This window comes from Nonomuraea sp. NPDC004186 (assembly GCF_053603495.1).
Map to the genome: position 1 here is coordinate 112,635 of NZ_JBSGFQ010000005.1, position 56,770 is coordinate 169,404.

Consider the following 56,770-nt stretch of genomic DNA (forward strand, 5'->3'; position numbering starts at 1 on the left):
GCTCCAGCCGGGTGCGCTCGTACCGTCCGAGGCTGACCTCGTGAGCGAGTTCGGCGTCGCGCGGATCACAGCCCGGCGTGCGATCCGAGAGCTACGCGACGCGGGCATCATCTACACGATCAGGGGCGAGGGCTCATATGTTGGGCCAGAGAGCGCGTCGCGCCAGGCAAGGTCAGGGTGGAGATTCCAGACGATCGCTGACGACCTGGCCGCGAGGGTCCGAGCCGGCGACTTCGAGCAGAACGTGCCGCTGCCGTCCGAAACGCAACTCGCGCAGCAATACGACGTGGCCAAGGGCACCGTACGGCGAGCACTGACGCTTCTCCGCGACCAGAGGCTGGTGTACACGGTGCCGGGCCGAGGCACCTACCCAACTCCCCCCGATCCGAAAAGGGGCCTGCCATGACTTGGGTTGATGCGCAGGGTGCCGAGCCGGCTCTGGTCGCGGATATCGGCGCGCTCGGCTGACAGGAATACCGTTTTCGTTCGGCGGCATGACGTCGGGAATGGCGGCGTGGCAAAGTGAATCGGAACGAATTTGAGACTTCGGTGGCACGGCTTGCGTACCACTTCGGTGGGAGGTCTTCATGACTACTCGTGCCGAGTTGATGAACGCGCTGCGCCGTGCGCAGGAATTGTCTGACCAGCACTGGCACACACTGGACCAGCCACTGTCGCAAATGTCGAGCGGGCGGACGTGGACGGGGCCGGTCGCCGATAGATTCGGCGGTGACCTGGCGCAGCAGCGTGCGGAGTTGTGGCGCGGACTTCGCGGGGTCATCGACCATCTCCACGAAACGATCTCCGACCAGACCGTGATGGGGCCGAGAGACGAATGACTTTCTCCTCGATCGACCCCAGAGAAATGCACCAGCTCGGCTCCGGCGTGCAAAATGCCGGAAAAGGTCTGACCGAATGCGCGGCGCAGCTCCGGGCGATTCTGAACGAGGTCGAGCTCACCCACCCGGGAGTGGCGGCGATCGGCCGGATCGGGCAGTGGCTGACCGAGCAGGCCCCCGACCTCTACCGGCGGCGCGATCTCGCGTACGAGGCCGAGAAAGTCGACGTGGACGTGTTCGGCAACCCGCTCGCCGGTGCGGTCGTCCCTGCCGGGATGGCGCAGATCGACGAGTCGAGGATAATCCCGGCCAGGGTACGTGCCGAGGCGGCGCAGGCGGCCCCACTGTTCGCAGCCGCCGCGCGCGGGGATGCGGGCGCGCTGGAAAAGCTCGCCGCCTTCAAGGGGCGACTGTCCGACCCGCAGTTCGCCACCGCCCTCATCGAACAACTCGGCCCGCAGGGTCTCTTGGCGCTTCCCGCCACCATGGGAACGCGGGTACGCAAGGCGCTCGACGCCGATCGCGATTCGGCGGCGGCCATCCGGCGGCAGAATCGCGACGTGCTGTCCATGCTGAGCAAGGCCCTCGCCGCAGCCACCGACCCGACAAAGAACGCGCATCTCAACCGGAAGTTCATGGAGGAGCTGAAGCGGCAAGGGCGCACGGAGATCCCGGCTCCTGACATGGGCGGGCTGACGAACCCTGGATATTGGTCGCTCGGCCAGATCCTCGCGGCGGCGCCGAAAGAGGCGTACAGCGAGTGGTTCATGAGGACCATCGGCCAGGACATGATCCAGTGGGACCGCGACTACCTGAAAGAGCATCGCGTACGGTTCCTGCCGAAGGACACCGACGTCTACAACCTGCCCGCGCCCATCGACACGCGGCCGTTCCAGGATTCCGACATCATCGGCGCCGCCGATCCGATCGCCGCGTTGATGACCGTTGCGAGCACGTCGCGAGAGCGCGCGCAGGCGCTGCTCGACAACAAGGACTTGCTGAAGTACCTGATGAGCGACCGCCGGTCGCAGTGGGAGATGGGCGATCGCGGCGAATCGCTGGGGGATGCCATGGAGGCGGCGATGAAGGGCGCCGACGCCGACTCCAAGCGGCTGGCGGTCATGGCCACGCAAATACTCGCCGACGAGGTCAAGCCGCATGTGTCGTTCAACGACGCCGGAGAGCTCGAGATCAAGAACCCGTCGGAGCTTGATCGGCTCTCCGGCATCCGCGACAACATGGGCCGTATCCTCGCGGAGCACACCGGTGACATCGTCAGCTCGTACTACAAGAACTACGCGCGGGCGAAGGACGGGGAGTTTACGGGCATCGTCGACGGGCGGCCGATCGCCGAATTCAGCCCGCCGGACATCGATCTTGTCCTGCTCGATGTGGCCGCCGATGAGAAGGGGTATCAGGCCCTGCTCTTCGGGCAGATCGCACACATGCGGGGCAGGATCGACCAGGCGATCGCGGCGCACGACAACACTTTCCTGCAAAACGTGATCACGAATGACTCCAAGGCGCTGGGACACCTGCTCGAGGCACGCAAGCTGGCGCTGGTCGGCCGGGGCAAGGAGGCCGACGCCGCGGACGCCGCCTTCCGGAAAATGGTCGAGGAGGGCATCGGCCTCGTCCCCATTCCCTTCGCCGGACAGGTGGGCAAAGTGGGGCTCAAGGCGGCTGACACCATCTACGAGAACTTCGTCAAGGACGGCTACGCGAAGGCCGGAAACTGGCTGGTAGAACAGGCCGGACACGGCGGCGGGAAGACGGCCAAGGCATTCGGCGACATCTCGACGAACGAGAAAACCGTCGAACAGCTATTGAAACAAATGCTCGAATCATCCGCTGTGGCCCACGAATACTATCGGCGTGACGCCCTGGACAAGCAAGTTTTTGTGGTCGGCGATCCACCGCGGGTCAAAGCTCCGCACCTCATGAACCGACAGGAATACGATGCCTTCGCGGACTGGATAGAGGGCCATTCCGGAGTGCCCTCCGATTTTGGCGAAGCGCAACAGAACGTTCTCACAGGCAACCATGAACTCAGGAAGAGCCTCGGCGCTTCTGGGGGAGGGCATGATGGGTAGGCGCCTGGCAGGGTGGCTCTGCCTTGCCTCCGTGCTTGTGCCGATAGCCTCCTGTGCGCCGGACAAGCCCAGCGTCTCGACGGCAACCCCCGCACCCGCACGGCATCCCGTTGCCGACAAGCCCCCCTACGTGTGTCATTTCATTCCTCAAGTGGCGGTGGCCGAGCTGACCGGATACACCGGCCAGTACACGGCGGGACCCAGCAAACGTAGTGCTGTTGGGGACAGCTGTGCGGTCACGAACGACGTGCAGAGCATCCTTGTCACAGGCTACGACCGATCGGCCGACCAGAAGGTCTTGGAGAACTACATCAAGGGCAAGGAAAAAGAAGAGCGAGTGAAGCTCCCTACCGAGCTTGGCATGGGCGAAATGGGCAACGACGAGATCCGTGGCTATCCGTTCCGTGCAGCGGCAGCGTGGTTCAAATGCGGGGACAAGAGCCCGCTCATAAGGATCTACATCAAGAAAAATCCGGCTCGGGACCAGGACCACGACCTCATCCAGCTCATGCAAATAGCTCAGCGACGGTTCGCCGAGATGTTCGACTGCGAACCCGGCGGCCCGCCGCCGGGCAAATGACTTACGGCGACGCCTCAGCTTCGGCGGGATCTTGATCGCAACCCAGCAGGCTCCATCACGGCGTCAGGTGGGCAGACGACATGAACCTGACAAGCCGAGCAGGTCATCCCAGGAACACCGTGCTACTCCCCCGAGATACACGATCCGTAATCGTCTGCGACAGTGATGCGTGACCGTCTGCGTGTCTATGCGCCTAGCGCTTGACGTGGCCGGACAAGCGCGATTCAAGAGGCAAGATCGTCGTTGCCTTGTCGGCCTGTATGCGCCCCGTTATAGCGAGACGGATGAGTAGCCGTACAGCACGTTCGCGTCGTAGACGACTACGAAGGCCATGTTTCAGATGCCTTGCTCTTGCCGAGTATGGCAAGTTGAGTGGAATAAGATGGGATGACCGTTACCCCCGGCCTTCAGCCGCCTGAGCGAGGGTGAAGGCGAGCAGACTCACAGCCTCACGAGGCGCCTCGTCATCGTGCTCGCCCGCGACGTGAATGGTCGTCTGGTCGGGGTATCGCATGAGGTAGTCCTTGATTCGCCGCACGGCGCGACCAGCCATCTCGGCATCGATGGTCCCGGGTTGAACACGCTTGGCCTGGACATCTGCCATCGCGGCACCTCTCAATCGCAGTATCCGAAATAGCCGTCCGTATCGACCTCGTCCACACCCCAGGGGGGCGCGCTCCAGCCCGCTCAGCATCACACCCCCGAGTACGTCCACCAACCGCGGTATCTCGGCCCTCCCAACGGCACTATCGAGCAGTGCTGCCGGTCTTCCCTGACAGCGAGCTGGACGCCCACCGGGAGCGCTACGCGTGGGTGCTGAGTGCCAGCTGTCGGATGGACGGCGTCCACCGGGTGCTGCTGCTGCGGACGGCCGCGTGGAGATCGTCCCGCGCTCCGTACTCGGCGAACTGCTTTTCGGACACCTCCTGCCCACGCCACCCCTGCCGGACGCCCGCACCGTCACCGTGACCCACCTGATCACCGCGCGCAAGCTCGTCAAGGCCAACGCCATCGCCCCCGACGGCTTCCACGTCTCCGCCGAGGACGCCTGCGGTGTGCCGCTCGCCTGCACCCAGGGCTGATCCGCCCCGCTGGTCATGTCCATGGCCCAACTGGCCGAGTGCCGTATGTAGTCTCGATCGCCTAGCCTGTTTTCGTGGATGATGTCCTGGCGGGCCAGGGTTGCGCTTGGGTGTTCGAGGCGGATGCGCTGCGGATAAGGCCCGAAGGTGCCAAGGTCCCCAAACTCGTTTCCGAGCTCGGTGAACGCGTCATCCCCCATGCGGCGATCGCCGAGGTGACGGTGGCGGCCGGTAAGAGGGGCACCGTGGTGCTGCGCGTGGTGCCCAGGCGGGGTGCCGATCCGGTCATGGCCGCGGCGGCCGGGCAGCTCGGGGAGGCGGCCGATCCCTACCGGCTCGTGCTGCCCTCCGGGCGGGAGACGCTCGCCGACTATTACGCGGATGAGTTGCGGGCGGCCATCGGGGAGTCCGGGCCGGTGACGCGGTTCATGGTGGAGGCGCCTTCGGTGCCCCGTTCGTTCAAGGGGTGGGACGGGGCGGCGACGTTCGACGGTGAGGCCATCACGTTCACATGGTTCTGGTCGGGGGCGTCGACCGCCAAATACTCCGCGGGTGACCAGCGGTTCTCGGTCTCGGATCTGGAGAGCGTCGAGTGGCACGCGCCGGAGGGGGCGAGCGGCTGTCTTCGGTTGAGGGTTCGCGGGGGTCAGCCGGATCCCGATCCGAACAAGGATCCGGCCTCTGTCGTCTTCGGGCTCGGATGGGGGGCGACGCACAAGTCCTTGCCCTTCGCGGCCGCTGTCCTCGCGTCGATCCCGGCCCCGGCGGTCCCGGAGGTGCGCCGGGCTCCGTCGGGTGCCGAGGTGGCCGAGCTGATCGCCAAGCTGGGCGACCTGCGGGACGCCGGGCTGCTCTCCGAGGAGGAGTTCCAGGCGAAGAAGGCTGAGCTGTTGTCCCGCATGTGAGTCCGGGTGCGGCCCGGCCCGCACGTGAGTCCGGGTGCGGCCCGGCCCCCATGTGAGCCCGGGTGGGGACGCGCGGGGGCGGGCGACGGGTCAGAGGGTGGTCAGGTGGATGGTTGAGCCGCCGTGGCCGAGCCTCAGCGACACCTGTCCCGCTGGGGCGTCGGAGTCGATCTCCGGGTAGTCGTCGCTGGACACCGTGACGCTGATGCTGTGCCCGGCCGCGACACGATAGTGCGTGGGCCACGTGCGGATGTCCAGGTCGTACGTCTTGCCGGGGCGTACCGGGACCGCGCGCTCGTGGCCGGAGCGGTGGCTCGCCTTCAGCCAGCCCTGGGTGATGCGGGTGGACGTGCCGTCGGGGGCGACGTCCTGCACCACGACCGCGACGTTGCCGCCGGCCGCCGTGAACGAGGCCCGTACCTTGGCCTGGACCTCCCCCGCGAGGACCAGGTCGCGCTGGAGCGGCCCGGTCGCGAACGACAGCCGCTGACCCGGCCCGCCCGCGACCGGCTCGGTGTTGACCTCGAAGGTGCGGGTGGCGGGCCTGCCGGGGTCGGAGGCGAGGGTTCCGTCGGCTCCGAGGCCGAGCCGCACCGGCCGCGTTCCCGCCGGCGGCCAGCTGTCGAACTGCCGCCAGCCCGTGCCGGGCACCTCGTACGAGGTCACCCTGGCGGCGGGCAGCGGGGTGCCGGGGCGGCGCGCCAGCCAGCGGTCCCACCAGGCGAGATAGGCGCCGTTGCCGATGTCGGCGGGCTGCCCGGCCGGCCAGCCGTGCACCCAGGGGCCGGACACCAGCCAGACGTTGCGTTCGCGCGCCTGGAGGTTCTCCACCATGCCCTGGCGGTAGCGGTCGTACCAGCCGGCGATCTCCAGGACGGGGACGTCGAGGTTCTTCCAGCGGGACTTGACGCTGCGCTCGCGCCAGAAGTCGTCATAGAGGGGGTGCTGGGCGTATGTGACGAGGGTGTCGGGGGCGACGGAGCGCTGCCAGTCGCGGATCCTGGCCGAGTAGATGCCGCCCCGGTAGATGGTGTTCTCGTACCAGTCGCTGATGCCGTCCACGGGGATGATGGCGGCCAGGTGGGGTGGCTTGTTGACGGCGACGAGCAGGGACGAGTGCCCGCCGTAGCTGACGCCCGTCTGCCCGATCCGGCCCGTCGACCAGGGCTGGGCGGCCAGCCACTCGATGAGGTCGTAGTTGTCGCGCTGCTCCTGGCCGCTGAAGGGGTCGAGGTAACCGGGCGAGTCGCCTGAGCCCCGGACGTTGCACACGGCCGCGACGTAGCCCCGGGTGACGAAGTACGCGGCGGCCTGGCCCTGGGGGCCGAGCTGGTTGTAGGCGTTGTAGTCGTAGACGATGCCGGGGAAGCGGCCGGGGGCGGGGGTTCCGTCGGCGGTGGCGGGACGGTGCAGGTCGCAGGCCAGGTGGCTGCCGTCGCGCAGGGGTACGGTGACGCGTTCCCGGTGGACGCCGTACTCGGCGGGGCGGTCGTAGGCGAAGAACGGGTCGGGAGGGAGGGATGTGGGAAGAGCGGGTTCGGCGACTGCGGGAAGGGCGGGGCCGCAGGTCAGGGCTAGGGCGGCGGCGGAAAGTGCGGCCATGATCTTGAGGGGTTTCATCTTCCGGTCCTCTGGGGTGAAGAGCGAGGGGTGGGTAAGAGGGGGTGGGAGGACGGAGGGGGGCCGAGGGGGGTGCCGCCGGGGCCGGTGGTGAAGGTGAGCCAGGGCTGTGGCGGCCGGAGGCGGCCCGTGGCCGGGTCCGTCTGGCCGACTCCGGGACGGGAGTAGTCGCACACGCCCGCAGGGAAGGCCGAGCGCAGCCGCGCCCACTGCTCCCCCGTGAACGCGACGCCGTCGTAGTCCCCCCGCCGCAGCGGCTTGAGGCGGCATTTCAGCAGGTCGCTGGTCGGCCCCTCGCCGGCCGCGACCCGGGTGTCGGCCTTGTGCGGGTACGCCTGGTCGCAGGCGGCCTGGTCAGTGACCTTGGCGCCGGAGATCCAGCAGGCGTCCACGGCCTCGGCGGGCCGGTGGCGTACGACCTTGGCGGGCAGCGGGATCGGCCGGCGGTCGGCCTCGACGGCGGCGAGCCAGCGGTCCATGACGTCCAGGGGCGAGCCGTCGCTGCCGTTCGTCCAGAGCACCTGGTTGCGGTGGTGGCCGTTGGCCCGGTCGAGCCGGTTGCGGAGCACGAGGCTGCGCCACGGGTAGTGGTAGTCGTTGTTGTCGGTGCCGCGGACCACGAGGATCGGCACCTGGGCCAGCCCCCGGCCGAAGACGACGCGTCCCGTGCTGTGCGCGATCTCGACGGCCGCGGCGTCGGCCTCGCTCCGCGACGGGGTCCAGGTCATGTCGATGTCGAACCCGCCGACCCGCTGGTTGAGGTCGACGAACTGCTCGGCGCTGATGCGGCCGTCGCGCAGCGCGGTCAGGCCGTACTGGACGCCGACGTTGTCCCACGGCCGCCGGGCGCACGGCACGCCGGCGCACCCCTGCGGACGGGTGCCGTAAATGGAGATCATGAAGTCCTGGAGGGTGCAGCGGACGCCGCCGGGGTTGCGTGCCGGGTCGTAGCTCGCCTCGCCCGCGCAGGACGTGCCGTCGTCGGGCTTCATGTAGTCGGGGGCGCGGCCCGCGGAGGTGGCGCAGACGCCGGTGCCGCCGTGCCCGAAGACGACGGTCCTGTCGTCGGGGTCGCTCCACAGCGGCGAGGCGTCCATGGCGCGGACCAGCGCGGCGCAGTCGCCGAACTCGCGGTAGGCCCCGACGATCTGGTCCGGCCAGTCCTGGGTCGGCAGGAGGCCGTCCAGCAGGCCCGGGTAGGCGTCGGCGACGAGGTACTGCTGGAGCGCCCCGCCCGAGCCGCCGCGGCCGATGGTGTAGCGGATCTCGCCGTACGTCTCGACGACGTGCTCCTTGACCATCATGACGGTCTCGGCGGAGGTGACGTCGTTGCTGTGCAGGGAGTTGTCGGTCATCGTGGACGACGCCACCGCGAACCCCTTGGCGGCCGCCTCCTGCGCCTCCGGCATGCTCAGCCCGCGGGAGACGCCCTGCCGGTAGTGCTGGCCCGTGCCCGCCCCGAACACCCACACCAGCTTGTGGTTCCAGTTCTCCGGCACGAGCACGTCGTAGATCCCGCGGTTGACGGCGCCGCGTTCGAGGGTGGCCTTGACGCCGTTGCCGAGGGTGATCTCGTTGCGGACCGGGGCGGCGTCGCACCGGTCGTTCAGCGCGGGGCCGAGGCCGTTCTCGACCGTCTGGCACTGCCACGGCCGCACCTGCGGGCCCGAGAACACCGGGCCGCCCGGCGGGTGGTCGGTGATGGTCAGCCGCTCGGCCCGTCCTCGCGGCGGCCGGACGGTCAGGACGTTCGCGCCGGGTGAGAGGCCGTCGACCAGCCCGGTCAGCGTGCCGTCCGGCCCGGGCGCGAAGCGGGAGGTGACGTCGGCGCCGTTGAGCTCGACCCGTACCCGTGCGGAGCCGGTGACCCTGACCAGCGCGTCACCTCCCGAGACCAGGTCGGCCCGGTTCGAGAGCACGTGGATGTCGAGATCCGGCTGCGGCGGGGACAGCGGCAGCGCCACCAGCGTCGGTATGAGGGCAAGCTCGCGCCAGGTCATGTCACTCTCCGGGGGTCAGAGGGAGAACGCGCCCGTGAGCAGCGCGACCACGGTCATCACGAGCGTGGTGGCGAAGGCCCACTTGAAGATGAAGCGCTGGTGCTCGCCCAGTTGCACGCCGCTCATCCCGACCAGGATGAACGTGGACGCGGTGAGCGGGCTCAGCGGGAACCCGGTGGTCATCTGGCCGAGGATGGCCGCCCTGGCGACCTCGGCCGGAGCGCCGCCGAAGCCGCTGACGGTCTCGGCGAGCACGGGCAGGACGCCGAAGTAGTAGGCGTCGGGGGTGAAGACCAGGCTGAGCGGCATGCCGGTGAGGGCCACCAGCACGGGCAGGTGCCCGCCGAGGGAGTCGGGGATGACGCTCACGAACGCCGACGCCATGCTGCTGATCATCTTGGTGCCGGTGAGGACGCCGGTGAACACGCCGGCCGCGAAGATCATCGTGGTGACCAGGACGACGCTCTTGCCGTGCTTCTCCAGGAGCTCTTGCTGGCGTTCCCAGGTCGGGTGGTTGACCAGCAGCGCGATCGCGAACCCGACCACGAACAGCACCGGCAGCGGCATCACCTGCAGCACGAGCCCGACCAGCAGGGCGACCGTGAGGACCAGGTTGAAGGCGGTCAGAGCCGGGTGGACGGGCGCCCGCTGGGTGCCGGGGCCCTCGCCGACCAGCCGCTCTTCAGGCATTTCGGGGGTGGAGATCGTGCCGAGGCGGCGGCGCTCCTTGAGCCCGATCAGGTACGACGCCACCAGCACCCACGCGATGCCCGCCGCCATCGCGGGCAGGACCGGCGTGAACACCTGGGAGCTGTCGAGCTTCAGCGCCGCCATCGCGCGGGCGGTGGGCCCGCCCCAGGGGATGAGGTTCATGACTCCGGCGCCCAGGCAGACGACGCCCGACAGGACGAGCGGGCTCATGCCGAGCCGCCGGTAGACCGGCAGCAGCGCCGAGACCGTGATGAGGAACGTCGAGGCGCCGTCTCCGTCGAGGGCCACGCACATGGTCAGTACGGCGGTGCCGACGGCGATGCGGAGCGGATCGCCCTTGGCCACGCGCAGGATGCCGCGGATGAGCGGATCGAAGAGACCGGCGTCGATCATCAGGCTGAAGTACAGGACCGCGAACGCGATCATGATGCCGGTCGGCGCGACCTTGGTCAGCCCGTCGAGGACCATCTTCCCCAGCTCGCCGCCGAAGCCCCCGGCCAGCGCCGCCAGGACCGGGATCAGCACCAGCGCGATCAGGACCGACACGCGCTTGGTCATGGTGAGCAGCAGGAACAGAACGATCGTGGTGAATCCCAGGGCCGCTAGCATCGGTGTTCGCCTTCTTCCTCGCCCGGCTCGCGGGGGGTGACGTGCCGGAGTGTTACGGAAGAGTTTCCGAGCAGGGAAATCTCAGGTCCAGCATCAAAGCAACATTTATCCATGCGTTCTGCGCAAAAGTTCGGGTCTATGCTCGCGCCATGGAGGCGAACCTGCGGCTGCTGGCCGCGTACGCCGCCGTGGCCAGAGCGGCGAGCTTCACGGCGGCGGCGGCCGAGATGCACGTGTCGCAGTCGTCGCTCAGCCGCGCGGTGGCCGAGCTGGAACGGCTGCTCGGCGCGCAGTTGCTGGAGCGCGACACCCGCAACGTGCAGCTGACGGCGGCCGGGGTGGAGACGCTGCGGGTCGCCGAGCAGATCGTGTCCGCGCACCGGTCGGGCATGAAGGAGCTGGAGCGCTACCTGCTCGGCGAGTCGGGCGTGGTGGCCGTGGCCACGCTGCCGTCGGTGGCCGCGGTACTGCTGCCCCGGGTGATCTCCGAGTTCCGGCTGCGGCGGCCGATGGCCGGGTTGCGGATCATGGACGGCCTGGAGCAGGTGGTGCTCGGCCGGGTGCTCTCGGGGGACGCCGACTTCGCGATCTCCACCGTCGGCGCCGCCCCCGAGCAGCTCGAACACCGCCCGCTGATCAAGGACCGCTTCCACGCCGTGCTGCCCGAGGACCACCCGCTCACCGAGCTCCCGGAGATCACCTGGGAGGAGCTGGCCCGGGAGCCGTTCCTCGCGATCGGGCCGGAGTCGAGCGTGCGGCGGCTCACGGACGCGGCGTTCGCGCAGGCCGGGGCGACCCCGACGCTGGCGGCCGAGGCGGGGAGCGTGGCGACGGTGGGCGGGCTGGTGACGGCCGGGCTGGGTGTCTCGGCGATGCCCGCGCTGGTGCTGCCGCTGATGGGGGCGGGGCGGCTGGTCTACCGTCCGCTCGCCGAACCCGTCGTGGACCGCCGGCTGGACGTCGTGGTCAGGGCCCGCCGCACGCTGCCGGTGGCGACGAGCGCGTTCCTGGACCTGCTGGACGGGTTCCGCCGCGAGCTGCGGGACCTGCCCGCGGGCGTCTCCTGGAACCGCGACTGAGGCCACCCCGGGATTCATGCGCAAAGCGCATTGAATGATGGGTTTCTTGTGCTGGACACGCATTTCACCGCCTCGGCAGGATGAAACGGATCGGGAGGCGAAGGAGCGCGGGTGACAGGCACGGGTCAGGAAACGGGCGGAAGCGGCCAGGGGCAGCTGCGCGGGCTGAAGGTGGTGGAGTTCGCGCACGTGGTGGCCGGGCCGATGGCCGGCTCCATGCTCGCCGACCAGGGTGCGGACGTGGTGCACGTGGAGGCCCCCGGCGCCGGCGACGCCGCCCGCGCGATGGGCCCGGTACGGGACGGCGTGCCCCTGTGGTTCAAGGTCGCCGGTCGCAACAAACGTTCGGTCACCCTCGACCTGCACCACGCCGCCGGACGCGAGATCGCCCACCGGCTGGTCGCCTGGGCGGACGTCGTGATCGTCACCCTGCGGGCCGGGCGGCTGCGCGACTGGGAGCTGGACTGGGAGGCCGTGCACCGGCTCAACCCGAAGGCGATCCTGCTCCAGATCTCCGGGTTCGGGGCGACCTCCTCGCGGGCGAACGAGCCGGGCTTCGGCAAGATGGGCGAGGCCAGGAGCGGGGTGGTGCACCTGACCGGGTTCCCCGAGGGGCCGCCCGTGCACACGGGGTTCTCGCACGGGGACGCGGTCACCGGGCTGATGGGCGCGTACGCCGTGCTCGCCGCCCTCCACCGCCGCGCGGGCGACCCCGGCTTCGACGGCGAGTGGATCGACCTGGCCCTCTTCGAGCCCCTCTACCGGCTGATCGAGTGGCAGATCATCGCCTACGACCAGCTCGGCGTCGTACCCGAACGGGCGGGCAACCAGCTCGCCGTCGCGCCCGCCGCGGTGATCAACACCTACCGCTCGGGCGACGGCGAGTGGATCACCGTGACGTCCGCGACCCTCCGCTCGGTACGCAACGTGGCCCGCCTGCTCGGCCTGCCCGACGAGGACTTCGCCACGTCGGCGCAGCAGCACGAGGGCCGGGAGACCCTGGACAAGGGCCTGCGGGAGTGGGTGGCCGCGCGGACCACGGACGAGTGCCTGGCGGAGTTCGCCCGGGCGGAGGTGGTGGCCTCGCGGGTGTTCACCGCCGCCGACATCGCCGCCGACCCGGTCTACGCCGAGCGCGGCGACATCATCACCGTCGACGACGCCGACCTCGGCCCCGTGCGCATGCAGGGCGTGATCCCCCACTTCCACCGGCGGCCAGGGAAGGTCTGGCGCACCGGCCCCGCGCTCGGGCAGGACAACCGCCTCGTCTACCACGAGTGGCTGGGGCTCGCCGAGGAGGAGCTGGCGGAGCTGGAGCAGCACGGTGTCATCTGAGCGTCCCCTGCTCCGTTCCCTGCTCTTCGTCCCCGGCACCAGGACGGAGTGGCTGGCCAAGGCGGAGGCGGCCGGGGCCGACGCGGTCATCCTCGACCTCGAGGACGCGGTCCCCGCCGACGGCAAGTCGCAGGCCCGCCGCGCGGTGGCCGCGGCGGTGGCCGGCTACGCGGGGCACCTGGGCCTGTTCGTCCGTGTCAACCCGCTGGACTGCTGGGCTGGGGCCGAGGAGTTGCGGGCCGTCGCGCACGAGCGGCTCACCGGGGTCGTGCTGCCCAAGGTGAGCGGCCCGGAGGACGTGCGCCTCGCCGACCGGCTGCTCACCTGGTGCGAACGCGAGCGCGGCCTGCCTCGGGGGCACATCGCCCTGGTGCCGCTGCTGGAGACGGCCTCCGGGCTGCGGGCGGCGTACGACGTCGCCATGGCGGCCCCGTCCCGGATCGCCTACCTCGGCGCCGTCACCGCGCCGGGCGGCGACGTCGCCCGCGCCGTCGGCTACCGCTGGACCCCGGAGAGCACGCTCGGCCTGCGCTCCCGCGTGCTCCTCGACGTGCGCGCCGCCGGCATCCCCAACCCGGTCGCGGGCCTGTGGACGAGCATCGGCGACCTGGACGGGCTACGCTCCTTCGCCGAGCAGAACCGCTCGCTCGGCTACGAGGGCATGATGGCCATCCACCCCTCCCACGTCCCCGTCATCAACGCGGCCTTCTCCCCCTCCCCCGACGAGCTGGCCCGCTACGCCCGGCTGATCGCGACGGTGGAGGCGGCCCAGGCCGGCGGGTCGGGAGCGGTGACGTTCGAAGGCGAGATGGTGGACGAGGCCATGGCCGCCACGGCACGGGCCGTCCTCGACCGGTACGGCCCATAAACCGGTTGCGGGCGCCGCGAGACTGAACGGCATGGAACGAACGCTGATCAGCTCCATCGCCCACCGTGACCATCCGATCGCCGCTCCCATCACGCCCGGCAACCTCGACCGCCTGCTGCTCCGGGCCGCGCTGCCGGAGGGGGCCCGCGTCCTCGACCTGGGATGCGGCGAGGGCGAATGGTCGCTCCGCGCGCTCGAACTCGTCCCCACGGCCACGGCCGACGGCGTGGACCTCTCCGCGGAGGCCGTGTCCTCGGCGAGCCGGGCGGCGGCCGCGCGTGGCCTGTCCGACCGGCTGAGGCTGCACGAGATGTCCGCGGCCGAGTTCTCCTCGGAGCAGCCGTACGACCTGGTGCTCTGCGTGGGCTCGACCCACGCGTTCCAGGGGTTGAAGGGCACGATGGACGCGGTCGCCAGGTTCGTCCGGCCGGGCGGGCTGGCGCTGATCGGGGAGGGCTTCTGGGAGCGGACCCCTGCTCCCGAGGTCGTGGAAGCCATCGGCGCGTACCCCGGCCTGGCGGGCACGGTGGCCGCCGCCGAGTCCGAGGGCTGGCTGGCCGTCTACGGCCACGTGAGCACCCTCGCCGAGTGGGACGAGTACGAATGGTCGTGGACCGGCACCCTGGCCCGATGGGCCGCCGCCAACCCGGGCTCCGACGGCGACCAGGCCCTCGCCGTCGCGCGGGAGCACCGCGAGCTGTGGCTCAACGGCTACCGGGAGGCGCTCGGCTTCGTCACCCTCCTGCTCCAGCGGGTATGAGAGAGCGGCCGGGCCTCTCGCCGAGGGGCCCGGCCATCAGGGACTAGCCGTTGATCAGGGCCACGGCCAGGTCGGGGTCGAACTGCCCGGCCGGCTTGGTGGAGGCGTTGCACACGCCGTCGGAGTCACCGGGCACCTTGACCCAGAAGATGTACTCGGCGCCGCTCAACTGCCTGACCGGCGAGGCGCCGAGCTTGCGCCCGGGCGGGTTGCACCAGTTGTCCTCGGGCGTGCTGTCCGAGTAGGGGCCGTTGCCGTTGCGGCTGGTGTCGATCACGTACTTCTTGGCGCCCACGGTGCCCGACAGCTGACCGTTGACCCCGACGGCGTACGTCTCGGAGTCGGTGGTCCAGAAGTAGTTCGACACGTTCACGGAGAAGCCGCGGGTGTTGGCGATGCCCGACTTGACCAGCAGCGGCGCGATGACGTCGGGCGCGAGCCAGGTGGCGTTGGCCGCGTCCAGGTAGACCCACGCGTTGGGGGCCTGGGCCTTCAGCACCTGCGTGGCGTCCAGCAGCATCGCGTACTGGTCCTCGGGGTTCTTGCCGATCTTGGTCACGCACCCGGCGGCGGCGACCGCGTCGGGCTCCAGCACGACGATCGCGTGCCTGGTGCCGATGGCCTTGGCGAACTCGGTGATCCACGCGTGATAGCCGGCCGCGTCGCCCGCGCCGCCGCCCGACTGGTCGGCGCACGCGTCCCGGTTGGGGATGTTGTACGCGACCAGCATCGGCAGCTTGTCCTGAGCCTGCGCCGCGCCGACGTAGGTGTCCACGGCCTGGGTGATGTCGCTGAACCAGCCGCCGAACCACTCGAAGATCGGCTTGTTGGCGATGTTCGCGGAGATGGCCGCGGTCTGGCTCGCGTTCGGATTGGCCGTGACCCACTTGGCCGGGTTGGACTGGTTCCACACGAACAGGGCGGTCGGGCGCGTCGTCTGCGTCTCCATCAGCGACACGTTGTCGAACCGGATCACGGGCGTCCCGCCGGACCCGCCGAGCTGGAACGTCACCTCTGCCGCCGTGTCCGTGCCGGTCGCGGCCGTGAACGGGATGCTGTAGCGCTTGCTCGACGTGGTGAGCTGCACCCCCGTGGCCAGCGACTGGTTGGTGCTGGGCGTGGCCTTGTACTGCACCGTGGCGGTGGCCTTGAAGGCGACGGTGGAGTAGGCGTCGAAGGAGAGGGTGTAGCTCTTGCCCGGGTTCAGGGCGGCGGTGGTGGGGGCGGCCACCATGGCGTCCCAGGGGTTGGCGACGACGGCCTTCACGTCCACCCGCAGCCGCTGGGCGTCGAGCGCGACCGTCGTCTGGCCGATCGCGGCCCAGGGGGCGGTGGAGCTGTCGAAGGTGCCGTTCCCGATGAGCTGGGCGGCGGCTGAGGCGGGCTGGGGGACGACGAGAACTGCTGTCAGGACGGCGGCTAAAGCCGCGGTCTTGCCTGCGATGAATCGCACGTGTGCACCTTTCGGCGGGAGTCGCGGTTGATCATTACCGACCCCGTCTGACAAGGTCAAGAGGCGAAGTATGAACGTACGCACCGGCACCGGCGGTGACGGAGCGTACGTGCCACGGCTCCGCTATGATCGGCCGCATGGTTCCTGGCACCTTGTTTCTCTGATCCGCGTCCGTAAGCGGACATCGCAGCGCCTCCGGCGACCCGTCGGCACGGGTCCGGCCGAGCGCTCTGTTCCGCGTTCTTCGACGCGTTGACCGCCGGCTTCCGGCATCCACCGAGAAACGAGTGCATTTCCATGACTTCCCGTTCCCTGTCAGGGCACACGACTGTCCTCAACACCCTCGACCCGGCCGACCCCGTCCTCGACGACCTCGAGCCGCTGCGCGGCGTGGTCGGTGACGCCCAGGTCGTGGCCGTCGGCGAGGGCGCCCATTTCGTCCGCGAGTTCAACCTCGCCCGTGCGCGGCTGCTGCGCTTCCTCCTCGAACGCTGCGGGTTCACCGACGTGGCATTCGAGCTCGGATCCGCGGACGCCGCCGCCGTCAACGCCTGGCTCGCCGGCGACGGCGACGAGGCCGGCCTCCTCCGGCTTGCCGGGCCCCTGACCCGCGGTGTGTTCGGAGAGCTGCTGCTCTGGCTGCGCCACTACAACCGGAGCAGGTCCCAGCCTGTCCGGATCGTGGGGATCGACCTGCCCAACACCCTCACCCTGCGACCGGACCTCGACCCGGTCGCCGAATACCTGCGGCTGGTCGACCCGGACCTCGACGACTTCGTGCCCGGCGTCCTGCGCGCGACCGACGAGATCACCGGCGGCTCGGCCGCCGTGTCCGCGCCCGCGTGGGGCACTCTCGACCCGGCGTTCCGGGACTCCCTCACGGCGAGCCTGTCCCGGCTGTCGCTGCGACTGCGGGCGCTCGAACCGCTCTACGTCTCCCGCGCCGGCCGGCACCGTTACGACACGGCCCGCCGCCACCTGGATGCCGCCTGCCACACCGACTACATGCTCCGGGCGATGAACGACCTGTTCTCCGGCGCGGGCCTGCCGGGCGACACGTCGGCTCGCGACCACTACATGGCGGCGGCCGTACGGTGGCATCTGGACAGGGCCGGCAACGGCGCGCGAGTCGTGCTGGTGGCCCACAACAACCACATACAGAAGACCCCCGTCACCTTCGGCGGCCACCTGGCCGGCCTGCCGATGGGCCACTACCTGGCACGCGACCTCGGCCCGCGCTACCGCACCGTGGCGCTGACCCACACCGCCGGCCAGGTGCCGGAGATGATCGTCCCCGCCGAGGGCTCCCCTGTCGGGTTCACGCTCGACGTCGTCAGCCTCGACGCCCCGGCTCCCGGGAGCGTCGAAGGGGCCCTCGTCGACGCCGGGCTCGGCGGGGCCGTCACCCTGACCGACCTGCGTACGGGGCCGCCGCTGGACCGCATCCGGTCGCAGAGCGCGACCGTGGACACGCCGCTGCGCCAGGCCTTCGACGCGGTCGTGTGCACTCCCACCGCGACGGCGGACTCGTCGACCATGTTTGGAGCATCTTCATGAACATCACCAACGCCGTCGTCACCGGCGCCGCCGGCGGGATCGGCAGGGCGCTGGCCGCCCGGCTCCGCTCGGACGGGGCACGGGTCGTGCTCGCCGACGTCGACGAGACGGCGCTCGGCGAAGCCGCGGCCGAGCTGGGGGCCGAGGCCGTCCGGACCGACGTCTCCGACGCCGCGCAGATGGAGGCACTGGCCGCCGCCGCCCCGGACGTCGATCTCGTCTGCCTGAACGCGGGCATCGTCGGCCGGGACCTGGGCGCGCCGTGGGAGGTGAGCCCGCAGGACTGGGACCGGGTGTTCGCGGTGAACGTGGGCGGCGTGGTCAACGGACTGCGCGCGTTCGTCCCGCGGCTGCTCGCGTCCGGCCGGCCGGCGCACATCCTGATCACGGCTTCGCTGGCGGGGCTCGTCACGTTCCCGGCCGGTGGCGCGTACGCGGCCTCCAAGCACGCCGTCGTCGCCCTCGCCGAACAGGCGGCGCTGTCGCTGGCCGGCACGCCGATCGGCGTGACGATGCTGTGCCCGGCCCTGGTGCGCACCGGCATGTCGCCCGACGGCGAGGACCCCGCGGACATCGCTGACCAGGCCCTCGCGGCGGTGCGGGCGGGCGCCTTCACCGTGGTGCCGGACGGCTGGCCGGCCGCGATCACGCGGCGCGCCCACTGGCTGGCGACCGGAGCACCTCCGGAGATGCCGGCCGCCGGGTGATTTTGACCTCCGAGTCCAGAAACTGTTAGCGTCGTAGCCATGGGGAGGCCGAAGCAGTTCGATCCGGACGTGGCCGTCGGGCACGCCATGGACGTGTTCTGGCGCAAGGGCTACGCGGCCACCACGCCGCAGGACCTGGTGGACGCGCTCGGCATCGGCAAGGGCAGCCTCTACAACACGTTCGGCAGCAAGCACGCGCTGTTCGAGGCGGCATTGAGCCGCTACCGCGACAGCCAGGCGGCGGCGCTGATCGAGATGCTGGAGGAGCCGGGCCCCGTCAAGGACAGGTTGCGCAGGGCACTGCGCCTCCTGTCCGAGATGGACCTGGCCGACCCCGACCGGCGCGGCTGCATGGCCGTGAACACCGCGGCCGAGCTCGGCCAGTCGGACGAGAGCGCGGCGCAGCTCGTGCGGCGGATGTTCGACCGCACCGAGGACGCCTTCCGCGCGCTGGTCGAGGAGGGCCGGCGCACGGGCGAGATCGCCGCCGACCGGGACGCCCGGGCGGTCGGGAGCCTGCTGCTGAACACCGTCGTCGGCATGCGCCTGCTGGCGCGCGTCGCCGACGGCCCGGACCGCCTCGCCAGAGTGGTCGACGCGGTCGTCGACTCCCTCTGACCCCACCCCTTGCCGGGATTTGTCGCACCCTCATTTTGTACCTTTAGTTCAAGAAAATCGGAGAGATCATGAAACTCGGACTCGACTCCAAGACCGCCGTCGTCACCGGCGCCAGCCGGGGCATCGGCCTGGCCACCGTGCGGACCCTGATCGACGAGGGGGTACGCGTGGTCGGCGCCGCCCGCACCATCACGCCCGAACTGGAGAAGTCGGGCGCCCTGGCGGTGCCGGCCGACCTGAGCACCCCCGGCGGGGTCTCCACCCTCGTCGACACCGCCCTCGCCGAGCTCGGCGGCATCGACCTGCTGGTCAACAACGTGGGCGGCGGGGACGCCGTGGAGCCGGTCGGCTTCCTCGACACCGGCGACGCGGAGTGGGCCGCCATCTTCGACGTTAACCTGCTCAGCGCCGTCCGCGTCACCAGGGCCGCCCTGCCCAGCCTGATCGAGCGGCGCGGCGCGGTGGTGAACGTCTCGTCCATCAACTCCCGGCTCCCAGCCGCCGGCCCCGTCGCCTACAGCGCCGCCAAGGCCGCCCTGACCGCGCTCGGCAAGTCCCTCGCCGAGGAGTTCGGGCCGCGGGGCGTCCGGGTCAACACCGTCTCGCCCGGCGTCGTCCGTACCGCACTCTGGGACGACCCGGACGGCTTCGGCGGCAAGATGGCCGCCCTGGCGGGCGCGGACCATGCCGCCTTCCTGGAGGGGATCCCGGCGGCGTTCGGCATCACCACGGGCCGCATCACCGAGCCGCGGGAGGTGGCGGCGCTGATCGCGTTCCTGCTGTCGGACGTGGCGGGCAACATCACGGGCGCGGACCACGTCATCGACGGCGGCACCGTGAAGACCCTCTGACGCCCAGGGCCTCCTTGGGCGTCACAGTGTTGACCCGGCACTCACCCGGCGGGCTCCCGTTGCCGTAGGCCCGAACCGATGTGGGCCGTGGGTGGACCCGCGTCCCACGCGAGCCGTTGTCGTCTTGGGGCGCACCGCGTGCTGGACCGGCCTGCGATCGGCCCCACAAATAAGATGCCTCCTCCTGGGGACGGTCAGGCCGCTCTCAATATTGATGAGGTCGCCTAAGGAGACGGGCCGACGCCCACTGGGATCAGGGTGCCCGGTCACCGTAGCTCACCCTCCAAAAGGCCCATCAGGACCATGTCATGCCACGCGCCGTCCCGGCGGAAGGCTTCTCGTTCACGGCCCTCCACGACGAAGCCGACCTTTTCATAGACGCGGAGGGCGGCGGCGTTCTCCGCGACCACCGAGAGCCGAATTCTGTGGAGTCGCATCTCCGCGAAGCCGTATCGGCAGATCACTCTCACGGTGTCGGTGGCATAGCCGCGACCCCAATACTCCTTGTCCCCGATCCGAAGGTCGAGTTCGGCGGCGCCGGCCTCGGGTTCGGCATCGCGGAGCCGTACTGAGCCGATCAACCGCTTTTCGTTGAGCGACTCGACGGCGAAGAAGGCGCTGGCATAGGAGTTGCGGGGCAGCTCCTCGAAGCGCCTGGTGATCTGTGCGAGCGACTCGGGATAGCTGCCGAACATCCAGCGCCCGACCTCGGGGTCATTGTTCCAACGCCACATCGGCTCGGCGTCGGAGGGTTCAAGGGAGCGTAGCCGTATGAGATCGCCGGTCAGCAAGAGCCTCTCCATTCACAATGGATCATCTGGTCAACCGATCGACCCTTCCTCGATCTTCGACAGGAGCGGATCGATCGACTTGCGGCATGGCGCTCGCTCAGCGGAGTAGAGCGGACCGGGACACGCCTGCAAGATCGAGAGAGTACATGGCCATCGAGCAGGATTTCCGATGACCGACCGCCTGGACTCTTATGTCCGCGTACGTGGAACCTGGTGACGACCAACCCGGAGATCCTGATGGCCCCCACCCAGGCATACGGCCCTGCAGCCTCGGGCGGAGAAGCTCCGATTGGGGAATGCAAGGGAATCCGCCAATCGGGGCGTGGAGTGGTTGCCCCTGAGCCACGCCCTCTTCTCTAGAAGCGGTCTATGGCAGCGGCGCCCAGGGAAGCGGAGGCCCGTATTTCTCCTGCGCGGACTTCAGGCAGGAGATGCCTCCGATGGATCTGTGATGTCTCAGCCAACTGACCTTGGCATAGTGACGCCACTGAACAAGCACGACAGTTCGTGATCACGAGGCCCGTCACGGGCTTCGAGGGCTGCTGATGACCCTTCCGAACAGCCGACGACGGGCCCTGCTTCCGGCTATCGCCCGGGGCGGGGCCTCGGCATACGCCACGCCTAGGTGTGCCAGAGCGAGGAGTGACATTCGCCTACCGGCGAAGACCGGAACCGCACTACCCCCTTGCCCACTCCGCACCGTAGCCATACGATCACGACACGGTACTCGTCTAGACGTATGAGGCCATCATGGGAAAGCACAAGGGCGAGGAGCCCAGCCTGAAGCCGTTCACTCCCCCAAAGGAGAAGAAGAAGAGCCAGGGCGACGGAGACGGCAGCGCGGGTAAACGCGGCAGCGGTGACGGGGACAAGAAGGACGGCAAGTGACCCTCGACTTGGGCGCCCGCATTGACGGCCTGATCGACACCATCAGCGAGCGCCGCCGGGTCAGCGGCGCCATCGACAAGGCGCTGCGGGCCGTGCCCCGGCATCGGTTCGTGCCCCCCACCGGGGTCGTTCTCACCGGAGGCGGCCCCCGCCTCATCGACCGGCACGCCGACCCGGACACCTGGTGGGCCATGGTGTACGGACCGGACGCCATCGTGACTCAGCTCGATGCCGGCGCAACCGACATCCGCGAGGTGGACGGGCGCTACACCTCCTCCAACTCCGCCCCGGGGACCGTCGTCGATCTGCTCACCCTGCTCGATCCGGAGCCGGGCGATCGGGTGCTGGAGATCGGCACAGGGACGGGCTGGACCGCCGCGCTGCTGTCGCACCTGGTCGGGGAGCACGGCATCGTGACCTCCATCGAGGTCGACCAGGCCGTCGCCGAGCAAGCGGGAAAGACGCTGGCCGCGGCCGGCGTGCACCCGCGCCTGATCGTCGGTGACGGGGCGGACGGGTGGGCCGAGGGAGCGCCGTACGACCGGGTCCACGTCACCTGCGCCGTCCACACGGTGCCGTATGCATGGGTCGAGCAGACTCGGCCGGGCGGCGTGATCGTGGCGCCGTTCTCGCCAGGCTTCGACGTCGACCTCTCCGTGCGGCTCGTGGTCATGCCGGACGGGGTCGCCGTCGGCCGGTTCCCCGGCTGTACGTCGTACATGCTGATGCGCTCGCAGGACGGATCCCCTGTCTCCGACGACGACGGCAGCGGCCGACGGTCCACGACCCAGGTAGACCCGCGCACGATCGCGCACGCGCCGGCGGGGGCGGGGCTGGCCATGTCGGCTCTCACCGGCCTGCACATCCGCGAGGTGGATGAGGGGGACACCTTCGTGCTGTACGTGGTCGACCCGGGCGACCCTTCCCACTGGGCGGCGGCGGTTCACGACCCGGACGGCGATCACCTCTCATACCAGCTCGGCGATCGGTCCCTGTGGGATGAGATCACCGACGCTTACGCACAGTGGGTGTCCTGGGGCGAGCCGGACCGGGAGCGGTTCGGCATGACCATCACGCGGGAGGGCCAACGGATCTGGCTGGACGCTCCGGAGCGTACGCTGGGCGGCGCCGGGGCCTGAGCAGGCGGAGAGCGGCCGCCTCTGGCCAGGTGTCAGGACCTCAACCAGCGAGATCGTGCCCCGGGCGCACGCGCCGTTGTCGCGGAACCGCCGACGACCGCCAACCGGGTTCCGCAGGGCTTTCAACCGCGATCGCCCAACGAGGCTTGCCCGATCCAGTTGGCAGGCTGGGCAGAAGTCGGCCCACCGCCTCGTAGGTCAAGGGGTGGGCCGACCAGTCGCCGAAGGCGTGGGGTGCGCCGAAGGCGCCCAGACAAGAACGTCTGAGCGCCTTCGGCGCGAAGCGCCCCATTGCGAAGGCCTTTGGCCTCGGGGCGGGGTCCAGCAGGTTGAACCCGGACGGGCCGCGGTCCGCCTACACCGGGGTGTGCATGTGGCGGGTCAAGGCGTGTTCCACCAGGGTGATCAAGGTGGATTTCACCGACTCCCGCTGCCTGGCGTCCAGGCGCACGATCGGGATGTGGCCGCCGATCGACAGGGCCTCGCGGAGTTCGTCCTCCGCGTGCGCGAACTGCCCGTCCCAGCCGTTGATGCCGATCACGAACGGCAGCTTCGCCTCTTCGAAATAGTCGATCGCGGGGAAGCTGTCCGCCAGGCGGCGCGTGTCCACGAGGACGACCGCGCCGATCGCGCCGCGCACCAGGTCGTCCCACATGAACCAGAAGCGGTGCTGTCCGGGCGTGCCGAACAGGTAAAGGATCAAGTCGCGATCGAGCGAGACCCGGCCGAAGTCCATGGCCACGGTCGTGGTGGTCTTGTTCGGTGTGAGGGAGACGTCGTCCACGTGCGCGGAGGCGTCCGTCATGACCGCTTCGGTGGTGAGCGGCAGGATCTCCGATACCGCACCCACGAACGTCGTCTTCCCCACGCCGAAGCCCCCGGCCACGACGATCTTCGTCGAGGTTAGGCCGGGGCTAGAGCCTGCGAAGTCCACTGAGCACCCTTTCGAGCAAGTTGAGGTCCGGCTTTCCGGCGTCCAGCGCAGGCTGGTGCACGCGGATCAGGCCCTCGGACGCCATGTCGGCGATCAGCACCCGGACCACGCCAAGGGGCTGGCGTAAAAGGGCGGAGATCTCGGCAACCGACCGGACGTTCCGGGTCAGTTGAATAATCGCCTGATACTCCGGACTAAGTAGGGAAATGTCTTGGTATTCCGACGTCACGGAGGACACCAATGCCTCCATGGCGAACTTCATCCGCGGAGCGGTGCGCCCCCCGGTCACGGCATAGGGCCGTACCAGGGAGCTCTGCTTCTGCGGACGGGGAGCCGCCGGATGCGGCGGAGTGCTATCACCAGCCCAACCCTGACCTGACACCATGATCTCCTGTCACCGCCCCACTAGCGGGGGCGGGCCGCTTGCAGCTCGGCGCGTACGGCCGGCGTCAGCACCTGGCCCGCTCGCTCGACCAGCAGGGTCATCTGGTAAGCCACCAGGCCCATGTCACAGTCGGGAGCAGCCAGGACCGCCAAACAGGACCCATCACTGATGGACATGATCATCAAGAGCCCACGCTGCATCTCGATAACGGTCTGGGTCACCATACCGCCCTCGAAGACCCGCGCGGCGCCCTGGGTCAGGCTGATCACGCCGGACGCCACAGCGGCGAGCTGGTCGGCCCGATCCTTGGGAAAACCCTCGGAGAAGGCCAGCGGCAAACCGTCGGACGACACCACGACCGTGTGGGCGACGCCCGGCACGTTGTTCACGAAGTCCGTGATCAACCAACTGATGCCGCGCGCTCCCTGGCTCATTTCTCTCATTTGTCCTCCTCATTCTCTTCGCCCCGGGTGAACGCTCGGCCCTGGCGGACGCCCTGCTGGAAGCTGGAGAGCCGGCTGCGCAGCCGCTCGGGTGAGATCTGCGGTGCCGGTGACGAAGCCTGGGGTTCGGCGAGGCTGGCCGTACCGGGCACCAGGTTGGCCTTGGGCACGCGACGGGGCAGGCCCGAGGACGTCGTGCCGCCCTGCGCGGGCTGCGCGGCGGCCTGCGCGGCCTGGAAGCCGGAGTCCGCGGGCGAGGACCACGTCGCGCCCGCCCCGGACGCGCCGGGCGTGCGCCGCGGCAGCCCCGACGGGGACTGCGCGGGAGCGACCGGGGCCGGGTCGGCGGGCACGGCCGGATGCACGGCCGTGGTCTCGGGCTCGGGCTCGTAGGAAGCGGCCTCGTAGGAAGCGGCCTCGTAGGGAGCGGGCTCGCTGTGCGGCTGCAGCACCTCGGGTTCCGGCCGCCGGAACCAGTCGGACCCGACCGACGAGAAGATCGGCAGGAACTCGTCGCCCTGCTCCTCCATGGGCGAGTTGCGCACCACGGGGAGCGGGCCGGTCATGTCCTGCGAGGAGTAGTCGCCGGGCCCGAACCTGTCGTAGTTGGACTGCCCGTTCTGCTGGAACTGGTCGGCGGGCTTGAGGTCATCGGCGAACGGCGAGCGGTACGACTCCCCGAACTGCGGCTGCGGACGATCCTCGGACTCGAACAGCGACCTGCGCGGCACCGGGTCGGCGAACGACGACCACCGCGGCTCCTCCTGCGGCTGCTTGGGCGGCTCGGTGGCGAAGGACGGCCAGCGCGGCTCCTCCTCCTGCAGGGGCGGCGGCTGCTCCGCGAAGGACGGCCACCGGTTCTCCGCGAACGAGTTGGGCTGCGGCGCGGGAGGCGGCGTCTCCTCGGCGAACGACGGCCAGCGCTGCTCCCCGAACGGCTGCTCACCGAACGGCTGCTGCGCGGGCGCAGGGGGCTCCTCGGCGAAGGACGGCCAGCGCGGCTGGTCGCCGTTCTGCGAGCTCTGCGGCTGCTCGGCGTAGGGCGACTGCCGCTCCCCGAAAGGCTGCTCCCCAAAAGGCTGCTCACCGAACGGCTGCTCGCCGAAGGGCTGCGGCTCACTGAACGGCTGGTCCCCGAAGGGCTGCTCGCCGAACGGGCGATCCGCGGCGGGCCGGTCGTTGAACGCGGCGGGCTGCTCGTTGAACGGCGCCTGCTGGTCGCCGCCGAAGGGAGCCCAGTTGCCGCTCCCCGGCACCGGCAGCGACCCTGGCCACTGCGTGTCCACCACGTGCTCGGAACCGTCGCCGGAGGGCGCCGCGCCGTAGGAGGCGGACCCGTTCCGCGACGGCTCCGCGAACATGCTCGGGTCGAAGTCCGTGAACGCCTCGTACTGCCCACCCTGCTGCGGCCCGCCCAGGCCGTTGCTGATCAGCATGTCCGGCATGAAGACCAGCGCGCTCAGGCCGCCCGTCTCCCGGGGGCTGAGCTGCACGCGGACGCCGTGGCGCAGGGCCAGGCGGCCGACCACGAACAGGCCCATGCGCCGCGACACCGACACGTCCACGACGGGCGGGTTCGCCAGGCGCCAGTTGGCCTCGGAGAGCTCCTCCTGGTTCATCCCGATGCCCAGGTCGTTGATCGACACGAGCACGCCGCCCTCGGCGGGGGTGCTGGTGACCTGGACCTTGCTCTCGCGGGGGGAGAACGAGATCGCGTTCTCGATGAGCTCGGCGAGCAGGTGGACGGCGTCGGTGACGGCCGGGCCGACGATCAGCGTGCCGGACGGGATCTGGATCTGGACCCGCTCGTAGTTCTCGACCTCGGACAGCGAGGCGCGGGCGATGTCGACCAGCGGCACCGGCTCGCTCCACTTGCGCGCGGCCTCCTGGCCGGCGAGGACCAGGAGGTTCTCGCTGTTGCGGCGCATGCGGGTGGCCAGGTGGTCGAGGCGGAACAGGTTCGCGAGCCGCTGCTCGTCCTCCTCACCTTGCTCCAGACCCTCGATGAGCTGCAGCTGCCGCTCGACCAGCGTCTGGCTGCGGCGGGAGAGGTTGACGAACATGGCGTTGACGTTCGCCCGCAGTTTGGCCTCGTCACCGGCCAGCCGGATCGCCTCGCGGTGGACCTCGTCGAAGGCCTGCGCGACCTCACCGATCTCGTCACGGGTGTTGATGCCGACCGAGGGCGTCTCGGGCACCTGCGCGCCCTCGCCGGACTCGCGCAGCACGCGGACGGTCTCGGGCAGCCGGGTCGTGGCGACCTGGAGCGCCTCGGCACGCAGCCGGCGCAGCGGGCGGACCAGCGAACCGGCCACGCGGGTGGTGAAGACCAGGACGAGGAGCAGCAGGACCAGGATCACCGCACCGGAGATGATCGCGTTGCGCTGCTCGGTGTCGCTCAGCTCCCGGGTCCTGGCCACGATCCTGGTGGCCAGGCCGTCCTCGACCTTGCGCATGGCGTTGCCGGACAGCGTGGTCGACTCGTACCAGTTGCCGAGGTCGCGGCGGGTGGTGACGTCGAGGTCCCGGATCTCGTTGTACTCGCGCATCTGGGCGAGCGCGCGCTGGCGCATGGCGTCGGCGAGGTCGATCTGCAGGCCCCTGACGCCCTTCTGGTACGCGTCCAGGTCCTTGGAGTCGGCCTCCTGCTCGAAGGCGGCCAGCTCGGCCTGCTGCTTGTTCCAGGAGCCCAGGAAGTCCGACAGGTCGTCGTTGTCCAGCTTCCGCTGGACGAGCGCCACGATCAGGATGATCTGCTGGCGCGAGATCTCCTCCTTGACCCGCTGCAGCGAGCCGAGCGCGGCCACGTCACCCTGGAGGGTGTCGTCGTTGACGCCGGAGCCCAGGTCGCCCTCGATCGCGGAGAAGACGCCGATCATGGTGGTGTACGTGCTGATGGCGGCACGCGGCGGCACGTTCGAGACCATGGACTCGCGGAGGCTGTCGAGACCGGCGAGCCACCGGCGCATGTTGTCGACGCCCTCGATGACCCGGGCGGAGTGCGCGGCGTCGATGGCGTTGGCCGCGCTCAGCACCTGCTTCTTGGCCGTGTCCGTCGCCTGCCGCTGCGTCTTGAGCTGGACGAGGCGCTGGCCTCTGCTGCGGTCCGAGACGTACCACGCGGTGAGCGTTCGCTCCTTGCCGAGCTCGTGGTTGAGCGCACCGATGCGCTGCACCAGCTCGGCGACCTGGGTGAGCCGGCGGTACTCGGCGTTGGTGCCGATGGCGTTGGCCAGCTGCACGCCGGCGAGCAGCACGCCCACCACCGTGGGGATGAGGATCAGCGCGACCAGCCTGGAGCGCACACGCCAGTTCCCCAGCCGGAAACGTCCGCCTGTGTACTCCCCTGACCTCGTGTGCCTGGGGTCTTTCGTCCTCACTGACTCTCGCAACCTCTCGCCGGTACGTGCTCGAAAGAAATCAGACACGCGTGTGGCGCATGGGATTCGTTCCGGCTGGGTAATTGGAACACAACCCGTACCAGATCGGCCAACCGAACATATCCCATCACACGTGCCCAAAGGGTCACTTTGGGCAACATATCGCCGTACACGTCTTCAGGCGGGCCGGAACGAATCCCGCTCGACCGGCGCCGCGTGCTTCACCATCAGATGCCGCGTCACCGAATACTCCTGCACCGCCTCCTGGCTCATGTCCTTGCCGAACCCGCTGCCCTTCACCCCGCCGTGCGGCGCCTCGCTGGCGATGGGCAGGTGGTCGTTCACCCAGGTCACGCCCACATCGAGCCGGTGTGAGACGCGCATGGCCCTGGAGACGTCACGCGACCACACCGACGAGGCCAGACCGTACCGCGTGTCGTTGGCCAGTCTGACCGCCTCGTCCTCGCCGTCGAACGGTAGCGCCACGAGCACGGGTCCGAAAAGTTCACCTTGGACGATCTCGCTGTCCTGGGCGACGTCGGTCACGAGCGTGGGCGGGTAGAAGAATCCGGGGCCTTCGATCGGGGCGCCTCCGTGGAGCACGCGCCCGCCGGCCCTGGAGACGAACCCGTGCACCCGGTCCCGGTGCGCGCCCGAGATCAGCGGGCCGATGTCCGTGGCCGGGTCCCAGGGGTCGCCGACGGTTATTTTGGCAAGAGTTGCCCGCAGTGCCTCGATCGCGTCCGCGTACACCTCGCGGGCGACGTAGACGCGGGTGGCGGCCGTGCAGTCCTGCCCCGTGTTGTACGTCGCCCCCATCGCCACCCCGCGGGCCATCTCCGCGAGGTCGGCGTCCTCGAAGACCAGCGCGGGCGCCTTGCCGCCGAGCTCGAGGTGCACCCGCTTGAGCGTGGCCGCGGCCCCGGTCATGACCGCCCGGCCCGTCTCCGTGGAGCCGGTGACGCTGACCATGTCCACGCCCGGGTGGGTGACCAGCGCCTGGCCGGCCTCGGCGTCCCCGGTGATCGCCTGGACGAGCCCGTCGGGCGCGCCCGCCTTGGCGAACAGCTCGGCCAGCCGCAACGTCGTACGCGGCGTCTGAGGGGCCGGCTTGATCACCACGGCGTTGCCCGCGGCCACCGCCGGCCCGACCTTCCAGACGGCCATGACGAACGGGAAGTTCCACGGCGCGATCGACCCCACCACCCCGACGGGGCGGCGCAGCAGGACCGAGGTGTAGCCGGGGCTGAAGACACCGGCGCCCGAGCCTTCGAGCGAACGGGCGGCCCCGGCGAAGAAGCGCAGGTTGTCGGCGGCGAACGGCAGCTCGCCGTCCCGGAACACCGACGCGGGCTTGCCCGTCTCCTCCACCTCGAGCCTGGTCAGCTCCTCTGCGTCGGCCTCCACCAGGTCGGCCACCCGCAGCAGCAGCCGCGCCCGGTCGGCCGGGGTGGTCTGCGACCACTCCTCGAAGGCCGCGCGGGCCCGGTCGACGGCGGCCGCGACGCCCTCCACCGGCGTGTCGGGAATCTCGGCGCACGGCAGCCCGGTGGCGGGGTTGATCAGTTCACGCATGGAAATTCATGTCCTCACTGGCCGAGCTGCTCGATCAGGTCGGCGGCCTTGCGCAGGCCGTCCCGACCCCTGATCTCCTCGCCCGCGGCGGCGAGCCGGGCACGCAGCTCGGTGTCCCCGAGCAGCCGCTCGACCGCGCCCTTCAGTTCTTCGTCGGTGAAGGTGTAGGTGGAGAGCCTGACACCATAGCCCAGCTCGTCGGCCCGCTGGGCGTTGTCGTACTGGTCCCAGAAGAGCGGCAGCAGGATCATCGGCTTGCCGAAGTGCAGCGCCTCCGTGGTCGTGTTGTTGCCGCCGTGCGTGATGACCAGGTCACACAGTGGGATGATCTTGGTCTGCGGGAGGAACTCCGCGCCCCACATGTTGTCGGCGAGCTTGATCTCCTCGTGCAGCGGGCCCTTGGAGACGATGTACTGGTGCGGCGTGGTGGCCAGCACGTCGATGACGCGCTGCATCAGCTCCACGTCGGAGGAGCCCAGCGAGCCGAGCGAGAAGTAGACCAGCGAGCCCTCATTGCGGCGCTCGAAGGGCAGCGTGAACGCCTCGTCCGTCTCACGCACCGAGGAGTCGAGGCGGTGCCAGGAGTCGCCGAGCGGGCGGGCGTCGGCGTAGTCGAGGATCTCGGGGTAGACGTAGAGGTTCAGGTCGCCCTCGTGGATGAAGTCGAGGTCGGGCAGCGGCTCGGTGCCCTGCTCGACGCACCACTCGTTGAAGGCGGTCCACAGCTCGCGGTGGGTGCGGTCGTACTCGGCGCGGAAGGCCTCCCACTCCGAGCGGTCGTCGGCCGGCAGGCCGGAGAAGACCGGCGCGATGTTCTCGCCGCGCACCTCCAGCGGGTTGCAGGAGACGATGCGGACGAACTTCTTGCCCGCGGTGAGCAGCGCCGGGAACGTGATCACGTTGTCCTCGACGATCACGTCGGGGTTGACGCGCTCGATGATCGCCTTGAGCTGCGGCTCGCAGTACTTCACGCTGTCGATCAGCGAGTCCCAGATCGGCTTGGTGACGGTGTCGAGCTGCTCCAGAGTGCTCTTGCGGTACTCGGGGGCGGTCTCGCGGATGAAGTCCTTCCAGAACTGCCCCGGGTCCTGCTCCTCCGCGGCGTCCTCGGGCGGCGGGGCGAGGTCGACGAGGTCCTCCTCGAAGCCGAGCGCTTCGAGCTTGCCCTTCCACGACGCCTCCGCGGCGAAGACGACGCGGTGGCCGCGGCGGCGGAGGATGTCGCCGATGCCGATCGAGTTGTTGGTCGGCCCGTAGGCGCTTTCAGGCATAAACAGGATGGTGAGAGACATCGAGGCTCCGGGGAAACTCATCAATTTGAAGAGGAATTCAAGAACTGATCTAGCGTGAAGGTCAAGTAACGGGCACTATGGTCACGGCTAACTGAACAGCAGCCAAACGAGTGAAGGCGGTGGGGGTGGCTCAGCGTAAGAGCCGTAGTGACCGGCGCATCGACTTGATCGAGGCCGCGCGCAGGGCCATCATCCGTCACGGCATCGACGGCGTACAGCTCTCGCACGTCGCCGAGGAGGCCGGTCTGACCTCCGGCGCGGTGCTCTACCACTATCCCGACCTCAGCGAGCTGCTGGTCGAGGCGCAGCACGCGGGCATGGAACGTTTCTACGAGCAGCGCGTGCGGCAGCTCAACACCCTCACCGACCCGGTCGAGAAACTGGTGCTCACGATCAAGTCCGGGCTGCCGACCGGGTCGCTCGACCCCGATGTCCGCCTGCTCAACGAGCTGGGCGGGGCCGCGGGCCGCAACCGGGTCTACGGCGTGCTGCTCACCTCCCTCTACGACCGCCAGGTCTCGATGTACCAGGCGGTCCTGGACACCGGCGCCGCGCTGGGGGTGTTCAGGCTGAGCGCCGACTCGCTGACGATCGCCCGCAACCTGGTGGCGCTGGAGGACGCGTACGGCTACCGCATCACGGCCAGGCACCCGGTGATCGGCCCGGCCGAGGCGGCCGAGCTGATCCTCTCGTACGCCCGCGCTGCCACGGGCAACGACCTGGCCCGCTGAGCTCACCGGTCGACCGCCATGATGACCGCGTCCTCGGCCTTCCAGCGCACCTTGACCTTCGCGCCCGCCTTCACCGTGCTCGCGCCCTGCACGGCGACCAGCACCGGCTTGACGTGGCCCGGCACGTCCACGGAGATGTGCGACACGCCTCCGTAGAAGCTGACGTCCAGGACGCTGCCCTTGAGGCCGCGGGTGGCGCTCTCGCCGGCCAGCTCGACCTTCTCCGGCCGGATCGCCAGCAGCGCCTTGGCGCCCGCCTCGAGCTCTTCGAGCGGGGCGCCGGCCAGCATGCCGAAGTCCTCGGTCTTGATGCCGTCGAGGCCGCTGGCCGTGCCGTGGAAGAGGTTGTTGGCGCCGACGAAGTCGGCCACGAACGCCGTGCGGGGCCGCTCGTAGAGCGCGATCGGCTCGTCCACCTGCCGCACCTTGCCGCTGTCGAAGACCGCGATGCGGTCGGCCAGCGACATGGCCTCCTCCTGGTCGTGCGTGACCACCACGAAGGTGATGCCCACCTCGTGCTGCAGCCGCTTGAGCTCCAGCTGCATGTCGGCGCGGACCTTCTTGTCCAGGGCCGACAGCGGCTCGTCGAGCAGCAGCAGGCGGGGCCGCTTGACGATGGAACGCGCCAGAGCGACCCGCTGCCGCTGGCCGCCGGAGAGCTGGGCGGGCTTGCGGTCCGCGTGCGCCGACAGCCCGACGGTCTCCAGCACCTCGCCGACGCGCTGCTTCACCTCCTGGCGGGGCAGCCGCTCGCGCTCCAGGCCGTAGGCCACGTTCTTGGCCACGGTCATGTGGGGGAACAGCGCGTACGACTGGAACATGAGGCTGATCGGCCGCCGGTTCGGCTGCTTGGACAGCAGGTCCTCGCCGTCCAGCGTCACCGTGCCCCGGTCGGGCGTCTCGAACCCGGCGATGATGCGCAGCAGCGTGGTCTTGCCGCAGCCCGAAGGGCCGAGCAGGGCGAAGAACTCGCCCTGGCCGATCTCCAGCGACACCTCGTCGAGCGCCGTGACCTCCCCGAACCTGCGGGTGATCCCGTCAATCCTGAGCACGTCTCTCCCCGATCTTCGTCATGCGCTGCCCGGCGATCACCGCCGTGAAGCTCACGAGGAGCAGGATCGCGGCCAGCGCGTTGATCTTCGGGGTGACCCCGAAACGGATCATCGAATAGATCACGATCGGCAGCGTCTGGTCGCTGTTGCCGATCGTGAAGAACGCGATCACGAACTCGTCCAGCGACAGCGTGAACGCCAGCAGCGCGCCGGCGACGATGCCCGGCGTCAGCTGCGGAAGCGTGATCTTCAAGAACGTCGTGACCGGCCCCGCGCCCAGATCCCGCGAGGCCTCCTCCAGCGAGGTGTCGGAGTTGGTCAGCCTGGTGCGCACCACCGCGGCCACGAACGCCATCGCGAACAGGCCGTGGGCGAGGATCACCGAGTACAGGCCGAGCGTGAGCTGGATCAGGCCGTAGAACAGCAGCAGGCCGATCGCGATCACCAGGTCGGGCAGGACCGCCGGCATGAGCGCGATCGCGTCCAGCGTCTTGGACCTGGTGTGCCGGGCCAGCCCGACGGCCAGCAGCGTGCCGAGCACGGTGGCGATCACCGTGGAGCCGGTGGCCACGATCAGCGTGTTGACCAGGCCGTCCCTGACCAGCTTGTCGTTGACCAGCTCGCCGTACCACTTGAGGCTGAAGCCCTCGTACGTGTACGCCGACTTGCCGGAGTTGAACGACATGACGACGAGCACGACGATCGGCAGGTACAGGAAGACGTACGTGGCCCAGAACGGGACGTACAGGAGCTTTGACCTACGCACGGCGCGCCACCCTGGCCTGCACGATGAGCAGCACGATCAGCACCGCGATGAGCGCCAGCGCGAGCGTCGAGCCGAACGGCCAGTCGCGCGCCTTCAGGAACTGGTCGCGGATCAGATTGCCCACCATGATCGACTTGCTGCCGCCGAGGATCTCGGGGATGACGAAGTTGCCGAAGCTCGGCACGAACACGAACAGGCACCCGGTCATCACGCCCGGGACCGTCATCGGCAGCGTGACCTTCCTGAAGGTGGTGAACGCCGAGGCGCCCAGGTTGGCCGAGGCCTCCCTGAGCTGCGGGTCGAGCCGCTCGATGGCGGAGTACAGCGGCAGCACCATCAGCGGCAGGTACGAGTAGAGCAGCCCGGTGACGATCGTGCCCTGCTTGTAGAGCAGCTCCAGGTCCGTGCCCAGCAGCGAGTTGACCACGCCGGGGCCGCTCAGCAGGATGATCCAGGCGTACACGCGGATGATGAAGTTCGTCCAGAACGGCAGCACGATGGCGACCAGCGCCACCGTCTTCCACTTCGGCGGCAGCTGGGCGATCAGGTAGGCCGTCGGATAGCCGATCAGCAGCGCGATCAGCGTCGTCAGGGTCGCGATCTTCAGCGAGGTGCCCACCACGCCGAGGTAGAGCGGATCGACCAGGCGCTCGAAGTTCTCGGTGGTGAACTCGTAGACGACGCCGCCGAAGCGGCCGCGCTGGAACACCGTGTTGCTGAGCACCAGCGCGAGCGGCACCAGCAGCAGCACGATCAGATAGATGACGCCGGGTGACAGGAAAACGAACGCGCCCAGCCGGCGTCCCTTGGACGCCGGCCGGGCCTTGACCTCAGACTTCACCGCTTTACTGCTGCGCCGTGATTTCGGTCGACAGGCGCGTGAACTTGGTCGACGCCTGGCCCAGGTCGATGATCGACTCACCGTTGAGCAGCTCGGCGGGCTTGATGTCCAGCAGCGAGCCCTTGGCGACCTGCACCCGCTCCATGGCGGCCTTGTTCGGGACCTTGTAGTTGATGTTCTCGGCGGCCCAGCTGTGGATCTCGGGGTCGAGGATGTAGTTGATCAAGGCGTGCGCGGCCTCCTTGTTCTTGGAGGACTTCATGATCACCATGGTGTCCACCCAGAGGTCGCTGCCCTCCTTCGGCACCTTGAACTTGATGTTGCCCTTCGGGTCCGTGGTCGGGCACCAGCCGTCCCACGCCTCGACCATGAGGGCCTCGCCGGACTTCAGCTTGTCGCCGAACGTGGTGTCGTCGTAGGTGAGCAGGTGGGGCTTCTGCGCGACGAGGAGGTCCTTGGCCTTGGCGATCTCGTCGTCCTTGTCGGTGTTGACCGAGTAGCCGAGCGCCTTGAGCGCGGGCAGCGCGAGCCAGCGCTCGGTGGTCATCATGGTGACCTTCTTGTCTGCCCAGGCCGGAGGCTTGAGCAGATCGTTCCAACTCGTCGGCTCGGACTTCACCAGGTCGGAGCGGTAGCAGATGCCGGTCGTGCCCCAGGTGTAGGGCACCGAGTACTTGTTGCCCTTGTCGTAGGAGAGCTGGGTGGCCTCCGGGTAGAGGTTGGCCAGGTTGGGGATCAGCTCGGGGTGGATCGGCTCCAGCAGGCCCGCCGCGTTGAGCGCCTGGGCGTACTGGCCGGACACGAACGCCACGTCGATGCCGCTGTCACCGGGGGCGGTGAGCTTGGTCATCGCGATCTCGTTGGTGTCGTGCAGAGCGACCTTGATGTCCTTGACCTTGAGCTTCGCCTTGACCTTCGCCGGCAGCTCCTCGGGCGTGTAACCCGGCCAGACGGTGATCTGGAGCGACTGCTGCGACAGGTCCGCGTTGGGCTTGAGCTGGTCCGCCGCCGCCGGCGTCGTGCCTTCTGAGCTGGTCGACGACTCACCGCCGCACGCCGCGACGGCGAGCGCGAGGCCGGCCGCTGTGACAGCGACCGGGAGACGACGGGTGAACCGGATACGGGACACGGCCGCTACTCCTTCTGGATTTTGTGCAGTTTTGAGGGGTCGCGCGACCTTACCGGACACAGCAGACCAGAGCAGGAGTGTTGCAGGGGAAATCAACATGAGCAAGACTTTTGCTGACATTGCTACCTGGAAGTTTGGTCTACGAGTTGAATTGGGATTCAATAGCAGATCGGCTGCTCTCTCTCGGTGAGAGGCCCCTCACGGCCCGAGACCGGGGTGTCAGCGCCACACTTCTCCCGCTGCTGGAGGGCGAGGTGCCGCCGCCGTTCGCGGTGCGGCGCTTCCTCCCGCTGCCCACCCTCTCGTACAGCCTTGGAGATCTCCACACTGGGGCCCCAGGTGAGCGGGAGTTCGGCGCGCACGTGGACCAGACGAACTACTCGGTGATCGTCGACGAGAAGGTCGTCGTCAAGTGGATCACCCCACCTGTCCCCCTGCCCCACCCCACCCCAGAGGTCTTCGCTCACCTCGTTGAGGCGGGGTTCAACGACACAGCACCCCCTTACGCGGCCCTGACCCGCGATGTGGACGGGAACGAGCAGCTCCTGGCCCTGGTCACGGGCTACCTTCCGGAGGCCCGCGACGGCTGGGAGTGGTGCGTCGACGAGGCCGAGGCCGGCGCCACGGACTTCGCCTCCGTCCTCGGCCGCCTCGCCGCCGACCTGCACCTCGCCCTTGCCACGCTCCCCACCCCCGCGCAGGAGCCCGGCGCCGCGGGTACGGCGGCCAGGGCGGAGGCCGCGCGCGCGGAGGCGCTCGCGCTCACGGACGGCGAGGACGGCGTGTGGCTGGCCACGCGGACCCCGGCGATCCGGCGCGAGCTGGCCGCCCTCCAGGAGCCGATCACCGGCCCCCGCATCAGGATCCACGGCGACCTGCACGTGGGCCAGATCCTCAAATGGCGGGACGGCTACGCGGTGATCGATTTCGACGGAAATCCCACCGTCACCGACGCCGACCCGTGCCAGCCGGCCGCCAGGGACGTGGCCCAGCTCACCACGAGCATCGAGCACGTGGCCCAGGTGGCGATCAAGCGGAGGGGCACCGACCCCGGCGCGGCGGCGGCCTGGGCAGCCGAGGCCCGCGCCGGGCTGCTGGCCGCGTACAGGGCCCGCCTGGCCGAGAAGGACCGGCCGGACCTGCTCGACGAGAGACTGGTCCGGCCGTTCGAGGTGGAGCAGGAGTGCCGCGAGCTCATCTACGCCGCCCGCCACCTGCCCCGCTGGCGCTACGCCCCCATGGGCGTCCTGCGCACCTGGTACCAAGAGGAGAACATCACGTGAATTCCGAGCTCTACCTGTCCGACCTGGAGGCCAAGCCGGCGGCGCTCAGGAGCCTGGCCGCCGCCCTGAGGAAGGAGAACCCGTTCGCGGCGCTCCCCTCGGGCCTGACCCGGGTGCTCTTCCTGGGCATGGGCAGCTCCCGGTACGCCGCGGGCGTGGCGGCGCTGCGCCTGCGCCGGGCGGGCGTGGACGCGTACGCCGACTACGCCTCCGCGGAGGCCACCTACCCGGCCGCCGCGGACACCCTGGTCGTCCCGATCTCGGCCAGCGGTTCGAGCAGGGAGACCCTCGACGCCGTGGAACGGTACAGGGGCGGCCCGTCCTACCTGGCGGCGCTGACCAACATCCAGGGCTCCCCTCTCGCCGAGCGGGCCGACCTGGTGGTCGACATGCGCGCGGGCGAGGAGCGCGGCGGCGTCGCCTGCCGTACGTTCCAGCACACCCTGGCCCTCCTCCTGGCTTTGGAGGCCCACCTCACCGGGACGGGCCGCGACCTGCCGAAGCTGCTGGAGCGGGCCGCCGAGGCCACGACGGACCTCCTGGACAGGAGGGACGAGTGGCTCCCCATGACCATGGAGCTGCTGGACGGCGACCGCGGCGTCTACACCGTCGCCCCCGCCGAGCGGCTGTCGTCGGCCGAGCAGTCGGCGCTGATGTTCCGCGAGGGCCCGCGCCGTCCCGCCGACGCGTGCGAGACGGGCGACTGGGCGCACGTGGACGTCTACCTCACCAAGACGCTCGACTACCGCGCGCTGCTCTACCCCGGCTCCCGCTACACCGAGCAGGCCATGGACTGGGTGCGCGAGCGCGGCTCCACGGTGGTCACGGTGGGCGGCGAGGTGAAGGACGCCAGAGCCGCCGTCAGGTACGCGCACGACGACGACCCGGACGTCGCCCTGCTCACCGAGACGCTGGTGGCCGAGCTGGTCGCCGGGAATTGGTGGGCGGCCCCGTAATCAGTCGCGGTAGTCAGTGGGCCCGCGCGGCGAGCGCGTGCTCGACGAGCGCGATGAGGGTGTTCCTGACCGCAGGCCGCGCCCGCGCGTCGGTGCGGATGACCGGTATGTGCGGGGAGAGCGTGAGCGCCTCCCGCACCTCGCTCTCGCTGTGCGGGAACACCCCGTCCCAGCCGTTCACCCCGATGACGAACGGGATGCCGGACTCCTCGAAGTAGTCGATGGCCGGGAAGCTGTCGGCCAGCCGCCGCGAGTCCACCAGCACCACGGCCCCGATGGCGCCGCGTACGAGGTCGTCCCACATGAACCAGAACCGGTGCTGCCCCGGCGTGCCGAACAGATAGAGGATCAGGTCCTGGTCCAGCGAGAGCCGCCCGAAGTCCATGGCCACGGTGGTGGTGGTCTTGCCCGGCGTGAGCCCGATGTCGTCGATGCCCTCGGACGCGTCCGTCATCACCGCCTCCGTGGTCAGCGGCATGATCTCGGACACGGAGCCCACGAACGTGGTCTTCCCCACACCGAACCCGCCCGCCACGACGATCTTCGTGGAGGTGAGCCGGCTAGAGCCTGCGAAGTCCACTCAATACCCTTTCGAGCAGGCCCCTGTCGGGAAGGCCCGCGTCCAGCTGGGGCTGGTACACCCTCACCAGCCCATCCGCCTCCATATCGGCCACCAGCACCCTCGCCACCCCGAGAGGAACGCCCAGCAGCGCGGAGATCTCCGCCACGGAGCGCACCTGCCGGCACAGCTCGCTGATCGCGCGATATTCACGGGTGTACGTCATGCCGAGTCGTACCGAGGTGGCCGACGATACCAGGGCCTCCATGGCGAGCTCCGTACGAGGAGTCGTCCTGCCACCGGTGACGGCGTACATCCGGACGAGCGAGCTGCGCTCCGGCTCCGGTTCATCGTTGTGCCACGATGCCAACGTCTACTCCCATCACCCTGTCTGTCCGGCCGCAGCGGGATCCCATTACGGACGCGCCGCCGACAGTTCCGCCCGCACGGCAGGCGTGAGCACCTGCCCGGCGCGCTCGACCAGGATCGTCATCTGATAGGCCACCAGGCCCATGTCGCAGTCGGGCGCGGCCAGCACCGCCAGGCAGGATCCGTCGCTGATCGACATGACCAGCAGCAGGCCGCGGTCCATCTCGACGAGCGTCTGGGTGACCCCGCCGCCTTCGAACACGCGCGCCGACCCCTGCGTGAGGCTGACGAGCCCGGCCGCGATCGCGGCCAGCTGGTCGGCGCGGTCTTTGGGGAAGCCCCTGGAGTACGCCATCGGCAGCCCGTCGGCGGACACCACCACCGCGTGCGCCACGCCTGGGACCTCGTCGACGAAGCTGCTGACCAGCCAGTTCATGTCCCTGGCCGCCTGGCTGAGCTCCTTCATGAGTCCTCCTCGAGCTCAGCGCGACCCTTGCGCACACCCTGCTGGTAGCTGGCCAGCCTGTTGCGCAACCGGTCAGGCGACACCGGAGGAGCGGAAGCGGTCGGGGGTTTCGGACTCGCGGTGCCCGGTACCAGATTCGCCTTCGGGGTCCGCTTGGGCAAGCCGGAGTTGGTCATGCCGTTCTGCGCCGGTTCGGCGGCCGCGCCGGCCGCCTGCCAGCCCTCATCGGCGGGTGAGGACCAGGCCGGGTCGCGGTGGTCGGCCGTGGGCGTCGTCTTGGTGAACCAGCCGCTCCCCTCGACGGCGGAGTAGATGGGCAGGAACTCCTCGTCCTTGGACGGCGCCGGCGGGGTGGCGAACGACGGGTAGGATTCCGCCGGCCCGCCCAGGTCCGGCGGTAGCTGCTCGACCGAGTGCGCCTGCGACGAGCTGAACCAGGACGACGGCTCGGGCGCCGCGGGCACGATGTCCATCGACGGATGCCCGTACGGGGACCCGGGGAAAGGGTCGGCGGGCGGCAGGGTCCCGAAGGACGGATGCCCCGGGAAGGGCGCGGCCGGTGTCGGCGGGTGGGCCTGCCTGGGCACCGGGATGCGCGCCGGCACGGGCACCGCACCCGGCATCGTGCCCGACACCGCCGTGAGCAGCGCGGGCGGGATCAGCACCATGGCGGTCAGCCCGCCGATGTCCTGCATGCGCAACTGCACGCGGATGCTGTGCCGCAGCGCCAGCCGGCCGACCACGAACAGGCCCATGCGCCGCGACACCGACACGTCCACGACGGGCGGGTTCGCCAGCCGCCAGTTGGCCTCGGCCAGCTCCTCGGCGCTCATGCCGATCCCGTGGTCGGTGACCGACAACATCAGCGAGCCGGTGTCGATGCGGCTGCTGGAGATGATGACCTTGGTGTCCCGCGAGGAGAACGAGACCGCGTTCTCGACCAGCTCAGCCAGCAGGTGCACCACGTCGGTGACGGCCTGGCCGGCGATGGCGACGTCCGACTGGACCTGGATGCTGACCCGGTCGTAGCTCTCGACCTCGCCGAGCGCGGCCCGGACGATGTCCATCAGCTCGACCGGCTCGCTCCACTTGCGGGCCGCCTCCTGGCCGGCCAGGACCAGGAGGTTCTCGCTGTTGCGGCGCATGCGGGTGGCCAGGTGGTCGAGCTTGAACAGGTCGCCGAGCCGGGTGTCGTCGCGCTCGCCGCGCTCCAGCCGCTCGATCAGCGTGAGCTGCCGCTCGACCAGCGTCTGGCTGCGCCTGGACAGGTTGACGAACATGGCGTTGACGTTCGCCCGTAGCTTGGCCTCGTCGCCCGCCAGCCGTACGGCCTCGCGGTGCACCTCGTCGAACGCGCGGGCGACCTCGCCGACCTCGTCCCTGGAGAAGATCCCGATGGGCGGGACCTCGGCCTGGACGGCGCCGTCGCGGGACTCGCGCAGGTGCTGGACGAAGTCCGGCAGCCGCCTGCCCGCGATCTCCAGCGCCTCGCCGCGCAGGCGGCGCAGCGGCCGCACGAGCGACCTGGCCACCCCGGTGGTGATGAGCAGGACCGCCACGAGCAGCGCGAGCACGGCGCCCGCGGTCACGAACGCCTGCTGCCGCTCGTCCGCGCTGAGCGCCTCGCTGCGTGCCACGATGCCCTGGGCCTGGCGCTCCTCGACCTCGCGCATGGAGTCGACGACCACGTTGGCCGCGTCGAACCACTCCTTGGCGTCGTCGCGCTTGCTCAGGTCGAGGCCGCGCAGCGGCAGCCCCTTCGTGCTCCTGATCAGCACCAGCTCGCGCAGGAACAACATGCGGTCGGCGGACCTGCCGTTGACGGTCTCGTCGAAGAAGCGGCGCTCGTCGGCGGTGGCCTCGGTCGAGTACGCCTTGCGCTCGTTCAGCTCCTTGGACTGCTCGCCGAGGAAGCGCTTGAGCTGGTCCTGGTCGAACGCGCCCTCGACGAGCACCGCGGTGACCAGCGCCTGCTGGTAGGAGACGCTCTCCTTCGCCCTGGCCAGGGCGTTCAGCATGCGGGTCTGGCGGAACAGCTCGTCGTCCACGCTGTCCTTGATCAGCTCGTTGTGGACGGAGAGCAGGTCGCCGATCACGGTCGTGTAGAGCTCGACGGCGGGGCCCGGCAGCAGGTTGGCCTCCAGCGCCTGCTTGCGCAGGGCGGTCAGGTCGTCCAGGCGGCTGAGCAGGTTCTCGAGCTGGTCGGCGCTACGGCCGCTGACCTCGGTCAGCAGTTGCCCGGCGGTGCCGCGTACCTGCCTGACGGCCAGATCCGCCTGGTCCATCTGGGCCTGCACCGTGGAGAGCATGCCCGCCGGCCGGTTGCGCGCGATGTACCAGGCGGTCGTGGCCCGCTCGGCCGCGACCTGGTGGGTGAGCGCGCCCAGCTCGGCGGAGAGCTGGGCGAACTGGTTGGTACGCGCGTAGTCACCGGCGGCGGACGTCCTGGCGAGCACCTGGATGCCGCCGAGCAGGACGGCGGCGGCCGTCGGGATCAGGATGAGGGCCACAAGGCGCGCGCGGACGCGCCAATTGCTCAGCCGCCAGTTGCCCTTACTGGCCTGCCTCTCACCCAACGCTGTAGTCACCGAACGCACCTCGCCCGAATCGGCGTATTTGAGGGGGCTGTGTCCCATGGGAAATCAGCTAAGTGCCGGCCAATTAGAACACATCCCACAGCAGTGTGGCCCACCCGAACATAACGCTACAAAAAGCGACTCGTGTGACTCAAGTGCCAAAACCTGGAGCTCCATGATTCATGATCGGAAAGCGGGAAATAACCCTTTAAAGAGTTGAATGTCCCTATGTGGGGCTTTAGTACGTTCCAATCCCATAACACCACAGGAGCATGGAGGTCTCTGGAGTGTCACGGCGTTGAGATTTCCGTTAATCGCGCCATATGTTGTGGCGGTCAAAGAAGGAGGCGAGGGTGGGGGATTCTCCCGACAGCGCGGCCATCACTGTTGAGGGCCTTTGGAAGATCTTCGGATCCAGGGCGCAGAAAGTCCTGGACAGCGAGGACAGGCATCTCGACCAGGCCGCACTGAGAGAGAAGACCGGCTGCACCGCCGCCGTCAGGGACGTGAGCTTCGAGGTGCGACCGGGCGAGGTCTTCGTGGTCATGGGCCTGTCCGGCAGCGGCAAGTCCACCCTCGTACGCTGCCTCACCCGGCTGATCGAGCCCAGCGCGGGCGAGATCAGGATCGGCGGCGAGGACATCGGCCGCGCCTCCCCCGCCCGGCTCCGCGAGATCCGCCGCCACCAGGTCAGCATGGTCTTCCAGCATTTCGGCCTGCTGCCGCACCGCAAGGTGATCGACAACGTGGCGTACGGGCTGGAGATCCAGGGCACCGCCAAGGCGGCCAGGCACGCGCGGGCGGCGGAGATCCTCTCCCTCGTCGGCCTCGACGGCTACGCCGACGCCTACCCCGACCAGCTCTCCGGCGGCATGCAGCAGCGCGTCGGCCTGGCCCGCGCGCTGGCCGTGGACCCGCAGGTGATGCTGTTCGACGAGCCGTTCAGCGCGCTCGACCCGCTGATCAGGCGCGACATGCAGGCCGAGGTGATCCGCCTGCACCGGGAAGTCGGCAAGACGATGGTGTTCATCACGCACGACCTGTCCGAGGCGCTGAAGCTGGGCGAGCGGATCGCGATCATGCGGGCGGGCTCGATCGTGCAGCTCGGCACCGCGGAGGAGCTGGTGGGCGCGCCCGCCGACGACTACGTGGCCGACTTCGTCCGCGACGTGCCCAGGAGCCACGTGCTGACGCTGCGCTGGATCTGCCGCGAGCCCGAGCCCGGCGAGCCGCTGGACGGGCCCGTCCTCCCGGCCACCACGCTCATCATGGACGCCATCGGCGCCTCGTCCGCCTCCTCCCGCCCCATCAGGGTGGTGGACGGCGACGACCTCATGGGCGTCGTGGACCGCGTTGACCTGCTGACCTTCCTGTCCGGCGCGGACGTCACGGTGAAGGCATGAGCTCCACCGTGGTCACCACGCCCTCCTCCCGGCTGAAGCTGCCGAGGTGGGCGCTCCCCGCCGGGGTGGCGGTCCTCTTCGTGGTGGCGTACCTGGTCTTCCGCGGCACGGCGACGCTGCCGCACGACAAGGAGGCGCCGCAGTTCCTGGCCGTCACCGACCTGCGCGAGTGGATCGACGACCACCGCAACGACAACCCGCTCTTCCTGTATTTCCTGAACTACATCCGGCTCTTCGTGGGCTGGCTGTACGGCCTCTTCCAGTCCGTCCTGTACGCGCTCGGCTGGCCCGGCATCACCGGCGTCATGGGCGCGCTGGCCTGGCTGGCGGGCGGCTGGCGGATCGGGCTGGCCGCGGTGGCGGGGGTGAGCGCGTTCGGCTTCCTGGGGCTCTGGCAGTCGAGCGTCGACACGCTGGCCCTGGTCGCGGTCTCGGTGCTGCTGTCGCTGGCGATCGGGATCCCGCTGGGCGTCTGGGCCGGGCTCTCGGGCCGCGTCCGGCGGGTGATCACGCCGGTGCTGGACGTCATGCAGATCATGCCGACGTTCGCGTACCTGGCGCCGCTCGCGCTGTTCTTCCACATCGGCGCCCCGGCCGGGGCCATCGCGACGATGATCTACTCGATCCCCCCGGCCATCCGGATCACCGCGCTGGCCATCTCCGAGGTCTCGCCCACGGCCGTCGAGGCGTCCGGCTCGCTGGGCGCGACGGGCCGGCAGACGCTGTTCAAGGTCTACCTGCCGCTGGCCAGGTCGACGATGGCGCTGGCGGTCAACCAGACGATCATGATGGCCCTGTCCATGGTCGTCATCGCCAACCTGATCTCCGCGCCCGGCCTGGGCGGCGACATCATCCGCGGCCTGTCGCGGGCGCAGGTCGGCATCATGCTCCCGGCGGGCGTGGCCATCGTCATCATGGCGGTGCTGCTCGACCGGACCATGATGGCGATCGCCCACCGTGAGCCGCACACGAAGCTGAGCCCGGTCGATCTCGTCGCCGCCGGAGTGCTGGCGGTGGCCGGGGTCGCGCTCATCCCCGTGCTGCCCAGGACGTGGCCGGACGGCCTCACGGTCAACTTCGTGGCCGAGGTGAACGACGCCGTCCGCTGGGCCGAGACCAGCTGGTACGGGGTGACCACGTTCATCAAGGACCTCACGACCGGCGTCCTGCTCAACCCGCTGGAGACGCTGCTCACCTCGTCCCCGTGGTGGCTGGTCGCCCTGGCTGTGCTGGCCGTGGCCTGGCGGGTGAGCGGGGTACGCGCGGCGCTGACGGCGCTCGTCTGCCTGCTGGCCATCGCGCTGCTCGGCGTCTGGGAGCACACCATGCAGACGCTGACCACGGTCGTCGTCGCGGTGTTCGTCACGCTGGTCGCCGGCCTGCTGCTCGGCGTGGCCGCGGCCCGCTCGCCGCGATATTCGGCCGTGCAGCGGCCCATACTCGACGCCGCGCAGACCATGCCGGCGTTCGTCTACCTGCTGCCGGCGCTGGCGCTGTTCGAGACCACCCGGTTCACGGCGATCTTCGCCTCCGTCATCTACGCGGTGCCGCCGGTGGTGCGGCTGGTCGAGGACGGCATCAAGGGCGTGCCCGCCACGGTCGTCGAGGCGGCCACCTCGGCGGGCTCGACCTCGGGCCAGCTCCTGTGGAAGGTGCAGCTGCCCATGGCCAGGCGGGCGATCCTGCTCGCGGCCAACCAGGGCATCGTGATGACGCTGGCCATGGTGGTCGTCGGCGGTCTGGTCGGGGCGGGGGCCCTCGGCTACGACGTGGTCGTCGGATTCTCCCAGCGACCCGACTTCGGCATGGGCTTCGTGGCCGGCATCGCGACCGTGCTGCTCGGCGTCATGCTCGACCGCATCACGCAGGGCGCCGACAGGCGCCCCTCCCCCCGAAAAAGGAAATCCACATGAAGATTCGCCTGCTCGCAGGCCTCCTCGCCCTTGGACTCGCCGCTGTCGGTTGCGGCGGGGCCAAGGTCGAGACCTCTCCCAGCTCCTCCGCCGCCCCGGCGGCCTCCGGATCGAGCGCCGCCACCGGGACCGTGAAGATCGCGATCAACCCGTGGGTGGGCTACGAGGCCAGCGCGAACGTCGTCGCGTACCTGCTGAAGAACGAGCTCCACTACAACGTCGAGCTGCCCGAGATCAAGGAGCAGCTCGCCTGGGAGGGCTTCGAGACCGGCGACGTCGACGTCATCATCGAGAACTGGGGCCACCCGGACCTGAAGAAGAAGTTCATCGAGGAGAAGAAGGTCGCGGCCGAGGCCGGCTCCACCGGCAACAAGGGCATCATCGGCTGGTACGTACCGAAGTGGATGGCCGACAAGTACCCGGACATCACCGACTACAAGAACCTCAACAAGTACGCCTCCCTGTTCAAGACCTCGGAGTCCAGCGGCAAGGGCCAGCTCCTCGACGGTGACCCCAGCTACGTCACCAACGACGAGGCCCTGGTCAAGAACCTGAAGCTGAACTACAAGGTCGTCACCGGCGGCAGCGAGGCGGCCCTGCTCAAGTCCGCCACGCAGGCGCAGGAGCAGCAGAAGGCGCTGCTGTTCTACTTCTGGACGCCGCACTGGCTCTTCGACAAGGTGGACCTGGTCCGCGTGAACCTTCCGGCCTGGACCGACGGCTGCGACGCCGACCCCAAGAAGGTCGCCTGCGACTACCCGGAGATGGACCTCGACAAGATCGTCAGCAAGAAGTTCGCGGACACCGGCGGCAAGGCGTACGAGCTGGTCAAGAACTTCAGCTGGACCAACGAGGACCAGAACGCGGTCGCCAACGACATGACCAACAACGGCCTGACCGGCGAGCAGGCCGCCAAGAAGTGGATCGAGGCCAACACCGCCAAGTGGCAGGCCTGGATCCCCAAGTGACGCCCTCTTGACCGCGGCCCCGGGCGGGGCCGCGGTCACCGGGAGACCCTCATGTTGCGAACGAACAAGCTCGTCGGGCCGCTGGTCGCGGCCCTGCTGCTGACGACCGCCTGCTCCGGCGAGGAGCCCGGCTCCGCCAAGGTGTCGAAGGGCGTCGTCAACATCGACATCCACGGCTGGGTCGGGTACGAGGCCCAGGCCGCCGTGCTGGCGTACCTGCTCGAACACGAGCTGGGTTACTCGGTGCACAAGCGGCCCATGAAGGAGAGCGATTCCTGGGAGGATTTCGAGGACGGCAAGGTCGATGTGATCGTCGAGAACTGGGGTCACAACGACCTGAAAAAGAAGTTCATCGAGCAGAAGAGGGTCGCTCTGTCGGCCGGGCTCACGGGGAACCAGGGCATCATCGGGTGGTACGTCCCCGAGTGGATGGTGAAGAAATACCCCGACATTACGGACTACCGAAACCTCAATAAGTACGCGCACCTTTTCCGGACCGACAAAACCGGAAATGCCGGACAGGTTCTGGACGGAGATCCGACGTTCGTGACGAATGACGAGGTGCTCATCAAGAACCTCGGGCTCAATTACAAGGTCGTCTACTCGGGCAGCGAGGCGGCGCTGATCAAAGCGGCCGAGTTCGCCACCAAGAACCGGACACCGCTGCTGCTGTATTTCTACGAGCCGCAATGGCTGTTCACCAAGGTCAAACTGGTCAAGGTGGCGCTGCCGCCCTACGCCCTCGGCTGCGACGACGACGCCAAGCGGGTCGCGTGCGACTACCCGCCGTACCTGCTGGACAAGATCGTCAGCAAGAAGTTCGCGCAGACCGGCGGCAAGGCGTACGAGCTGGTCCGCAACTTCACCTGGACCAACGACGACCAGAACTCCGTGGCCAGCGACATGATCAACGAGAAGATGACCGCCGAGCAGGCCGCCGAGCGGTGGGTGCGGGACAACAAGATCGTGTGGAAGGACTGGATCCCGCGCTGAGGCCCGGCGATCGAGGTGGCATGGGTGACAGTTGTTTCAGCCTAAACTGAACCCATGGCTCCTTCCGACGACCGCGAGCGGACGCTCGAGTGGGTCGAGCGCGTGGCGACCTTCTGCGGCGACGCCTGGGGCCTGGCGCCCATCACCGGGCGCGTGCTGGGCTGGCTGCTGATCTGCACCCCCGCCGAGCAGTCCGCCGGCGAGATCGCCGACGCGATCGGGGCCAGCCGGGCGTCCATGACGTCCAACCTGCGCCTGCTGACCTCCATCGGCCTCGTCCGGCGGCGCACCCGGCCGAGCGAGCGCACCACGTACTACCGCATCGAGGACGACGCCTTCGAGAAGGTCGTGCGGCAGCGGCTGGCCTCGTTCGCCGCGTTCGGGGAGATCGCGGAGGAGGGGCTGGAGCTGGGCGGGGAGGACGAGGAGCGGATCCGGCGCATCCGCTCGGCCCAGCGCTCCATCGCCCTCCTCACCGACCGGGTGACGTGACGCCCTACCGGTCGAGCCGCTGGTAAAGGCGTACCGACAGGACGAAGAAGATGGCGGTGATCACCACCGGCCAGATCACCGCCATCAGGACGGCGTGCTGGGCCACCCAGGAGTCGCCGCCCCAGCCGGGGTTCCCGAAGAGCTCCCTGGCCGCCGCCACCGTGGACGACAGCGGGTTCCACTCCGAGATCGCGCCCAGCCAGCCCGGCATCGTGTCAGGGGCGACGAAGGCGTTCGACAGGAAGCCGACCGGGAACTCCAGCACCTGGATCGCCACCACGCCGCCCGGATCCCTGAGCAGCAGCCCCAGGTACATGCCGACCCAGAGCAGCGAGAAGCGCAGCAGGAGCAGCAGGCCCACGGCGGCCAGCGCGCCCGGGAACGAGGACGGCCGCCAGCCCACCGCCAGGCCGCAGACCAGCAGTCCGCCCAGGATCAGGACCGAGTTGAGCAGGTCGGCCACGGCCCGGCCGATCAGCACGGCCGAAGGCGCCATGGGCATCGAGCGGAAGCGGTCGGTGACCCCCTTGGAGACGTCGGTGGCGACGGCCATCATGGTGGCGCTGAGACCGAAGAGCATCGTCATGCCGTACATGCCGGGCATGAGGAAGGCGAAGTAGTCGGCCCCCGAGGGCACCTTGACCGCGCCGCCGAACAGATAGCCGAAGGCCAGCGTGATCACCACGGGGAAGAGGATCCCGAACACCACCGTCATCGGCTGGTTCGCCCAGTGGATCAGGTCGCGGCGGGCGACGGTCCAGCCGTCTGCCAGAGCCCATCTCATACGGCGCCCCCTCGGCGGTCGGTGAGGTTCAGGAAGACTTCGTCGAGCGTGGGGCGGCGCACCGCCACGTCCTCGGCCTCGATCCCGGCGGCCGCCAGGCCCGCGAGCGCCTCCGTGAGCGCCCGCACCCGGTCGCCCACCGGCGCGCTCACGTGCCTGGTGTCCCGATCGACCTCGGCCGGCCCCGAGGCCGCACCGCGGACGATCCCGGCGGCCTCGTCGAGCCGCGCCGGGTCGTGGATCACCACGTCGAGCCGGTCGCCGCCGAGCTTGGACTTGAGCTCGTCCGGCGTGCCCTCGGCCACCACCCGGCCGGCGTCGATCACCGCGATCCGGTCCGCGAGCTGGTCGGCCTCCTCCAGGTACTGCGTGGTCAGCAGCACGGTGGTGCCGCCGGCGACGAGGTCGCGCACCGCGCGCCAGATCTCCGTGCGGCTGCGCGGGTCCAGCCCCGTCGTCGGCTCGTCGAGGAACAGCACGGGCGGCGCCAGGATCAGGCTGGCCGCGAGGTCGAGCCTGCGCCGCATGCCGCCCGAATACTCCTTGGCCGGCCCCTTGTGGTCCAGCCCGAACCGCTCCAGCAGCTCGTCCGCCCTGGCCCGGGCCCGCGACGGGCCGAGGTGGTGGAGGCGGCCGAACAGCTCCAGGTTCTGCCGCCCGGTCAGGATCTCGTCCACGGCGGCGTGCTGGCCGACGAGGCCGATGCTGCGGCGTACCTGCCGGGGCTGGGTCGCCACATCGAACCCCGCCACCTCCGCGCGGCCGCCCGAGGCGCGCAGGAGGGTGGTGAGGATGCGGACGGTCGTGGTCTTGCCCGCGCCGTTGGGGCCGAGCAGGCCGTAGACCGTGCCCCGGCCCACGTCGAGGTCGATCCCGTCGAGCGCCGCCTTCTCGCCGTACTTCTTGCGCAGGTCCTGCGCGAGCACCGCCGGCATGCGTGTCCCCTCCCTTGATTCCGTACGCTGTACCGTACAGCATACGGTTCGAGACAGCAACCGTACGGTGTACCGTACGGATGTGACCGTTGAGTACCCGGGAAAGGGCGACCCCGCGCGCAGCCTGGCGCTGCTCTGGCGCACCAGCGAGCGCGTCAGCCGCAAGGGCAAGCCCGAGCTGAGCGTCGACCGCATCGTGCGCGCGGCCATCGAGGTGGCCGATGCCGAGGGGCTGGCGGCGCTGTCCATGCGCCGTGTGGCCGAGCGGCTGGGTGTCGGGACGATGTCGCTCTACACGTACGTGCCGGGCAAACCCGAGCTGTTCGACGTCATGCTCGACACCGTCTACGGCGAGACGGCCAAGCCGCAGGACGTGCCCGGGGGCTGGCGGGGCCGGCTGGAGCAGATCGCCAGGGAGAACTGGGCCCTCTACCTGCGCCATCCGTGGCTGCTGCAGGTGGCGTCGAGCCGCCCGGTGCTCGGGCCCAACGTCACCGCCAAGTACGACTACGACCTGCGCGCCGTGGACGGCATCGGGCTGACGGACCTGGAGATGGACTCGGTGATCACGCTGGTCGCCGGGTTCGTGCACGGGGCGGCGCGCGGCGCGGTCGAGGCGGCGCAGGCCGAGAGCCTGACGGGAATGACCGACGAGCAGTGGTGGGCCGCGCACGCGCCCTTCCTCAGCCGGATCGCCGACGCCGCCCGCTACCCCACGGCCGCGCGCGTCGGCCAGGCGGCGGGCGAGGCGCTCAACGCCGCCTACAGCCCGGGGCACGCCTTCGAGTTCGGCCTGCAGCGCGTCCTCGACGGCGTCGAGGCCCTGATAAACCGCCGATCAGCCTGATAGGGCCTTTTCGTAGGCCATCAGGGTGTCCACGAACATCCGCCGCTGCTCCGGCGTGAGCGGCTCCAGGGCCTCGCGCCAGGCCTTGGCGCCGTAGCCGAGCCACTCGTTGATCGACTCCTGGTGCCGGTCCGCGATGCTCACGATCGTACGGCGCCGGTCCGCGTCGTCCTCGCGCCGGTCCAGCACGCCCTTCCTGCTCAGGTCCCCCACCATCAGGCTGACCGTCGCGGGCGCCACCTCCAGCCGGGCCGCCAGCTCGTTCACCGTCGTCGGCCCGTCGAACAGCAGGTAGGCCAGCAGCGACAGGTGCCGGGGCGCCAGGGACAACGACTGCAGCTCAGGGGGCACCCCCAGCCGCTTGGCCCGCCCGACCATCCGCGGCATCAGCAGCAGCAGCGTCCTGATCCCGTCGTCCACGCTCAAGCCGTCTGTTGACATGTCGAACACCTTGATGTCTAAATTAGCTTTGCTTGCAAAGCAAATACGAAGCCTCGTCCAAGGATATGACGTGACCGATTTCAATCAGCAGGTGATCGAGGAGTTCCGGGCGAACGGCGGCAAGGTGGGCGGCATGTTCGAGGGCGCGCCTCTCGTGCTGCTCACCACCACGGGCGCCAAGACGGGCCGGCGGCGCACCAACCCTGCCGTCTACCTGCGGGACGGCGAGCGGGTCCTGGTGTTCGCCTCCAACGCGGGCGGCGCCGCCCACCCGGCCTGGTACCACAACGTGCTCGCCAACCCGCGGGTCATCGTCGAGCTGGGAGAGGACCGGTTCGCGGCCCGGGCAGTGCCGCTCGAAGGCGAGGAGCGCGACCGCCTGTACGCCCGCCAGGCCGCGATCAACCCGGCCTTCGCCACGTACCAGCAGAACACCGAGCGCGTCATCCCGGTCATCGCGCTGTACCCCGAGCGCGAGCGGCTGGAGGCGTTCGGGGACGAGCTGGCCAGGATCCACGACTACCTCAGGGGCGAGCTGGCCAAGGTCCGCCAAGGGGCGCCCGCCGGCGACCTGCGGGCGCACTGCCTGGCCTTCTGCGACGCGATGACGTTCCACCACAACGGCGAGGACCGGGTGGCGTTCCCGCACCTGGAAAAGCTCTTCCCCGAGCTGAAGGAGCCCCTCGACCGGCTGCGCGCCGAGCACGCGGTGATCGCCGGGCTGGTCGCCGAGCTGCGGGAGGCCCCCGGGCCGGCGACGCTGGAACGCATCGCCGGCGAGATGGAGGCCCACTTCGCCTACGAGGAGGAGCAACTGGTGCCGGTGCTCAACTCGCTGGAGAGCGTCCCCTGGGGTTAGCGCACGGGTGCGGCACGCAGCCGCACGACGTGCTCCACCAGCGAGATCAGCGTCGCCTTGACCGACTCGCGGTTGCGGGCGTCGGTACGCACGATCGGCACGTGCGGCGACAGCGCGAGCGCCTCCCTGACCTCCTGTTCGGCGTGCGGGAACTGCCCGTCCCAGCCGTTGACGCCGATCACGAACGGCAGCTTCGCCTCTTCGAAGTAGTCGATGGCGGGGAAGCTGTCGGCCAGCCGGCGGGTGTCGAGCAGCACGACCGCGCCGATGGCGCCGCGGACGAGGTCGTCCCACATGAACCAGAACCGGTGCTGCCCGGGCGTGCCGAACAGGTAGAGGATCAGGTCGCGGTCGAGCGAGAGGCGGCCGAAGTCCATGGCCACCGTCGTGGTCTGCTTGTTGGGGGTGAGACCGAGGTCGTCGATGCCCGCGGACGCGTCCGTCATCACCGCTTCTGTGGTGAGCGGGAGGATCTCGGACACCGCCCCCACGAACGTCGTCTTACCGACGCCGAACCCACCGGCGACGACGATCTTCGTCGACGTCAGCCCGGGGCTAGAGCCTGCGTAGTCCACTGAGCACCCTTTCGAGCATGTTGAGGTCAGGCTGTCCCTGGCTGAGGCGTGGCTGGTGCAGGCGGACGAGTCCTTCGTCGGACATGTCCGCCACGAGCACCCTGGCCACGCCCAGCGGGACGCGGAGCAGGGCCGAGATCTCGGCGACCGACCGGAACGACCTGCACAACTGCATGATGGCCTCCTGCTCGGGGGTGAGCATGGCCATCTCGTCGTCCGGGATCGACATCGACGAGATCAACGTCTCCATCGCGAGGTGATAGCGCGGCTCGGATCGGCCGCCCGTCACCGCGTAAGGACGGAACAGGGGCTCTTCGTCCCCAGCTCCGTCAACGCCGTACACGGCCCTCTCCCATCAGTTCCATCACATCACCGGGTCCTGGCGGCCTGGAGTTCAGCCCGCAGGGCCGGCGTGAGCGCCTGCCCGGCCCTGTCCACCAACAGCGTCATCTGGTACGCCACCAGGCCCATGTCACAGTCCGGGCCCGCGAGCACCGTCAGCACGGAGCCGTCGCTGATGGCCATGACGATGAGCAGGCCGCGCTGCATCTCGACGACGGTCTGCGTCACAGAGCCGCCCTCGAACACCCTGGACGCTCCCACGGTCAGGCTCAGCAGGCCCGCGGAGACCGCGGCGAGCTGGTCGGCCCGGTCCGGCGGAAAGCCTTCGGAGGCGGCCAGGCACAGGCCATCGGCCGATACGACGACGGCATGCGCGACTCCGGGCGTGTTACGCACGAAGTCGGTGATCAGCCAGTCGAACCTGTTCGCCTCGTGGCTAAGGGTTGTCACGCATCCTCCCCGGCGGGACGCTCACTCACTCTGTTCCTCCTGTCCACGTACTTCCTGGCGGCCCCGTCGCACACCCTGCTGGTAGCTGGCCATCCGGCTGCGCATCCGATCCGCCGAAACGGGCGGCATCGGAGCCGGCCGCTGCGGCTGCTGCGGCTGCGCCTGCTGGTTCGCCGTACCGGGAACCAGATTGGCCTTGGGGGTGCGCTTCGGGAGCCCGGCGGCGGTCATGCCGCCGAGGCTGGGCTCGGCGGCAGCGGCCGCCGCGCGCCAACCGGCGTCGGCCGCCGTTCGCCACGCTTCCTCCCCAGAGGGTACGGCTTGCGAGGGCTTGTCCTCACCATCTCCGGTCACCTGCGGCGCCGCCTCCTCCGGCGGCCTGCGGAACCAGGCGGACTCCACCGCCGCGAAGATCGGCAGGAACTCCTCCTGCTCCGGCTCCATCGGCGACACCTCGACCGAGGGCGTCGGGTCGGGCCGGCGCACGTCGTTCGTGGCGTACGACTGGGGCGGCGGAGGCGTCTGGAACGCGCCATTTCCGGATGGGTAGGAGCCCGTGCTGGGGAGCGACGGGTAGACGTTGGAGTCGAACGAGGATGGCTGCCTGCGGTAGGAGCCGCCGTCGGTGTCGGCGGTGAATCCGTTCACGCCCGCCCTGCCGGGGTCCGAATGGTACGGCCCGCTGTCGAACGAGCGCGGTCCCGGCGGCGTGCTCTCGGAAGTCTGGAAACCGTGCCTGGGAGCGGGTCCGTTGGGACGCCGGCCACCGTCGAAGGAGTCGAAGCTGCCGAACGACTTGAACGTCCCGTTCTGCAGGGGCGGGCCGGCCGGGGTGGGCACCGTGCCGCCGCCGAACGCGGGCCGCTGCGGCAGCGGCTGCTGCTGCGTGCCGTCGACGATCAGCGTGGGCGGGAGCAGCACCATCGCGATCAGGCCGGCGCCCTCGCCCCGCCTGAGCTGGACCCGGATGCCGTGACGCAGCGCCAGGCGGCCGACCACGAACAGGCCCATGCGCCGGGAGACCGACACGTCCACGACGGGCGGCTCGGCCAGGCGGCGGTTGGCCTCGGCCAGCTCCTCCTCGGTCATGCTGATGCCGGTGTCGCTCACCGACAGCAGCGCGCCGCCGCCCTCGATGAGGCTGCTGGTGACGACGACCTGGGTGTTGCTCGGGGAGAACTGGATGGCGTTCTCGACCAGCTCGGCGACCAGGTGGACCAGGTCGTTCGCGGCGCTGCCGAGCACCGAGGTGGCCCGGTGCACCTTGACCTGGACGCGCTCGTAGCCCTCGACCTCCGACAGCGCGGCGCGTACGACGTCGACCAGCTTGGCCGGCTGGCTACGCCGGCGGGTGGCCTCGTGGCCGGCCAGGACGAGGAGGTTCTCGGAGTTGCGGCGCATGCGGGTGGCCAGGTGGTCGAGCTTGAACAGGTCGGCCAGCCTGGTGCCGTCCTGCTCGCCCTTCTCCAGGCCGTCGATCAGCGAGATCTGCCGCTCGACCAGCGTCTGGGTGCGGCGCGAGAGGTTGACGAACATCGAGCTGATGTTGCTGCGCAGATCGGCCTCCTCGCCCGCCAGCCGCACCGCCTGCTGGTGCACCTGGTCGAAGGCCCTGGCGACCTCGCCGATCTCGTCGTTTCCGTCGACCTCGATCGGCCGTACCTCGCCGACGGACGCGTCACCGCTGGCCCGCAGCCGGTGCACCACGTCGGGGAGCCGGAAGCCGGCCACCTCCAGCGCCTCGGTACGCAACCGGCGCAGCGGGGTGACCATGGAGCGGGCGATCGCCACGGTGAGCAGCAGGACCAGCAGCAGCAGCGCCAGGATCAGGATCCCCGCGACGATCGCGTTGCGGATCTCGGACTCGCGCAGCTCCTTGCTGCGCAGGCTCACCTGGCCGGCCAGCTCCTCCTCGATGCCGTGCAGCACGTCGACGGCCACGGAGTTCTCGTTGAACCACTGCTCGCGGCTGCCGTTGGCGGAGATCAGGTTGTCGCTGATCCGCACGCCCGGCGCCCGGCCGCTGGCCAGCGTGACCGCGCGCGCCTTGGTGAGCTGGACGTTGACGTACTCGGGCTGCGAGGTGAGCGCCTTGGACAGCTGGAGCCCGACCTCGACGCCGGCCTCCGCGCCGACCTGGGAGATGTCGCTCTGCTCGCGGGCGTTGGAGGCGATGAACTGCTCGACCTCCTTGGCGTCCACGCGCGCGCTGTCGTAGGAGGCCTGGAGCAGCTGGACGCGCTGCCGGGAGACCTCCTCCTTGGCCGCGGCGAGCGCGCTCAGCGCGCGGAACTGGCCGATGATCTGCGGGTCCTCGGACAGCAGGCTCAGCTCGTCGTGCAGCTTGAGCAGGGTGTCGGTGAGGAAGTCGTACCGGATGGTCTCGGTCTGGCCCTCGGCGCGGATCCTCGGCAGCCGGCCCAGGTCGTACTTCACCTGCTGGGCGGCCTTCACGATGCGGGGGCCGTACGAGTCGTCGATCGTGTCGAGGTCGGCGTTCACGGTCTTGACGAGCGTGTCCACCGCGGCCTTGCGCTGCGCGAGCGGCTGGGCGAGCTTCTTGCGCATGGCACGGTTGGCGCCGATCCAGCCGCCCGTGTCACGCTCCAGCCCGATCGCCTGCAGCAGGTCGCGGATATGGGCCGCCTGCTCCGCCCCGGTCGCCGTGCGGTCGTAGTCGCCGATGCTCTGCACCGATCCGACGACTCGCGCTCCCCCGAGCACGACGCCGGCCATGGTGGGCACCAGGATCAGGGCGGTGAGCCGCCACCGTACGCGCCAGTTTCTCAGGCCCAGGCGTGGCAGTGGCCGCTTTACGCGGTCCCGCTTCACGGCTGGGCCGCTGTCGGAGTTCCCCGTCACTGCTTCCGCTACCCCTCAATCGTCCCGTCCCCGACGGGCCTTCAAGCCGTCCACAAGGTATCCGCAGGTTCTGACTTACCGGGCATTTCGGACACAATCGTTACACATGTGACCGGTAGTCGTGTGCTGTTGGTTATCGCAGTGCGGCCAGGACTTGATCGCGGACTTGTGCCCTCTGCGCGGCATCGCTGAGGGGGCGACCGGCGCGATCCACGACATAGAAGACGTCCACCGCCTCCGCGCCGAGAGTCTCCACGCGAGCGGCCCTCACGTCAAGACCACACTCGCCGAACGCCCGCCCGATACGCCACAGAAGCCCCGGCCTGTCATGGGCCCTGACTTCCACCACGGTGGCGGTCGCGGAGGCGTCGTCGACCAGTGTCACCCGAGGTGGAGCCACAGGTACCCGGGGCGGCCGCATGGCCCTCGCACGGCGGGCCAGCCGCTGCTCGATGTCAAGACGGCCAGCAAGGACGAGACGGAGATCGGACTCCAGCGTCGCGGGGTCGGGCGGGGAGCCGTACTCGGGGATGACGGAGAACTCGATCACCGCGGTGGAGCCCGCGGAGGCGGACGAGGCGGAGCGCACGATGAGCCGGTGCGCGGACAGCACGCCGGCGGCGCTCCAGAGCAGTCCCACCCGGTCGGGGGCGACGACCGTGACGGCTCCGCCGTTGACGCGGACGGCACCGCCGCCGTGCCGGGCGAGCGCGGTCTGGTCGGCCGACAGGGTCGGCGGCTTGGGCGGCGGCGAGCCGGCCAGCACGGACCTGACCCGGCGCACGAGGTCGGCGACGAGCCCGGCCTTCCAGCTGTTCCAGGCGGCCGGCCCGGTCGCGTTGCCGTCGGCGACCGCGAGCGCGGCCAGCAGGTCGAGGACCTCACGGGTGCCGACGGTGGCGGCGACCTTCTCGATCGTGACGGGGTCGTCGAGGTCCCTGCGGGTGGCGGTCTCGGGCAGCAGCAGGTGGTGGCGTACGACGGTGGCGAGGGTGTCGACGTCCTGCGCGGGCAGGCCGATGCGGGTGGCGATGTCGCGGACCACGACCTCGCCGGTCGCCGAGTGGTCCCCCGGCCAGCCCTTGCCGACGTCGTGCAGGAGCGCGCCGATCAGCAGGAGGTCGGGACGGGAGACCTCGCGCGTGTGGCTGGCGGCGTTCGCGGCGGCCTCGATCAGGTGACGGTCGACCGTGAAGCGGTGGATCGGGTTGCGCTGGGGACGGTGGCGTACGCGTTCCCAGTCAGGAAGCAACTTGACAAGGATGCCCGCCTGGTCGAGCTCCTCCCACACGGGCACGGCGGCGCGGCCCGCGCCGAGGATCGACACCAGCGAGTCGCGTGCCTCCTCCGGCCACGGCACCGGCATGGGAGGCGACTGAGCTGCGAGCACGGACACCGTCGCGGGAGCGAGCGGCAGCCCGGAGTCGGCCGCCGCGGCGGCGGCGCGCAGCACCAGCACAGGGTCCTTGCGCGGGTCGATCCCCCTGGCGAGCACCACCTCGCCGCCGTGCTCGACCACGCCGTCCGCCAGCGGGCGGCGGCCTCGGGGAGCGGGGCCTGACACGAGCCTGTCAACGGTGCGCCAGGTGCCGTCGAAGGCGTGGGAGATGGTACGGCCCGCCTCGGCGAGCCTGCGCATGAGCGCCTCGGCGTCGAGCAGGCCGAGCACCCCCGCCACGGCGTC

At 69.6% G+C, this 56,770-nt stretch carries 54 protein-coding genes (2 of these 54 only partly in view); 26 read left to right on the forward strand and 28 right to left on the reverse strand.

The features are described from left to right. The 4 genes from ACWEPL_RS05840 to ACWEPL_RS05855 all read left to right on the forward strand — a co-directional run. Window positions 1-406: the 3' portion of a GntR family transcriptional regulator gene (locus tag ACWEPL_RS05840; RefSeq protein ID WP_452435329.1), read on the forward strand. It extends 56 nt beyond the left edge of the window; only the last 406 of its 462 coding nucleotides appear in the window; its start codon lies off the left edge, out of view; the stop codon is at window positions 404-406. 181 nt (window positions 407-587) lie between these two features. Continuing rightward, window positions 588-839 carry a hypothetical protein gene (locus tag ACWEPL_RS05845; RefSeq protein ID WP_449900295.1) on the forward strand — a complete coding sequence of 84 codons (252 nt, stop codon included), beginning with the start codon at window positions 588-590 and terminating at the stop codon, window positions 837-839. Further along, on the forward strand, window positions 836-2,932 hold the full coding sequence (locus tag ACWEPL_RS05850) for a hypothetical protein (protein ID WP_452435330.1): 2,097 nt from the start codon (window positions 836-838) through the stop codon (window positions 2,930-2,932). The genes ACWEPL_RS05845 and ACWEPL_RS05850 overlap by 4 nt, the downstream gene beginning before the upstream one ends. 151 nt (window positions 2,933-3,083) lie before the next feature. After that, a complete protein-coding gene (locus ACWEPL_RS05855; RefSeq protein WP_449900301.1) occupies window positions 3,084-3,512 on the forward strand; it encodes a hypothetical protein in 429 nt (142 codons plus the stop codon). A 394-nt stretch (window positions 3,513-3,906) separates the two neighbouring features. On the opposite strand, the gene ACWEPL_RS05860 is transcribed toward ACWEPL_RS05855, so the two are convergent. Then, window positions 3,907-4,116 carry a hypothetical protein gene (locus tag ACWEPL_RS05860; protein ID WP_452435331.1) on the reverse strand — a complete coding sequence of 70 codons (210 nt, stop codon included), beginning with the start codon at window positions 4,114-4,116 and terminating at the stop codon, window positions 3,907-3,909. Between the two features lie 271 nt (window positions 4,117-4,387). Here ACWEPL_RS05860 and ACWEPL_RS05865 point away from each other — a divergent pair, with 271 nt between their 5' ends. Next, the gene (locus ACWEPL_RS05865; protein ID WP_452435332.1) at window positions 4,388-4,594 is read left to right on the forward strand and encodes a hypothetical protein; all 207 of its coding nucleotides are present in this window, start codon (window positions 4,388-4,390) and stop codon (window positions 4,592-4,594) included. 74 nt (window positions 4,595-4,668) lie between these two features. Continuing rightward, window positions 4,669-5,499, forward strand: coding sequence for a DUF4429 domain-containing protein (locus ACWEPL_RS05870; protein WP_452435333.1), 831 nt, complete (start codon window positions 4,669-4,671; stop codon window positions 5,497-5,499). A 90-nt stretch (window positions 5,500-5,589) separates the two neighbouring features. Here the strand turns inward: ACWEPL_RS05870 and ACWEPL_RS05875 are convergent, their stop codons facing one another. From ACWEPL_RS05875 to ACWEPL_RS05885, 3 genes are read right to left on the reverse strand one after another with little or no spacing between them, the layout of a single operon-like run. Continuing rightward, a complete protein-coding gene (locus ACWEPL_RS05875; RefSeq protein ID WP_452435334.1) occupies window positions 5,590-7,119 on the reverse strand; it encodes a CocE/NonD family hydrolase in 1,530 nt (509 codons plus the stop codon). Further along, window positions 7,116-9,119: a DUF6351 family protein gene (locus ACWEPL_RS05880; RefSeq protein ID WP_452435335.1), complete on the reverse strand. Its 2,004-nt coding sequence runs from the start codon at window positions 9,117-9,119 to the stop codon at window positions 7,116-7,118. Before ACWEPL_RS05880 ends, ACWEPL_RS05875 begins: the two co-directional genes overlap by 4 nt. Before the next feature lie 15 nt (window positions 9,120-9,134). After that, on the reverse strand, window positions 9,135-10,439 hold the full coding sequence (locus ACWEPL_RS05885; protein ID WP_350730266.1) for a CitMHS family transporter: 1,305 nt from the start codon (window positions 10,437-10,439) through the stop codon (window positions 9,135-9,137). Window positions 10,440-10,588: 149 nt separating this feature from the next. Between ACWEPL_RS05885 and ACWEPL_RS05890 the strand changes: the two genes are divergently transcribed. The 4 genes from ACWEPL_RS05890 to ACWEPL_RS05905 all read left to right on the forward strand — a co-directional run bounded on the left by ACWEPL_RS05890 (window position 10,589) and on the right by ACWEPL_RS05905 (window position 14,481). Next, window positions 10,589-11,518 carry a LysR family transcriptional regulator gene (locus ACWEPL_RS05890; protein ID WP_452435336.1) on the forward strand — a complete coding sequence of 310 codons (930 nt, stop codon included), beginning with the start codon at window positions 10,589-10,591 and terminating at the stop codon, window positions 11,516-11,518. 111 nt (window positions 11,519-11,629) lie between these two features. Beyond that, entirely contained in the window at window positions 11,630-12,853 is a 1,224-nt protein-coding gene (locus ACWEPL_RS05895) for a CaiB/BaiF CoA transferase family protein (RefSeq protein WP_452435337.1), read from the forward strand. Beyond that, complete coding sequence (locus ACWEPL_RS05900; RefSeq protein ID WP_452435338.1) at window positions 12,843-13,721, forward strand: HpcH/HpaI aldolase/citrate lyase family protein; 879 nt, start codon at window positions 12,843-12,845, stop codon at window positions 13,719-13,721. The genes ACWEPL_RS05895 and ACWEPL_RS05900 overlap by 11 nt, the downstream gene beginning before the upstream one ends. Before the next feature lie 31 nt (window positions 13,722-13,752). Then, a complete protein-coding gene (locus ACWEPL_RS05905; protein ID WP_452435339.1) occupies window positions 13,753-14,481 on the forward strand; it encodes an SAM-dependent methyltransferase in 729 nt (242 codons plus the stop codon). Between the two features lie 43 nt (window positions 14,482-14,524). Here ACWEPL_RS05905 and ACWEPL_RS05910 read toward each other — a convergent pair whose 3' ends face one another. Beyond that, window positions 14,525-15,934: a glycoside hydrolase family 6 protein gene (locus ACWEPL_RS05910; RefSeq protein ID WP_452435340.1), complete on the reverse strand. Its 1,410-nt coding sequence runs from the start codon at window positions 15,932-15,934 to the stop codon at window positions 14,525-14,527. Between the two features lie 297 nt (window positions 15,935-16,231). Here ACWEPL_RS05910 and ACWEPL_RS05915 point away from each other — a divergent pair, with 297 nt between their 5' ends. The 4 genes from ACWEPL_RS05915 (at window position 16,232) to ACWEPL_RS05930 (ending at window position 19,667) form a co-directional block, all read left to right on the forward strand. Next, entirely contained in the window at window positions 16,232-17,491 is a 1,260-nt protein-coding gene (locus tag ACWEPL_RS05915; RefSeq protein WP_452435341.1) for an erythromycin esterase family protein, read from the forward strand. Beyond that, window positions 17,488-18,198 carry an SDR family NAD(P)-dependent oxidoreductase gene (locus ACWEPL_RS05920; RefSeq protein ID WP_452435342.1) on the forward strand — a complete coding sequence of 237 codons (711 nt, stop codon included), beginning with the start codon at window positions 17,488-17,490 and terminating at the stop codon, window positions 18,196-18,198. The genes ACWEPL_RS05915 and ACWEPL_RS05920 overlap by 4 nt, the downstream gene beginning before the upstream one ends. A 39-nt stretch (window positions 18,199-18,237) precedes the next feature. Continuing rightward, window positions 18,238-18,816: a TetR/AcrR family transcriptional regulator gene (locus ACWEPL_RS05925; protein WP_452435343.1), complete on the forward strand. Its 579-nt coding sequence runs from the start codon at window positions 18,238-18,240 to the stop codon at window positions 18,814-18,816. Between the two features lie 68 nt (window positions 18,817-18,884). Next, window positions 18,885-19,667: an oxidoreductase gene (locus ACWEPL_RS05930; protein WP_363962889.1), complete on the forward strand. Its 783-nt coding sequence runs from the start codon at window positions 18,885-18,887 to the stop codon at window positions 19,665-19,667. Between the two features lie 266 nt (window positions 19,668-19,933). On the opposite strand, the gene ACWEPL_RS05935 is transcribed toward ACWEPL_RS05930, so the two are convergent. Beyond that, a complete protein-coding gene (locus tag ACWEPL_RS05935) occupies window positions 19,934-20,458 on the reverse strand; it encodes a GNAT family N-acetyltransferase (RefSeq protein ID WP_452435344.1) in 525 nt (174 codons plus the stop codon). Window positions 20,459-21,208: 750 nt separating this feature from the next. Between ACWEPL_RS05935 and ACWEPL_RS05940 the strand changes: the two genes are divergently transcribed. Continuing rightward, window positions 21,209-21,346, forward strand: a complete 138-nt coding sequence (locus tag ACWEPL_RS05940) for a hypothetical protein (RefSeq protein ID WP_363962887.1) — start codon at window positions 21,209-21,211, stop codon at window positions 21,344-21,346. Further along, window positions 21,343-22,485 (forward strand): methyltransferase domain-containing protein, encoded by a 1,143-nt coding sequence (locus ACWEPL_RS05945; protein WP_452435345.1) that lies wholly within the window; start codon window positions 21,343-21,345, stop codon window positions 22,483-22,485. Before ACWEPL_RS05940 ends, ACWEPL_RS05945 begins: the two co-directional genes overlap by 4 nt. Window positions 22,486-22,840: 355 nt before the next feature. Here ACWEPL_RS05945 and ACWEPL_RS05950 read toward each other — a convergent pair whose 3' ends face one another. The 6 genes from ACWEPL_RS05950 to ACWEPL_RS05975 form a co-directional block, all read right to left on the reverse strand. Continuing rightward, on the reverse strand, window positions 22,841-23,371 hold the full coding sequence (locus tag ACWEPL_RS05950) for a GTP-binding protein (RefSeq protein WP_237101140.1): 531 nt from the start codon (window positions 23,369-23,371) through the stop codon (window positions 22,841-22,843). 28 nt (window positions 23,372-23,399) lie between these two features. Further along, window positions 23,400-23,804, reverse strand: a complete 405-nt coding sequence (locus ACWEPL_RS05955) for a DUF742 domain-containing protein (protein ID WP_225964010.1) — start codon at window positions 23,802-23,804, stop codon at window positions 23,400-23,402. A 20-nt stretch (window positions 23,805-23,824) separates the two neighbouring features. Beyond that, a complete protein-coding gene (locus ACWEPL_RS05960) occupies window positions 23,825-24,247 on the reverse strand; it encodes a roadblock/LC7 domain-containing protein (protein WP_090935862.1) in 423 nt (140 codons plus the stop codon). Next, window positions 24,244-27,552, reverse strand: a complete 3,309-nt coding sequence (locus tag ACWEPL_RS05965; RefSeq protein WP_452435346.1) for a nitrate- and nitrite sensing domain-containing protein — start codon at window positions 27,550-27,552, stop codon at window positions 24,244-24,246. The genes ACWEPL_RS05960 and ACWEPL_RS05965 overlap by 4 nt, the downstream gene beginning before the upstream one ends. Window positions 27,553-27,804: 252 nt before the next feature. Continuing rightward, window positions 27,805-29,202, reverse strand: coding sequence for an aminobutyraldehyde dehydrogenase (locus ACWEPL_RS05970; protein WP_452435347.1), 1,398 nt, complete (start codon window positions 29,200-29,202; stop codon window positions 27,805-27,807). Window positions 29,203-29,216: 14 nt separating this feature from the next. Further along, window positions 29,217-30,473 carry a nucleotide disphospho-sugar-binding domain-containing protein gene (locus ACWEPL_RS05975; RefSeq protein ID WP_452435348.1) on the reverse strand — a complete coding sequence of 419 codons (1,257 nt, stop codon included), beginning with the start codon at window positions 30,471-30,473 and terminating at the stop codon, window positions 29,217-29,219. Between the two features lie 146 nt (window positions 30,474-30,619). Between ACWEPL_RS05975 and ACWEPL_RS05980 the strand changes: the two genes are divergently transcribed. After that, window positions 30,620-31,225 (forward strand): TetR/AcrR family transcriptional regulator, encoded by a 606-nt coding sequence (locus ACWEPL_RS05980; protein WP_363962883.1) that lies wholly within the window; start codon window positions 30,620-30,622, stop codon window positions 31,223-31,225. Window positions 31,226-31,227: 2 nt separating this feature from the next. On the opposite strand, the gene ACWEPL_RS05985 is transcribed toward ACWEPL_RS05980, so the two are convergent. Genes ACWEPL_RS05985 through ACWEPL_RS06000 form a run of 4 tightly spaced genes read right to left on the reverse strand, consistent with a single transcriptional unit; the run spans window position 31,228 to window position 35,013 of the window. Continuing rightward, window positions 31,228-32,277: an ABC transporter ATP-binding protein gene (locus ACWEPL_RS05985; RefSeq protein ID WP_350730237.1), complete on the reverse strand. Its 1,050-nt coding sequence runs from the start codon at window positions 32,275-32,277 to the stop codon at window positions 31,228-31,230. Beyond that, entirely contained in the window at window positions 32,264-33,043 is a 780-nt protein-coding gene (locus ACWEPL_RS05990; protein WP_355207130.1) for an ABC transporter permease, read from the reverse strand. Before ACWEPL_RS05990 ends, ACWEPL_RS05985 begins: the two co-directional genes overlap by 14 nt. After that, complete coding sequence (locus ACWEPL_RS05995; RefSeq protein ID WP_452435349.1) at window positions 33,036-33,884, reverse strand: ABC transporter permease; 849 nt, start codon at window positions 33,882-33,884, stop codon at window positions 33,036-33,038. Before ACWEPL_RS05995 ends, ACWEPL_RS05990 begins: the two co-directional genes overlap by 8 nt. A 4-nt stretch (window positions 33,885-33,888) precedes the next feature. Further along, window positions 33,889-35,013 carry a polyamine ABC transporter substrate-binding protein gene (locus ACWEPL_RS06000; protein ID WP_363962882.1) on the reverse strand — a complete coding sequence of 375 codons (1,125 nt, stop codon included), beginning with the start codon at window positions 35,011-35,013 and terminating at the stop codon, window positions 33,889-33,891. Between the two features lie 254 nt (window positions 35,014-35,267). Between ACWEPL_RS06000 and ACWEPL_RS06005 the strand changes: the two genes are divergently transcribed. Together ACWEPL_RS06005 and ACWEPL_RS06010 are read left to right on the forward strand one after the other, a co-directional pair. Beyond that, window positions 35,268-36,296, forward strand: coding sequence for a hypothetical protein (locus ACWEPL_RS06005; RefSeq protein WP_452435350.1), 1,029 nt, complete (start codon window positions 35,268-35,270; stop codon window positions 36,294-36,296). Then, window positions 36,293-37,252 (forward strand): SIS domain-containing protein, encoded by a 960-nt coding sequence (locus ACWEPL_RS06010; protein ID WP_452435351.1) that lies wholly within the window; start codon window positions 36,293-36,295, stop codon window positions 37,250-37,252. Before ACWEPL_RS06005 ends, ACWEPL_RS06010 begins: the two co-directional genes overlap by 4 nt. A gap of 13 nt (window positions 37,253-37,265) precedes the next feature. Here ACWEPL_RS06010 and ACWEPL_RS06015 read toward each other — a convergent pair whose 3' ends face one another. The 4 genes from ACWEPL_RS06015 to ACWEPL_RS06030 form a co-directional block, all read right to left on the reverse strand. Then, window positions 37,266-37,832, reverse strand: coding sequence for a GTP-binding protein (locus tag ACWEPL_RS06015; protein ID WP_363962879.1), 567 nt, complete (start codon window positions 37,830-37,832; stop codon window positions 37,266-37,268). Next, window positions 37,813-38,127 (reverse strand): DUF742 domain-containing protein, encoded by a 315-nt coding sequence (locus ACWEPL_RS06020; RefSeq protein ID WP_355207361.1) that lies wholly within the window; start codon window positions 38,125-38,127, stop codon window positions 37,813-37,815. Before ACWEPL_RS06020 ends, ACWEPL_RS06015 begins: the two co-directional genes overlap by 20 nt. Window positions 38,128-38,226: 99 nt before the next feature. Continuing rightward, entirely contained in the window at window positions 38,227-38,646 is a 420-nt protein-coding gene (locus ACWEPL_RS06025) for a roadblock/LC7 domain-containing protein (RefSeq protein WP_185071497.1), read from the reverse strand. Further along, the gene (locus ACWEPL_RS06030; protein WP_452435352.1) at window positions 38,643-41,234 is read right to left on the reverse strand and encodes a nitrate- and nitrite sensing domain-containing protein; all 2,592 of its coding nucleotides are present in this window, start codon (window positions 41,232-41,234) and stop codon (window positions 38,643-38,645) included. Before ACWEPL_RS06030 ends, ACWEPL_RS06025 begins: the two co-directional genes overlap by 4 nt. 311 nt (window positions 41,235-41,545) lie before the next feature. Here ACWEPL_RS06030 and ACWEPL_RS06035 point away from each other — a divergent pair, with 311 nt between their 5' ends. The 5 genes from ACWEPL_RS06035 to ACWEPL_RS06055 are packed head-to-tail and all read left to right on the forward strand — an operon-like array spanning window position 41,546 to window position 46,991. After that, the gene (locus tag ACWEPL_RS06035; RefSeq protein ID WP_452435353.1) at window positions 41,546-42,625 is read left to right on the forward strand and encodes a quaternary amine ABC transporter ATP-binding protein; all 1,080 of its coding nucleotides are present in this window, start codon (window positions 41,546-41,548) and stop codon (window positions 42,623-42,625) included. After that, the gene (locus tag ACWEPL_RS06040; RefSeq protein WP_452435354.1) at window positions 42,622-44,538 is read left to right on the forward strand and encodes an ABC transporter permease; all 1,917 of its coding nucleotides are present in this window, start codon (window positions 42,622-42,624) and stop codon (window positions 44,536-44,538) included. The genes ACWEPL_RS06035 and ACWEPL_RS06040 overlap by 4 nt, the downstream gene beginning before the upstream one ends. Then, on the forward strand, window positions 44,535-45,506 hold the full coding sequence (locus tag ACWEPL_RS06045) for an ABC transporter substrate-binding protein (RefSeq protein ID WP_350730217.1): 972 nt from the start codon (window positions 44,535-44,537) through the stop codon (window positions 45,504-45,506). Before ACWEPL_RS06040 ends, ACWEPL_RS06045 begins: the two co-directional genes overlap by 4 nt. Window positions 45,507-45,557: 51 nt before the next feature. Beyond that, window positions 45,558-46,499, forward strand: coding sequence for an ABC transporter substrate-binding protein (locus ACWEPL_RS06050; protein ID WP_363962875.1), 942 nt, complete (start codon window positions 45,558-45,560; stop codon window positions 46,497-46,499). Between the two features lie 54 nt (window positions 46,500-46,553). Further along, on the forward strand, window positions 46,554-46,991 hold the full coding sequence (locus ACWEPL_RS06055) for a GbsR/MarR family transcriptional regulator (RefSeq protein ID WP_452435355.1): 438 nt from the start codon (window positions 46,554-46,556) through the stop codon (window positions 46,989-46,991). 4 nt (window positions 46,992-46,995) lie between these two features. Here ACWEPL_RS06055 and ACWEPL_RS06060 read toward each other — a convergent pair whose 3' ends face one another. Both ACWEPL_RS06060 and ACWEPL_RS06065 read right to left on the reverse strand, forming a co-directional pair. After that, window positions 46,996-47,775, reverse strand: a complete 780-nt coding sequence (locus tag ACWEPL_RS06060) for an ABC transporter permease (RefSeq protein ID WP_452435356.1) — start codon at window positions 47,773-47,775, stop codon at window positions 46,996-46,998. After that, on the reverse strand, window positions 47,772-48,710 hold the full coding sequence (locus ACWEPL_RS06065) for an ATP-binding cassette domain-containing protein (protein ID WP_350730211.1): 939 nt from the start codon (window positions 48,708-48,710) through the stop codon (window positions 47,772-47,774). Before ACWEPL_RS06065 ends, ACWEPL_RS06060 begins: the two co-directional genes overlap by 4 nt. Before the next feature lie 82 nt (window positions 48,711-48,792). Between ACWEPL_RS06065 and ACWEPL_RS06070 the strand changes: the two genes are divergently transcribed. After that, window positions 48,793-49,557 (forward strand): TetR/AcrR family transcriptional regulator, encoded by a 765-nt coding sequence (locus ACWEPL_RS06070; RefSeq protein ID WP_363962872.1) that lies wholly within the window; start codon window positions 48,793-48,795, stop codon window positions 49,555-49,557. Here ACWEPL_RS06070 and ACWEPL_RS06075 read toward each other — a convergent pair. Beyond that, entirely contained in the window at window positions 49,549-49,998 is a 450-nt protein-coding gene (locus ACWEPL_RS06075; RefSeq protein WP_363962871.1) for a MarR family winged helix-turn-helix transcriptional regulator, read from the reverse strand. The two genes, ACWEPL_RS06070 and ACWEPL_RS06075, sit on opposite strands and share 9 nt — an antisense overlap. Before the next feature lie 70 nt (window positions 49,999-50,068). Between ACWEPL_RS06075 and ACWEPL_RS06080 the strand changes: the two genes are divergently transcribed. After that, window positions 50,069-50,857: a nitroreductase/quinone reductase family protein gene (locus tag ACWEPL_RS06080; RefSeq protein WP_452435357.1), complete on the forward strand. Its 789-nt coding sequence runs from the start codon at window positions 50,069-50,071 to the stop codon at window positions 50,855-50,857. On the opposite strand, the gene ACWEPL_RS06085 is transcribed toward ACWEPL_RS06080, so the two are convergent. The 5 genes from ACWEPL_RS06085 to ACWEPL_RS06105 form a co-directional block, all read right to left on the reverse strand. Continuing rightward, a complete protein-coding gene (locus ACWEPL_RS06085; RefSeq protein WP_185071485.1) occupies window positions 50,854-51,432 on the reverse strand; it encodes a GTP-binding protein in 579 nt (192 codons plus the stop codon). The genes ACWEPL_RS06080 and ACWEPL_RS06085 overlap by 4 nt on opposite strands. After that, entirely contained in the window at window positions 51,413-51,775 is a 363-nt protein-coding gene (locus tag ACWEPL_RS06090) for a DUF742 domain-containing protein (protein ID WP_185071484.1), read from the reverse strand. Before ACWEPL_RS06090 ends, ACWEPL_RS06085 begins: the two co-directional genes overlap by 20 nt. A 26-nt stretch (window positions 51,776-51,801) precedes the next feature. Continuing rightward, window positions 51,802-52,224, reverse strand: a complete 423-nt coding sequence (locus tag ACWEPL_RS06095) for a roadblock/LC7 domain-containing protein (RefSeq protein WP_185071483.1) — start codon at window positions 52,222-52,224, stop codon at window positions 51,802-51,804. A 21-nt stretch (window positions 52,225-52,245) separates the two neighbouring features. Then, window positions 52,246-55,056 carry a nitrate- and nitrite sensing domain-containing protein gene (locus ACWEPL_RS06100; protein WP_452435358.1) on the reverse strand — a complete coding sequence of 937 codons (2,811 nt, stop codon included), beginning with the start codon at window positions 55,054-55,056 and terminating at the stop codon, window positions 52,246-52,248. A 163-nt stretch (window positions 55,057-55,219) separates the two neighbouring features. Then, window positions 55,220-56,770 carry the 3' portion of a [protein-PII] uridylyltransferase gene (locus tag ACWEPL_RS06105; RefSeq protein WP_350730202.1) on the reverse strand. It continues 675 nt past the right edge of the window, so 1,551 of the gene's 2,226 nt are visible here — the last part of the coding sequence; the start codon falls outside the window, past its right edge; its stop codon occupies window positions 55,220-55,222.

Bases quoted from the DNA above. Each gene is read 5' to 3' on its own strand.
- ACWEPL_RS05975 (WP_452435348.1), bottom strand. From the start codon at position 30,473: ATGCCTGAAAGCGCCTACGGGCCGACCAACAACTCGATCGGCATCGGC.
- ACWEPL_RS06025 (WP_185071497.1), bottom strand. From the start codon at position 38,646: ATGAAGGAGCTCAGCCAGGCGGCCAGGGACATGAACTGGCTGGTCAGC.
- ACWEPL_RS06075 (WP_363962871.1), bottom strand. From the start codon at position 49,998: ATGTCAACAGACGGCTTGAGCGTGGACGACGGGATCAGGACGCTGCTG.
- ACWEPL_RS06045 (WP_350730217.1), top strand. From the start codon at position 44,535: ATGAAGATTCGCCTGCTCGCAGGCCTCCTCGCCCTTGGACTCGCCGCT.
- ACWEPL_RS06050 (WP_363962875.1), top strand. From the start codon at position 45,558: ATGTTGCGAACGAACAAGCTCGTCGGGCCGCTGGTCGCGGCCCTGCTG.
- ACWEPL_RS06065 (WP_350730211.1), bottom strand. From the start codon at position 48,710: ATGCCGGCGGTGCTCGCGCAGGACCTGCGCAAGAAGTACGGCGAGAAG.
- ACWEPL_RS06035 (WP_452435353.1), top strand. From the start codon at position 41,546: ATGTTGTGGCGGTCAAAGAAGGAGGCGAGGGTGGGGGATTCTCCCGAC.
- ACWEPL_RS05875 (WP_452435334.1), bottom strand. From the start codon at position 7,119: ATGAAACCCCTCAAGATCATGGCCGCACTTTCCGCCGCCGCCCTAGCC.
- ACWEPL_RS05845 (WP_449900295.1), top strand. From the start codon at position 588: ATGACTACTCGTGCCGAGTTGATGAACGCGCTGCGCCGTGCGCAGGAA.
- ACWEPL_RS05850 (WP_452435330.1), top strand. From the start codon at position 836: ATGACTTTCTCCTCGATCGACCCCAGAGAAATGCACCAGCTCGGCTCC.
- ACWEPL_RS05960 (WP_090935862.1), bottom strand. From the start codon at position 24,247: ATGAGAGAAATGAGCCAGGGAGCGCGCGGCATCAGTTGGTTGATCACG.
- ACWEPL_RS06040 (WP_452435354.1), top strand. From the start codon at position 42,622: ATGAGCTCCACCGTGGTCACCACGCCCTCCTCCCGGCTGAAGCTGCCG.
- ACWEPL_RS05925 (WP_452435343.1), top strand. From the start codon at position 18,238: ATGGGGAGGCCGAAGCAGTTCGATCCGGACGTGGCCGTCGGGCACGCC.
- ACWEPL_RS05955 (WP_225964010.1), bottom strand. From the start codon at position 23,804: ATGGTGTCAGGTCAGGGTTGGGCTGGTGATAGCACTCCGCCGCATCCG.
- ACWEPL_RS05920 (WP_452435342.1), top strand. From the start codon at position 17,488: ATGAACATCACCAACGCCGTCGTCACCGGCGCCGCCGGCGGGATCGGC.
- ACWEPL_RS05970 (WP_452435347.1), bottom strand. From the start codon at position 29,202: ATGCGTGAACTGATCAACCCCGCCACCGGGCTGCCGTGCGCCGAGATT.
- ACWEPL_RS05915 (WP_452435341.1), top strand. From the start codon at position 16,232: ATGACTTCCCGTTCCCTGTCAGGGCACACGACTGTCCTCAACACCCTC.
- ACWEPL_RS05885 (WP_350730266.1), bottom strand. From the start codon at position 10,439: ATGCTAGCGGCCCTGGGATTCACCACGATCGTTCTGTTCCTGCTGCTC.
- ACWEPL_RS06055 (WP_452435355.1), top strand. From the start codon at position 46,554: ATGGCTCCTTCCGACGACCGCGAGCGGACGCTCGAGTGGGTCGAGCGC.
- ACWEPL_RS05940 (WP_363962887.1), top strand. From the start codon at position 21,209: ATGGGAAAGCACAAGGGCGAGGAGCCCAGCCTGAAGCCGTTCACTCCC.
- ACWEPL_RS05890 (WP_452435336.1), top strand. From the start codon at position 10,589: ATGGAGGCGAACCTGCGGCTGCTGGCCGCGTACGCCGCCGTGGCCAGA.
- ACWEPL_RS05905 (WP_452435339.1), top strand. From the start codon at position 13,753: ATGGAACGAACGCTGATCAGCTCCATCGCCCACCGTGACCATCCGATC.
- ACWEPL_RS06020 (WP_355207361.1), bottom strand. From the start codon at position 38,127: ATGTACGCCGTCACCGGTGGCAGGACGACTCCTCGTACGGAGCTCGCC.
- ACWEPL_RS05930 (WP_363962889.1), top strand. From the start codon at position 18,885: ATGAAACTCGGACTCGACTCCAAGACCGCCGTCGTCACCGGCGCCAGC.
- ACWEPL_RS05860 (WP_452435331.1), bottom strand. From the start codon at position 4,116: ATGGCAGATGTCCAGGCCAAGCGTGTTCAACCCGGGACCATCGATGCC.
- ACWEPL_RS06060 (WP_452435356.1), bottom strand. From the start codon at position 47,775: ATGAGATGGGCTCTGGCAGACGGCTGGACCGTCGCCCGCCGCGACCTG.
- ACWEPL_RS05880 (WP_452435335.1), bottom strand. From the start codon at position 9,119: ATGACCTGGCGCGAGCTTGCCCTCATACCGACGCTGGTGGCGCTGCCG.